The following is a 43884-nucleotide window of genomic DNA, read 5'->3' on the forward strand; positions in this document are numbered from 1 at the left end:
TACCCCGGTAGTCTAGGGTGTAAACGCTGCAGACTTGGTGTTGGGGGTCCTGCGTGGGCTCCCAGTGCCGGAGCGAAGGTGTTGAGTCTGCCGCTTGGGGAGTACGGTCGCAAGACTGAAACTTAAAGGAATTGGCGGGAGGGCACCGCAACGGGAGGAGCGTGCGGTTCAATTGGATTCAACGCCGGAAAACTCACCGGAGGCGACGGAGGGATGAAAGCCAGGCTGAAGACCTTGCCCGATTCTCCGAGAGGTGGTGCATGGCCGTCGTCAGTTCGTACCGTAAGGCGTTCTGTTAAGTCAGATAACGAACGAGACCCTCGCCGTTAGTCGCGATCTTACAAGCGATTGTAGGAGCACACTAGCGGGATCGCTGCCGTTAAGGCAGAGGAAGGAGAGGTCTACGGTAGGTCCGTATGCCCCGAATCTTCCGGGCAACACGCGCGCTACAAAGGTGGGGACAATGGGACCCGACCTCGAAAGGGGGAGGCAATCCTGAAACCCCATCGTAGTCTGGATCGAGGGCTGTAACTCGCCCTCGTGAAAATGGATTCCGTAGTAATCGCGGGTCAACATCCCGCGGTGAATGTGCCCCTGCTCTTTGCACACACCGCCCGTCAACTCATCCGAGTTGGGTCGGAGTGAGGGTGCCTCATCCGGGGCGCTCGAACTTCGGTTCAGCAAGGGGGAGTAAGTCGTAACAAGGTATCTGTAGGGGAACCTGCAGATGGATCACCTCCTAGAACGCCTTCTTCGGAAGGTCGTTCGAGAATGATCGCAACCTGCGTGACCGATACACTGCTGGTCTCCCTTCCCAAAGGGTCCATCAACCCATTTTCAGTTAGCTAAGCATTCTTTATTACCTACCACTTCTCGTTCGCCCTCGTGATGGGTCCTCCGCAGTCCCGCACTCTTTCGAAGGAGATCGTGGACGCCGGCGAGGCGCTCGCTCGAGGCGAGCCGATTCTGGTCTACGACGCTCCCGAGCGAGAAGGCGAGACCGACCTCATCTTCCTGTCCGAGCGAGCGACTCCCGAGCTGATCCACCTGGCCCGGCGGGACGCGGGTGGACTGATCTGCACGGCGATCTCCGAGGAGCTACGGCTACGGCTCGATCTCCCCTTCTTCTCCGACCTCCTCGCGAACGCGCAGAGCCGCTACCCGCTCTTGGCCTCGCTCGCCGAGGCCCCGCGGTACGACCGGCGCAGCGCCTTTGGCATCACGGTCAACCACCGGGCGAACTACACTGGGGTCAGCGACAACGAGCGAGCGCTCACGATCCGCACCATCGGAGAAATTGCGGCGAACGCGCGGGACCGTTCGGCCGAGGAGCTCCGTGACGAGTTCCGCGAGGCGTTCGTGTCGCCCGGTCACGTACCGTTGCTCTATGCGTCGCCGGGGCTCTTGCGGGAGCGAAAGGGCCATACGGAATTGGCCGTCTCGCTGCTGCGCATGACCGCACTTTCGGAATCGGCGACGGTCTGCGAGATGCTGGGGGACTCCGGCGGTGCCCGCTCCCCGATCGCGGCGCGAAGGTACGCGGACGACCACGGCTGGATCTTCCTCGAGGGAAACACCATCACTGAGGCCTGGCAGCAATGGTCCGCGTGATGGCCACGGGGGTCTTCGACCTCCTCCACCCCGGACACGTCTACTTCCTCTCCGAAGCGCGTAAGCTCGGAGACGAGCTCGTCGTCGTCGTCGCGCGGGACCAGACGGCGCGCCGGCTCAAGCACGAACCGTACGTCCCCGAGATGATCCGCCGGGAGATGGTCGAGGCCCTGAAGCCGGTCGACCGTGCCATCCTCGGCTCGACGACCGACATCTATCAGACGGTCGTCGAGGTCCACCCGGACCTGATCGCGCTCGGCCACGACCAGATGTTCAACGAGGCCGAGGTCGAACGCGAATGTGCCCGACGGGGGGTCCCCGCCAAGGTCGTTCGGGTCGGTCTCCTCCCCCACGACGACCTCGCGACCCGCAAGATCGTCGAGCGGATCCTCGAGCGGGCCCGCAGTTCCAAGGAGGCGAACGCGTGAAGCGGGTGGGGATCGCGGACACGACCTTCGCGCGCGTCGACATGGCCACCGCGGCGGTGCGCGCACTCCAGGGAGCCGGCACCGGATTCCGCATCGTGCGCCGCACCGTCCCTGGGATCAAGGATCTTCCCGTCGCCTGCCGTCGGCTCTTCCTCGAGGATCACGTCGATCTGTGCATCGCGCTCGGGATGCCCGGGAAGGCCGAGTACGACCGAACCTGCGCTCACGAAGCGTCGCTCGGACTGTTGTTCGCCGGGGTCCTCGAGGCGAAGCCGATCGTGGAGTGCTTCGTGTTCGAGGACGAGGCCGCGGACGGCCGGGAACTGGAGACGCTCGCTCGCCGACGCGCCGAGGAGCACGCGCTCAACGCCTACGCGCTGCTGTTCCGCTCGCAGGACCTGCGCCGACGTGCGGGCATGGGTCTGCGCCAGGGGTTCCCGGACGCGGGGCCGGCACGTCCCACACATTGAGCAGGAGTCACTGACGATCATCCAAATTAAGAACGGAGGAAACAACAATGGCAAAGAACACAGGAGCCGGAGCGGGAGTATGCATAGCGGTGGTCGCCAGCGAGTACAACTTCGACGTGACGTCGTCGATGGTCGAGCGGGCCAAGGAGGAGATCCGCTTCCTGGGCGCGACCCTCGGGCCGGTCGTCCGGACCCCCGGGGTCTACGACATCCCGCTCGCGGTCAAGGCGCTCTTCGCCCGGAAGGACGTCGACGCGGTGGTCGCGCTCGGAGCGGTCATCGAAGGGGAGACTCAGCACGACGAAGTGGTCATGAACCAAGCCGCGCGCAAGCTCGCCGATCTGTCGGTCGATTACGGCAAGCCGCTCGGCCTCGGGATCACGGGCCCCGGCGAAACGCGGCTGCAAGCTCAAGAGCGGATCGAGAACGCGGCGAACGCCGTCCGGGCCGTGGTCAAGATGGTCCAGCGACTGCGGGATCTCGACTGAGGTCCGGGGTCCCGTCGGGCGGCTCCGACGAATCGGGCTACAGGCCGAACCGGCTCCGCAGGAAGTCGTACGCCGTCTTCCCCTTCGACGTGTGGGGCGTGACGCGCAGCGGGGGATCGCCGGCCGCCGGGGCCCGCTTCTGGCGCAGCAGGGTCGCGATGAGGGCGTCGTGCCCCCACTCGACGGTGACATCCGGGTTCGCCGGAGTTCCGGCTTCGACCACGACGGTTCCCTTCTTGTCCACGGTGAGCGTGGCGGAGCCGGCGTCCGTGGCGAACGACCAGGTTTGAGGCAGATAGCCAACGATGAACATCCCCGCGAAGCTGGCGAGCCGCCCCTTCAGCTCCTTCTCGATACCCGGTGCGATCTCCTGTAGCGCGGGCAGTAGTTGGCTCATGGATCGGCCGGACCCGAAGCTCGACGAGGGATGACCGTAACGGGCGGTCTGGACCGGGAGCGGTCGATATCGGAGAGAGGGGGCGTCCGACGAGCGGCCGGGCCGCCGTACCCCACGGCCCACTCCTCGGGTACCCCAACCATTATGGGCCATGCATTTTCTCACGCGACCGGGAGGCCGTCGTTGGGTCCTCGCGAGCAGTACGCCACGATCCCGTCGACCCAGGATCGAGCGATCGAGCTCGCGCGAGCCGGGGCTTACGAGGGCACGCGCGTCGTGGCCCGGGCGCAGAGCGCCGGACGCGGACGGCTGGACCATACGTGGGAGTCGCCCCCCGGCGGGCTCTACCTCTCGCTCATCGCCCGCGCCCCGGAGGTTCACCGCTCGTTGGTCTCGCTCGCGATCGGAGCCGGTCTGCGGGAGGCGATCTCCGGCCGATTCGGTGTGCTCGCGTCCCTGAAATGGCCGAACGACCTTCTCGTCCCGACGCCGGGAGGCGCTCCGCGCAAGCTCTCCGGGATCCTCATCGATGAGGTCCCCTCCCCGACCCTCGGGCGGGCCGAGGTGGCAGGGATCGGCGTGAACGTGTCGCTCGATCGCGAGCAGCTGTCGGCGCCCCTGCGGGAGGCGACCGTCTCCCTCGGGGACTTCATGGACCCGCCTCCACCCCTGGAGGAGGTCGAGGAGGTGGTGGTGGATGCGGCTCTGCGTTCCATCCGGGAGCTCGATACGGAAGCCGGCGCGCAAGCGGCCCTCGCCCGGTGCCGTGCCGTCCTCTACGGGATTGGACACCGGGCGTGGGTCGATGGGGTGCCCACGGGCATCATCCAGGGGATCGGAGAGGACGGAGAGCTCTTTGTCTCCCAGGGCTCGGCCCAGTTCGCGATAAGGGCCGGAGACCTTCGGGTGGAAGAACCATGACGGAACCGTACGACCGGTGGAACGCGCTCAAACGGGAAGCCCGGGAAGGGGGCGGGCCGGAGCGGCTGGCAAAACATCGAGCGTCGGGCAAGCTCACCGCGCGCGAGCGACTGGAGTCGCTCTTCGACCCCGGGACGTTCACCGAGATCGACCCGTTCGTCACGCACCGGGTGCAGGGCTTTGGAATGGACGAGCGGATGGTCCCCGGCGATGGGGTGGTGACGGGCTGGGGAGAGATCGACGGTCGGCCGACCTGTGCGTTCTCCCAGGACGCGACGGTGTTCGGCGGCGCGCTGGGCGAGGCGCACGCGATGAAAATCGTCAAGATCATGGAGACTGCCCGAAGGGCCGGGGTGCCGATCATCGGGCTCGACGACTCCGGTGGCGCGCGCATCCAAGAGGGCGTGATGAGCCTCGCCGGGTACGGCGAGGTGTTCTTCCGAAATGTTCTATTGTCCGGCGTCGTCCCCCAGATCTCGGTGATCCTGGGTCCGTGCGCGGGCGGAGCGGTCTACTCCCCCGCGATCACCGACTTCGTCGTCATGGCCCGGGGCATGGGGCAGATGTTCATCACCGGCCCGGACGTCATCCGCACCGTCACGGGTGAGGAAGTCTCCGCGGAGGAGCTCGGCGGTGCGGAAACCCACGCCCGCGTCAGCGGGGTTTCCCACCTGACCGCGGCGAACGACCGGGAAGCGATCGCGCTGACCCGGCGGCTATTGTCCTACCTGCCCCTGAACAATCTGGAGGAGCCTCCGGCCGTTTCCACGGTCGATCCGCCGGCCACGGCCGCCCCCGAACTCGTGGGGATCGTGCCCGCGGATTCCAATGCTCCCTACGATGTCCATGCGGTCGTCGACCGGGTCATCGATCCGGGATCCTTCCTCGAGATCCAGCCCGAATGGGCGACGAACATCGTCGTCGGCTTCGGCCGGCTCGCGGGGCGATCGATCGGTCTCGTGGCCAACAACCCCGCCCAGCTCGCCGGGACGCTCGATATCCAAGCGTCGATCAAGGCCGCCCGATTCGTGCGGTTCTGCGATGCGTTCAATCTTCCGCTGGTGACACTCGTGGACGTACCCGGCTTCCTGCCGGGAACGGCCCAGGAGTTCGGCGGGATCATCCGCCACGGTGCGAAGCTGCTCTACGCCTACGCCGAGGCGACCGTCCCGATGATGACCGTCATCCTCCGCAAGGCCTACGGAGGGGCGTACGACGTCATGTGTTCCAAGCATCTCGGTGGTGACCTGAACCTCGCGTGGCCCACCGCCGAGATCGCGGTCATGGGCGCCGACGGGGCCGTCAACATCCTGTTCCGACGCCAGATCGACGCCGCTCCCGCCGACGCGCGCGAGAAGCTGCGGGCGGAGAAGGTCGGGGAATATCGGGAGGAGTTCCTTAACCCGTATCTCGCCGCGGATCGGGGATACATCGACGACGTGATCGACCCGGCGGAGACGCGGACCCGGCTCATCGCCGGGCTCAAGTTCCTCGCCTCGAAGCGCGAAGACCGACCACCGAAGAAGCACGGGAACGGGCCGCTATAGCCGTCCGCGGGAGGATTCGTCCGATGGTCGGCATCACCGAGACCGTGCTCCGCGATGGGCACCAGTCGCTGATCGCGACCCGGATGCGCACCCGCGACATGCTCCCGGCCGCCGAGCGGCTCGATGCGATCGGATACCACTCGCTCGAGATCTGGGGAGGCGCGACGTTCGACGTGTGCCTGCGCTTCCTGCACGAGGATCCCTGGGAGCGACTGCAGACCCTGAAGCGGGCGATGCCGAACACGCCATTGCAGATGCTCCTGCGCGGGCAGAACCTCGTCGGCTACCGCCACTACCCCGATGACCTCGTTCGCAAGTTCGTCGCCGAGTCCGCCCGACGAGGGATCGACATCTTCCGCGTCTTCGACGCGCTGAACGACCCGCGCAACATGGGAGTGGCGATCGACGCGGTCCGCAAGGCTGGGGGCCGGGCGCAGGGGACGATCTGCTACACGCAGTCGCCCGTCCACACGCTCCCGTCCTTCGTCCAGCTCGGCCGGGAGCTCGCCGCCCTCGGGGCGGAGGAGCTCTGCATCAAGGACATGGCCGGATTCATGCCGCCGGGCGACGCAGCGGCGCTCGTCCGGGCGCTCATCCGCGAGGTGGGTCTTCCGGTCGTGGTCCACACGCACTCCTCAAGCGGAATGTCGACCCTGACGTGCCTCGCGGCGGCCGAGGCCGGCGCGACGGTGGTCGACAGCGCGCTCGGCCCGTTCTCCGGCGGGGCCTCCCAGCCCCCGACCGAGGCGCTCGTCGGAGCCATGCGGGGCACGCCGCTCGATCCCAAGCTCGACCTCTCCGCCCTCGCCGATCTCTCCGAATACTTCCGCAAGGTCCTCGATCACTACCGGCCGCTGCTGAACCTGAGGAGCCTGCAGACCGACGGGGAGATCCTGCTCCACCAGGTCCCGGGTGGGATGCTCTCGAACCTCCTCTCGCAACTCCAGGAGCAGGACGCGCTCGCGCGACTGCCCGAGGTGTTCGCCGAGATCCCTCTGGTCCGACGTGATCTGGGCTACCCTCCCCTCGTGACCCCGACCAGCCAGATCGTTGGGATCCAAGCGGTGTTCAACGTCCTCGCCGGAACGCGCTACCAGACGATCACCCGCGAGGTCCGCGATTACGTCCGCGGGCTCTACGGCGCTCCCCCGGGGCCGATCGACGCCGACCTACGCCGCAAGGTCCTCGCCGACGCGGCTCCGATCCAGGGCCGGCCCGCGGACCTGCTCGCTCCCGAGTTCGATCGGGCCCTGCAGGAGGTGCGTGCGCTCGTCCCGGCCGCGGACGATGCGGAAGCGATATCGTACGCCGTCTTCCCGGCCGTGTACAAGGCCTACCGTGCCAGCCGCGATCGCGCCCTGACCGACGAGGCGCTCACGACCGCCGCGCTCGGGATCGTCGGTGCGCTCCGCGCCCGCCCTGCGAGCCTCGCCGTGCCCTCCTCTTTGCTTGCTCGAGAGGAGGCCGGCGGGATGAGCGCCTGGGCGCACGAGGGGCGCAGCCGGCTCCATTCCCAGCGGAGGTGGATCGATGCGAGTACGCGTCGCACGCGACGGTAAGGTAGAGGAGATCGACGTCGATCTCGCCGGCGCAACGGTCGAGCTCGGAGGTGCACGCCACCCATTCGTCGTCGTAGCCTCGTCGCCGATGAAGGTCGAGCTCGAGATCGCCGGTGAGCGAATCGTCGTCGAGCAGTGGCCGGAAGGCATGCCAATCCCACCGGGGCCGGTCGATGTGAACGGGGAACGATGGACGCTCTCGCGCGTCGAGACATCCGATCCTCGTCCGGCCGCCCGGGCGGCCGCTCCTCCTCCGCCAGCGCCCGCTCCCCCCGCGGCCGCGGAAGGGCCCGGGGTTCCCATCCTGCCTCCGATGCCCGGGAAGACGATCGAGGTGCGGGTCCAGAACGGAGACCATGTCACCAAGGGCCAGATCCTCCTGATCCTCGAGGCGATGAAGATGCGCAACGAGATCTCGAGCCCGACCGCGGGTCGAGTAGAACGCCTCCAGGTGCGTCCCGGCTCCAGCGTCCGCGCGCGCGAGCCGATGCTCTTCGTGGTCCCCGACTAGGGGGCCGGCGGGTCCTGCGTTCCCGCCTCCGGTCGCGGCGCGGTCTCGACGAGGGAGTCGAACAGGTCCGCCTCGATCACCGGGTCGTCGAACGCCTCCGGGGGAGGCATGGAAGCGGCCGGGTCGATCGCCGCCGGCGGCGCGACGGCCGCCGTGGCCGAGTACTCGGCCATGTACCACACCGCGAGGCCGATCGGGAGGAGGAGGAGCGCGAAGGAGTACAGTCCAAGCCCGATGCGGAAGCCCAGATAGATGACGCCGAACGTGAGCGCGGCGAGAAGGACGGCCATCGCCCAGTACGGGAGACGGCCGATCGTCAACCGCGTCATCGGGCGACCTCCCCTCTACGCAAGCCGCACCACCCGGCCGCACGCGGGGCAGACGGTGGTCCCCGTCGCGAGATGGGTCCCGCAGTAGATGCAGAACCCGATCCCCGAGGACGGGAGCGCAGTACCCGAGGAGGAGGGGGCATACTGGGCCGATCCCGACGCGGGCCCGAGCGGGGGACCGGCCGGGCGGATCTGACGGTGGCCGAAGGGCGTGTAAAAGATCACGAGGCTCGAGAACATCCAGATCAGGACCGCGTAGACCGCGATCGTCGCGAGGGAGGGCACGAGGAAGAAGATCGCGAGCGCGACCGCGACGACCGCGAAGTTGACGATGGTTAGAACGGCGCGCAGGTGCATCGGAGCGCTCCAGAACACCAGGGGCACCGGTGTACTTCTGTCTTTGTCCCTTCGGCGGCGCCTCGATGGCCTAAATAGCCGCCATCGCTCGCGCCGCGCCGTGGCGAAGGTTCCCCGATTGATCGCCCGCGACGAGTTCACCTACGAGATCCCGATGGACGAGGTCCCGGGGATGCGCGTCCCCGGGGTGCTCTTCTCGAACGAGGCGCTGCTCTCGGGGGTCGAAGGGGACCCATCCCTGATGCAACTAGCGAACGTCGCAACGCTTCCCGGCATCCAGCGCAACGCGCTCGCGATGCCGGACATCCACTTCGGCTACGGTTTCCCGGTGGGTGGGGTCGCGGCCTTCGACCTCGAAGAGGGAATCGTCTCTCCCGGAGGGATCGGCTACGACATCAATTGCGGCGTTCGGCTGCTCCGCACCTCGCTCACCACCGAGGAGGTCCGTCCCCGCCTCGGCGATCTCATGGATCGCCTGTACCGGGCGGTCCCGTCCGGGGTCGGTTCGAAGGGCGGGCGGCCGCTCAACCCGAGCGAGGTCGACGAGGTGCTGGCGGGCGGGGCCCGCTGGGCGGTCGAGCACGGACTTGGCCGGACCGAGGACCTCGAGGTCCAAGAGGAGGAGGGCCGCATGACGGACGCCGATCCTGCCGAGGTCAGCGACAACGCCCGCAAGCGCGGCTCGAAGCAGCTCGGGACTCTCGGATCCGGGAACCACTTCCTCGAGGTCCAGAGCGTCGATGAGCTGTTTTACCCGGAGTGCGCGCTAGCGCTCGGCTTGGAGCCGGGGCAGGTCACGGTCATGCTGCATACAGGCTCTCGCGGGCTCGGGCACCAGATCGCGACGGAGTACATCCAACGCATGGACGACCGCCTCGTCCGCGAGGGCACTCAGCTCGTCGACCGGCAGCTCTCGTGCGCCCCGGTCGCCTCGGACGACGGCCAGAGCTACCTCCGTGCCATGGCCGCGGGGGCGAACTTCGCGTGGGCGAACCGCCAGGCGATCACCCACGGCGTGCGCCGCGCCTTCTCCGAAACGTTCGGCCGTCCCGCCGAGGATATGGACCTCGCGGTCGTCTACGATATCGCGCACAACATCGCCAAGACCGAAACCCACCGCCTGGACGACGGCCCGAAGCGCGTGCTCGTCCACCGGAAGGGAGCGACCCGTGCCTTCCCCGCCGGACGCGAGGAAGTGCCGAGCGCCTACCGCCCGTTCGGTCAGCCGGTGCTCATCCCGGGAGATATGGGCACCGCGAGCTACGTCCTTGCCGGCCTTTCGACGTCGATGGACCGTTCGTTCGGCTCGTCCTGCCACGGTGCGGGCCGGCGTCTCAGCCGGCACGCCGCCAACCGGACCTTCCGCTACGAAGAGGTGACGCGCGCGCTGCGCGCGAAGGGCATCCAGGTCCGAGCCGCGACCCACGAGGGCGTGACCGAGGAGGCCCCCGGGGCGTACAAGGACGTGGAGAACGTCGTCCGGGTCGCGGAGGGCGCCGGTCTCACACGGCGCGTCGCCCGACTGGTCCCGCTCGGGGTCGTGAAGGGATGAACGGGGGGCGCTCTCACCGCGTCCTCGCGAGAGCTCATAAACGCAGGCCGGCTCCGAGGGCCCCGGAGCGTTCGTGACGTCGTTTTCCTTCAACGGCTACGAGATCGCGCTCCTGGTCGTTCTCGTCTACGGGCTCGCCGTCTACGGCCTGTACCGGGTCGGTTGGATCGGCAAGGACCGGACGATCGCGCTCTTCGGCCCCGCGCTGATGATCAAGACCCGACGCGGCCGGGCCTTCATCGATTGGGTCGGTCGGTCCCGCCGGTTCTGGACCGTAGCGAGCACGATCGGCGTCATCCTCGCAGCGATCGCGATGGTCGGCATGGTGATCCTGCTCCTCATCGATGCGATCTTGGCGTTCCATGAGACCGCCGCGCAGGCGCCCAGCGTCCAAGAGGCGCTCGGGATCCCCGGGATCAACCCGATCATCCCGCTCGGCTATGGGATCGTGGCGTTGATCATCGCCGTCGTGCTCCACGAGCTGTTCCACGGGTTCGTGGCCCGTTCTCAGAAGATCACCGTCAAGAGCCTGGGCATTCTCTGGTGCGTCATCCCCATCGGGGCGTTCGTCGAGCCGGAGGAGGCGGAGATGGTCGCCGCTCCCCGCATCCGCCGGGACCGGGTCGCCGCGGCCGGGGTCCTCGCGAACTTCATTCTCGCCGGGGTGCTCTTCGTGGTGGTATCGGCGATCGTCGCGGGGTCGGTCGTGCCGAACGCGAACGGGGTGGGCGTCGTTCAGATCTTCCCGAACTCGCCGGCCCAGAATGCGAGCCTCTCCGCCGGCGACATCATCACCGAGTTGAACGGCACGACGATCACGACGAACGCGCAGCTGTCGTCCGCGCTCAGCACCGCGCACCCCGGTCAGACCGTTCCATTACAGTACTACTCGAGCGGTCTTGGAACGACGGTGACGACCAACGTCACGCTCGCGCCGTTGTCGGCCTTCACCAATCAATCGTCCGACGCGCAGACGGCATTCCTCGGCGTCTACATCTCCTTCCTCACACCGGCGCAGCTCCAGGGCACGCTCGTCTGGCCGCCGGGCACGCCGTACGGAGGGTACCAGGGCACGGTCAACTGGCTCGTGCTCCCGATCGCCGGGCTCGAACCGATCAGCGGCTCGACCCAGAGTTTCTTCCACGTGACGGGGCCCCTCGCGGCCTTCGGACCCAGCTCGTTCTGGATCGGGCTGAACATCCTGTACTGGGTCGCCTGGATGAGCCTCCTCCTCGGCGCCTCGAACGCGCTTCCGCTGATCCCGCTCGACGGTGGGCTGCTCGTCCGAGATTTCATGGCGGCGTTCGCCTCGAGGGTGAAGAAAGCCTGGACCCCCGAGCGGGCCGAACGGTTCGGCGGGACGGCGGCCATTATCTCGACATTCGTCGTACTCATCCTGCTCGCATGGCAGTTCGTGATCCCCCGCCTCTAGCGGAATCGACGCTCTACGGGGAGTACCCCTTCCTCCCGGGGGCCGAAGCGCTCGCGGAGGAGATGGCCGTCTCGGTCCGGGGGCTCCTGGAGGACGGAGCGTTCGAGGTCTCCCGCGAGATCGGGCGGGCCCGGGTCCTCGCCGCCGCCGACGACCCCCGCGGGACCTCGACGATCGAGGAGCTCTCCCGCGCGGCTCCCGAGGTCCGGTTCTTGTCGTTCCTGTTCGCGCGCCTCGTGCTGTCGGCGGGGGCCTCGCCCGCCCCCCTTCGGCGGTGGGCCGTCGCCGAGTCGAAGCGCGCGCACGCCCGCCTGCGCTCGAGCTCCATCGAGGAGCTCGGCGAGGTCGCGCGCCGCCTCGGATACCCGATCACCGAGCTCGCATCCTCCGAGGTCGCCCTCTCCCTGACCGACTACGTTCGGCTCGCCGTGCCGATCCGAGACGCCGAGTTCCGCCTCGGGAGCCAGGACGTTCGGCACGGCCAGGTCGAGGTCTCCCGGGAGCGCGCCGCGCGCCTGCTCCAGGAGGCCGTACGAAGCGAGCTCGCCCGGCCGATGCCGATCGAGGAGGGGGCGCGGGCGGCCATCCGCGCCCGCGAAGCGGCCCTGCTCGAGGAGATCTCCCGGCGCGTTCCGCTGCCCGTCGCCCGCCCCGGAGCGAACACCGCGGAGCTGCGGCCGGATCGCTTCCCTCCCTGTATCCGCAAGATGCGCCGGTCGCTCGAGCACGGCGAGAACCTCTCCCACGCCGGGCGCTTCGCGCTCGCGGCCTTCTTGCACCGGGCCGGCGCGGATCTCGAGACGATCGTCGACGCCTACCGCGGCGCTCCGGACTTCGACGAGTCGATCACCCGCTACCAGATCGACCACATCACGCATCGAGATGGCGGAAAGGGATACGAGCCGCCGGAGTGCGCGACCCTGCGCACCCACGGGCTCTGCATCCGGGACGGCGATCCCACGGGCCCGACGCCCGTGGACCGCGCGCGCGATCCGCTCTGCTTCGAGCCGTTCCTGCGCCACCCGCTGCAATACTATCGGCTGCGCGGTGGGCGCGTCCTGGAGGGCGGAGAGGGCCAGGACGGGGGCGGGAGCCCTACGAGCCGCTCGGGGGAAGGCTCCGGTACAGGCTCCGCGCCCGGGCGTACGCCGTCCACTGACCGGCGACAATGAACCACACCAGCGCGACGTCGATCACGGTGAAGCCGACTCCGCCGAGGACGAAGTGCGACCAGGGAGCGCTCGGGGCCCATGGCCATGGGAGCGACCAGTCGAACTCCAAGAACGTCGCCACCGCGAGGATCACGAGCCGGTCCGAACGGGACAGGATGCCCGCATAGAGCCGGCCCTGGCCGACGGCTTGGGCTTGCGTGCCCATGTAGCTGACGAGCAGTAGGCTCACGAGCGCGAGGAGCGCGAGGAAGGGGTTCGCATATCCGGAGATCGCGATCCCGATGAGCAGGGCCACGTCGGAATACCGGTCGAGGACGTGATCGAGCACGTCCCCGCGCACGCTCATCGTGCCGTTGCGGCGGGCGACGTAGCCATCGAGCGCGTCGAAGAGCCCTCCGAGCAGGATCAGCGCCGAGACCGCGAGGAACAGATCGGGCGTGGTCCAGCGGACGGCCGCCGCCAGAACGGCCGCCGCGACGCAGAGGCCGAAGGCGAGCCAGCTCAGCGCGGCCGGGGTCCAACGGAGCCAGGGTCGGGCGAGCCACTCGAGGTAGCGGTCCGCCCTTCCTCGGTACGACTCGATGACCATGACGGGCCGGTTACGGACCGAGGCGCAAAAGCTCCTCGGTGACGGCCGGATCGGCGAGCCAGTCCACCCGGCCGTACCGGGAGGGTCCCCGGCGCGCGATGCGCCCGGCGACGCGCCGGGCGACCGCGTCGGGGTCGAGGCCGGTCGTGTCGATCTCCCACACGCAGCTCCCGGTCTCGATCGCCTCGAACAGGATCGCGTCCGTGGCTTCGGCGATGACGTTGTCCGCACGCTCCCGGGCCGAGCCCCGGCGGGCGCGAGCGAGTCGGCGCTCGAGCTCGAGGGGATGGCACCGCAGCACGATCGTGTCGCGGATCGGAAGGAGGTGCGCGAGGTGTCCGACGACGAGGTCGACGTCGGGCGGTTCTCGGCGCAGTCGCCGGGCGAGCCGAGGCAGGTCGACCGTGAACGAGCGCGGGCCCGTCCGGCGACCGAGGTCGAGGCGCACCGCGAGCTCACCGACCTCGATCGACCGCAGGCGGGAAGGGAGGCGCCGGGCGACCACGCTCTTGCCGGTCCCCGGCGTCCCGGTCAACGCGACGGGACCCCGACGCGCGCGCGTGCGGTGGGAGCGCGGCATGGCTCGCTACGCGAACCGAAGTTCGCGGTAGGTGCGTCGCCAGGCGAGGACCTCCGGGGCGATCCTCTCCTTGCGGATTCCGCCCCGGACGAAGAGCTCCGCGAGCCGCGGCATCTCCTCCGGAGTCAGCCCGAGGCGAGTCGCTTCCGCGGTGCCGATGCGACCGACGAGATCGATGAGGAGCCGCTGGCGCTCGAGGCGTCGCGCGAGGGCCGCGGGGCCGAGGCCGTGCGCCGCGCGCAGGCGGTCCGGATCGATGTGCAGTTGGTGGGAGCGCGAGAACCCTTGCGCCTCGGCGATGATCGGGATGCCTCGTTCCGAGAGCGCCCCGCCGAGCGCTTGGCTGTTGCGGACGATCGTCCGTGCGTACTCCGGTCCGACCCGCTCCATCTCGAGGAGCGTCTGCGTCACCCCGGCGATGCGGTTCCAGTGGGCGTTGTCGAAGATCCGCCAGACGAGGGCCGGATCCATCTGGCGGAACAGATCCTCCCGATCGGTGACGAGGATCCCGCCCTGCGGTCCGGGGAAGGACTTGTGCGTGCTTCCGAACAGTACGTCCGCTCCTTCTCGTAGCGGGTCCTGGAACTCTCCTCCGGCGACGAGGCCGAGCACGTGGGAAGCGTCGTAGAAGACGAGGGCGTTGCGCGCATGCGCCGCTTCGGCGATCTCGCGCAACGGGTACGGGAAGAGGAAGAAGCTCTGGCCGAGGATCACCGCATCGGGTCGCTCGCGTTCGATCGTTTCGACGGCGAGCGCGGCGTCGACCGTGAACCCGGGCCCCGACGCGGGCAGCGGCCGGACCGTGTAGCCGAAGAGCGCGGGGATGTACCCGGGAGCGTAGCCGTCGTAGCCGCCTTCCTTCGGTTCGATCGCGAGGATGCGGGATTTCGCAGGGAGCAGCGGGACGAGCGCGGAAAGGGCCGCGATGTGGCCGGACAGCGGACGGACGGTCGCGTAGCGGCCGTGAAACAGGCGGGCGGCCGAGGCGTTCCCGAGCTGCTCGATCTCGTCCGTGTACCGGGTCCCCGTGTACGAGTTGTCGATCCGCTCCCCGTGCCACTCGGTCTCCAGCGGGAGGGTGTACCGGCCGGCGAGATCGCTCGAGAGGTACTTGCGTGCGGTGGGCGAGACGGCGTTCTCGCTCGGCAACAGGTTCAGGACGTCGCGGCCCCGCCAGCGATCATGGGTGCGGACGAGCCGAGCGAGCGTGCGCTCGTTCTCGCTGGGCCCGGGGAGCGCGTTCACGAAGGGAGGACCGAGGGACGAGGCCCTTGGGCGAGCTTGCGCTGCTCGCGGTTGCCGCAGCGCGGACAGTTCAGATCCTTGTCGCCGATGATCATGAGCCCATGGCAGACCTGGCAGCGCGCCGAGATGACCCCGAGGGTCGACGGGGCGGTCGTGAGCTTGATCGAGGGGTGCGCCTGGAGGACCTTCGCGACGAGGATGTCCCCGACCGCGAGCTCGGTCGTCAGCGACTCCGTGTAGCCGTCCTTGACCTTGGAGATGTGCACGGTGCCCTCCGGCTCTCCGGGGATCCCGCGCCGGCTCTCGGTCGTCGAGAGGATCGTGCAGATCGCCATGGCGCTCTTCAACTCATCCACACGCGCGTAGACGACATCCCCTTCGGAGAGCGTCGGCACCGAGTTGGTTCCGGCCACGCGGACGGTCCGGTCCGTCGGATCGATCGTGGGAATCCCCACGAGGCTGGAGAAGATGCGTCCCCCGTGCTCGTAGGTTCCCGGACCGGGAACGAACTCCTCCGCGGCGCCGATGTACTCTCCGGGGACGACGAACTTGGGCACTTCGCTGGGCGTCATGGTTGGTTTTCCGTTCGGATCACCCAGAGGTCGACCGGGATTGGGACCCGGGCGCGGCGATGGTGCGGGAACATCCGAACGAGTTCCCACGGGACCGGTCGCACCGACTCGACGTAGGCGTTCGCTACGAGCGCTCGGCGTGCTATAAAGGTTCGGGAGTCGGCGAGCGCGAAGGAGTAGATCGCGCGACCGGCCAGCGCGAACGCGCGGTCCCAGAAGGGCCGGTCGGCTCCGCGTCGTTGGGCACCGAACGGCGGGTTCATCAGGATCGTGTCGGCGTTCGAGTCCCACGCGCCGACCGCGGATTCCACGAAGCGGACCCGGACTCCGAGCCGCGTCGCTTCCTCGCGGGCTCGCGCGAGCGCCGAGGCGTCGATGTCGATTCCGACGACGCTCTTCGCTCCGAGCAGCGCGGCTCCGATCGCCAGGACCCCCGTGCCCGTCCCCAGGTCGAGGACGGTGCGATCCTCCAGATCTCCCGCCGAGAGCGCACTCTCGAGCAGCGTGGCCGCGGCCTCGGGAGGGGTGATGACCTGTTCGAGGTCCGCGCGGGGGCTCTCGAAGGGCCGGATCGACGAGAGGCGCGCGACGAGCGTGGCATGCCGCATGGTACCGTCAGAGCTCCCGACCGCTTGAACCACGATGCGGGGAGCCGGATTTGAACCGGCGAACGCCTTCGCGGCAGGATCTCTTCGGACGGTTCGCGAGGAGAATCCGCGCGTACCTTCCGTTTAAGTCCTGCGCCGTTGCCCGGGCTTGGCTATCCCCGCTCCGTTAGCGGGTGTCGGCCGAGGCGTCGGCATCGTCCTCATTGGCGGGGGCGCCCTTCTTCAGCGAGACCCGCTTCGGGAAGAACTTGAGGAGGATGACGTCGTTGACGGCCGAGACCCAACGGTACGGCACGTTGATGGGACGAGAGTCCTCCACTAACATCGGGCTCGACTCTACGACGTAGAGCCCATCGAGCTTGGACTCCTCCACGGAAACGACGAGGTTGTCCACCTCGCCGACGAGGCGTCCGTCCGGCGAGTAGATCTGGCGACCCAACAGTTCGGTCATCTCGACGAGCATGTCCCTGTCCTACAGGGGTCGGACGGCGGGAGCCCTTCTTATGCCTTTGGGCGGAGGCGAACGCCGTGCCCGCCGTGGGGAGTGCCGTGGCTCTGGGACTCGTACAGTTCGAGGAGCTCGTCGGTCGTCGTGGCATCGGTCGGACCTTTGTCGTCCCGGTAGCGCCCCGTGAAACGCGGGAAGCGCAGCGCGAGGCCCGCCTCCGGCTTGACCCGGCCGATCCCCGCGCGGTGGATCGGGCTGAGCGTCAGTTCCGCACCCCGGACCTCGAGCACGAGCGCCGGCCGGAACCAGGCGTCCGCGTTCAGCCCCGTGTCGACGTTCGCCGGCCGCTCGCTGACCGCGTGAGGATGCAACCGACGCGGCATCTCCTCCAACGCCTGGTCGTCGAAGCCGCTCCCCACCTTGCAGAACGATTCGTACCGATCCTTGCGGGAGTTGTAGACGGCGAGGAGGAACGCCCCGAAGCGGCCTCCGCGGCGGCCGCGACCGGAGAACGCGCCGACGATGACCCCATCGATAGAATCGGCGAGTCCGGTGACGTACTCGCGCTTGTACTTGATCCACCAGTACCCTCGGGCCCCGGCCTGGTAGGAGCTCCCTTCCTGGAGGGACTTCGCCATCACTCCCTCGGCGCCCCCGGCGACGGCCTCGTCGAAGAATCGGGTCGCCGCGTCCACCGAGGCAACGACCCGGCTCTCCGCGAGGCGGATGCGCTCGTTGGGGACGAGGAGCGCTTCGAGGCGTTTTCGACGTTCGGGGTACGGCCGTTCGTACACCGCCTCCCCCGCGTCGAGGAGGACGTCGAAGACGAACAGCGCCACCGGGGTCTCCTCTTGGGCCCGTTCGAGGTCCCGCTTACGCCCACGACGGTGGGAAACTTCCTGGAAGGGCCGTAGCTCGTCAGTGATCGGGTCCACCGGGACGCACTCCCCTTCGACGATGGCGGGGCGGTGGGGGATCGCGCTCCCCAGAGCCCCGATGAGATCGGGGAACTGAGGCCCGATCTCTTCTAGACGGCGCGAAAAGAGCCGCACCGAGCCGTCGCGCGCGATGTGGGCCTGGACGCGGAGCCCATCGTACTTGTACTCGAGAGCCGCGCGTCCGCCCATCCTCAGGAGAATGTCGGAGAGACTGTTCGAGCGCTCGGCGAGCATCGAGCGGACGGGGCGACCCACGGTGAGACCGAGTCGCGCGAGCGCCGGGACCCCTCCGGCGGCGAGCCGCTCCGCGATCAGGCCAAGATCGCTCGTCATGTTGAACGCCGCCTCGATCTCGTGCCGAGCGTGCTTGTCCCCGGGCGCGAAGTGCTCGGCGAGCGCGTCGAGGATCGTCATCTCGCGCACCCCGACGCGCAGCGTTCCGAGAACGAAACGCAGGAGGTACTTTCCCTCGAGCGGGGTCGCTCGGCGCAGCAGTGTCTCGAGGATCGCGATCTTCGCTTCTTGAGAACCGGCGCCGCTCGCGTGGGCGACCTCGAGCAGGCGCGCGTAGACCTCGGGGACCTCGAGAGCTTTCGATTCCTCTCGGCGGGGTGGGGGCGCGAGCACCTCGGCGGCCGTGGTACCGAGATCCCCCGAGGCACGGGCCTGCCGCGCGAGCCGCTCCTCCTCCTCCCCCGTCGCCCGGGCGAGCGCCTTGAGAGCGAGCGAACCGGCGACCCCGAGCTCGACGCCCTCGTACTCGGGCCGCAGAAGCCCTTGGGAGAGATAGAGCACGATTCCGAGCTCCTCGCCCTTCACGGCACCGATCAGCTCGACGAGGATCGAGCGCATCTCGAGCCGCTTCGTCGTCGCTTCGAGCGCCTCGTAGGCCCGCGCGAGCTCAGCGTACTTCACGCCGGGCTCCTTCCTCGACCGAGGCGCGCAGGCTTCGGATATTGTCGTCCACGCTCCCCCCGGCGAACACGGAGTTGCCGCACACGAAGAAGGTCGCTCCGGCTTGCGCCGCCGGGATCGCTGTCGAGGGGGTAATGCCGCCGTCCACGGAGAGATCGGCCGAGGATCCGATGCGGTCGAGCCGCTCCCGTGCGGACCGGATCTTGGGGACGGTCTCGGGAATGAACTTCTGACCGGAGAACCCGGGATGAACGCCCATCACGAGCACCTGATCGAGCTTTTCGATCCAGCGATCCACGGCCCCGATCGGAGTGTCGGGACGCAGGGCCGCCCCGACCGTCGCACCGAGCCGGTGCCCTTCGCGGATCACCTCGGCCGGATCGGAGCGGGACTCGAGGTGGAAGACCAGCGAGTCGCCCCCGGCCTTCCGAAACGCATCGAGATAGCGGAGCGGGTCGTCGATCATGAGATGGATATCGAGCGGCAGACGAGTGCGCTCTCGCACCGCGCGCACGAGCGCGGGGCCGAAGGAGATGTTCGGGACGAAATGGCCGTCCATCACGTCCAGGTGAAAGGCGTCGGCGCCTCCCTTCTCGGCCGCCCGGACTGCTTCGCCGAGCGCGCCGAAGTCCGCGCTCAGCAGGGATGGGGCGAGGCGAAGTTTCCGAGGGTGAGCCTCCACATGCGCGCCATGGCCCGGGGCGTATATGTCTCCGCCCGCTCCGAGCGGCCGGCACGAGCGTGGGACACGCCGGAGGGAGTTCACAAGAGCGGTAGCGAGCCCGTGATGGGGTCGAGCTCGGAGGCGAGCGCCGGACCCAGCCCGAGGCACGTACGGGTCCCCGGCGCGACCTCGGTAAACCCAGCGTCTTCGACCCAGACTGCCCCGATCCCCCGCGCGCGCGCCCGACGCTCGATGTCGACCATCTCGTCGAGCGTGCTCACGACGAGCGCGATCTTCTTCTGGCCCTGGGCGAGCCACTCCGCCATGCCTTCCTCATCCCGCCGGCGCGCCTGTTCCACCAGCATCACGGCGGCGTGGGCCGCCTGAACCGCGGCCTTGCCCGCCGAGAGCCGAAGCTCCCCGCGAAGGACGAGGGCCATCTTCCGCTCGCCGCGCTCGGCGCCGCGCGGATTACGCGGCATATTCGGCCTCGCGTCGGCGTTGCAGCTCGGTTCGACGCGCCCGGACCGCACCGAGTTGGCTCTCCAGGTCCGCCTGTTGCTCGGTCGTGCCGACGCGATCGAGCTCGCGGTGCAGCCGCTTCTCCTCGCGATCGAGCCGGGTCAGTTCGCGGGCGAGCTCGAAAGGCCCATCCTCGCCGGGGGCGAGTGCGGGGGTCCGTACGGGAGGGGTCGCTCGGTAAGCTCCTCGAACCGCTCCTACCCCGAGGGCGATGATCGCGATCACGAAGAGGACCGCTTCGAGAACCGGGTCCGACCACGCCGCTTGGAACCCCTGGGGTCCCCCCACGAGGAGCGCGTAGCCCACGAGCACGGTGAGCGCCACGCTCAGGACGAAGGATAGGGTGCCGATCTCGATCGCACGCACCAGCGCGTCCTCGCCCCGCACGCGCCACTCCGGGAACGTCGCCTTGGTCACAAAGTACCCCGGAACGAAGAACAAGAGGAGGATCCCGACGACGATCTCGAGGCCCGTCCAGTCCGACATCGCGTGCGCGGCTCCGCGACCTCACGTCCGTTCGGCGCTTGAGGGTTTCACCGCATGACCCGGCCGGCGGGGGCTGACGGGCCGCGCGCGATCACGAGGGCGGAGGCGCCCCGCCTTGGGACATCTGCCGTTCGATCTGGCGGCGCAAGCGTCGGTTCGAAGTGATGCCGTGGGCGGCCTTCTTCGTCGTTTCGTAGTACTTGAGGAGCGCTCGGACCTCCGGCGGCTTGTTCCCGCTGCCGCGGGCGATGCGGTGGGCCCGTTCGGACTTGATGATGTTCGCGTCGTCGAGCTCGGCGGAGGTCATCGAATCGAGCATCGTGCGGAACTTCCGCAACTGGACCTGGGTCTCGTTGAGCTTCGAATCATCGATCTTGGCCGGGCCGAGGCCCGGAAAGAAGGACATGAGCTTGGAGAGCGAGCCCATCTGCCCCAGGGAGTCGAGTTGCGTGCGGAGGTCGCGCAGGGTGAAGCGGCCGGAGATGAGATGCTCGCTCGCCTTCTGCGCCTCCTCTTTTCCGCGGAGGTCCTCGAATCGTTCGAGGAGCGTCTGCAGGTCACCCATGCCCAGCAATCGGGAGACGAACCGGGTCGGGTCGAACCGCTCGAGCTCGTCCAGGTGCTCACCGGTTCCGATGAACAGGATCGGGGCTCCGCTCGCCGCGACGGCGGAGAGCGCCCCTCCGCCCTTGGCGGAGCCATCGAGCTTGGTGAGGATCACTCCCGTGAGTCCCACCGCTTCCTGGAACGCCTTCGCGCTCCGGCCGGCGCTCTGCCCCATCGCGGCGTCCAGTACTAAGATCGTCTCATCCGGTTTCACGACATCGTGGATCTGCCGCAGTTCGGCGATCAACTCCGCGTCGATCCCACTGCGCCCGGCCGTGTCCACGATGATCGCGAAGTGCGGTGGGAACGCGGCGAGTCCCTCCCGGACGATCACCTCGGCGCGGCGCTCGGCGCGGTTCGCATAGAACTCGCACCCGACCTTCTGGGCGAGCTGTTGGAGTTGGTCGATTGCGGCGGGGCGATGGACATCCGCGGCGATCAGCCCGACCCGGACTCCCTTCTTCTGGTACTGCCGGGCGAGCTTGGCGGCCGTGGTCGTCTTGCCCTGTCCGAAAAGCCCCGCGAGGAGGATCCGCCGGGGCCGGAACTCGAAGGGCCGATCCTTGCCTAGGATGCCGCGGATCTCCTCGTAGATGATGCGGATGAGGAAGTCGCGTAGGCTCGAACCGGCGGGGGGCTTGTCCTCCTTCGCGCGGCGCTTGACCCGGTCGGTGAGCTGGAGGGTCAACTCCACGTTGACGTCCGCTTGCAGGAGTGCGCGCTGGATGTCCCGGACGACCTCGGCGAGGAGCGCGTCGTCGACGGCCGAACCGCGGGCGATCTTCTGGAGCACCGCGCGAAGCGATTTGCCCAGCGAGTCCAGCACCATACCTCCCCCGGAGGCGACCTCGACGGGCCGCTCGAGTTCGGCTACGCAGCCGCCCTCCTTACCCTTTCGTGGCACGAGAAACCGCCCGTCCCGGGAGAGGTACGCGCCTTCCGACGTCCGAGACGACCGCTCGCGTGCGCCGACGAATCGGCCCGAGCCGCGAACTGGCGCTCCTCGCCCTGCCAGCAAGATTCTTAACGTCACGACGGAAGGTAGGGACGTAGACCATGAACGCCGATCCCGTAACTCCGGCGGCGGCCGCGCCGGCGAAGGTCACGCCACCGAAGCTCAACCCGGTCCGCGTCACGATCGCGGAGGAATCGATGCCGACGCGAGCGGAGGATTTCCGCGAGGTTCTCCACGCCTACTCGAAGGAGGACGCTATCCTGGAGGCCAAGCGATGCATCCAGTGCCGGCGCCCCTGGTGCGTCGAGGCGTGCCCCATCACGCAAGATTGCCGGCAGTACATCACGCTCATCGCGGACAGAGATTTTGATGGCGCCAAGCGAGTGACGATTCAGGACAATCCACTCGCCACCTCTCTGTGCAAGGTCTGCTACCACTACTGTGAGGACTCCTGCGTGGTCAAGAAGAAAGGCGTGCCGATCGCCATCCGTCACCTGAAGCGCGCCGCGCTCGACTACGGAGCGGGCGACCTCGCCTACGTTGCATCGAAGCCACGGAACCAGCGGGTCGCGGTGATCGGCGCGGGCCCGGCCGGCATGATGATGGCTTGGGAGCTCGGCATCCGCGGCTACTCCATCACCGTCTTCGAGCAGGAGCAGCGGCTCGGGGGCCTGATGCAAACCATCCCCGCCTACCGGATGACGGACGCCGACGTCCAGGTCGACAAGGCGCGCTACCGCCACCTCGACGTGACCTGGGTGGACGGCACGAAGGTGGGGCGGGCGTTCCCGGTCGCGCAGCTCCTCACGGACGGATACCAAGCCGTGTTCGTCTCGATCGGCACCTCCCGGCACCGCGTGCTCGGGATCCCCGGCGAGGACCTCCCCGGGGTCCAGCCGGCGCTTGAGCTCCTCAAGCGGATGAACCGCGGGGAGAGCGTCTCCGTCGGCAAGAGGATCGTCGTGGTCGGAGGCGGAGACGTGGCGATGGACTCGGTCCGCAGCGCGCTGCGCCTCTCGGAGGGCGGTGACGTCACGCTCGTCTATCGACGGGGCCGCTCGGAGATGCCCGCGGACCCGGAAGAGGTTCACGGCGCCGAGCAGGAGGGGATCCACTTCCAATTCCTGAAGGCCCCCCTCAAGATGGTCGGAGACGGACACGTCGAAGGTCTGGTCGTCCAAACGATGGAGCTCGGTCCCCCGGACGCCGGGGGTCGGCGAAGCCCGATCCCGGTTGCCGGCTCGGAAGAGACGATCCCCTGCGACACCGTCATCGTCGCGGTCGGCCAGAAGGCGGACCTCGAAGGGTTCGACGGCGGCCTCGATCTCCAGCTGACCAGTCAGGGATGGCCCGAGGGCAAGGGTCCCGGTTTCCAGACGGGGGTGCCGGGGATATTCGCGGCCGGCGGACGCTCGGTCGTCTATGCGATGGGCGCCGCGACTGAGGCCGCGATCGCGATCGACGCGTATCTCTGCGCGAAACGCGGGGAAGCCCCCACGGCCCGGCCCGACCCGCTGGGCGGAGAGACGCCGTTCGTGCTGCCGGCCGGATACACGAAGCCGATCCGAGTGTAGGTCGCCCTCCCGGCGCCGGCTCACGCGCCAGGTTTCGCGGAAAGACTTAACGCGCCGGCCGAATGGGCCAACCGTGACGACCGCGATGAGCGAGGACCCGGACGGATCGACTCCGACGGATCTCTCGGATCCCGAGCGCGCGGTCCTTCTGCGCCTGCGCGAGTGCGAGAATCCCTCGACCGAGGAGGAGATCGCGGAGAAGCTCGCGACACCGATCGAGTCGGTCCGGGGGAGCCTGCAGCGGCTGCGCTCGAAGCACCTCGCGCTCGTCGAGGAGGAGCACCGGGCCCATCGCCGGCTCACTCCTCGCGGTCGCGCGACGCTCGACGTGGGCCTTCCGGAGCGTCGACTGCTCGACCTGCTCGCCGCCGGTACGCCCTTGACGGAAGGAGATCTTCAGCCGGAAGAGCGATCGGCCGCGATCGGCGTGCTCCGACGCCGCGGGTATCTCGCGGATGGGGCGCCGTTCCGGCTTCGGCCCGGGGCCCCTCCGCGCGAGACCGCGTTGCCGGAAGAGGCGACGCTCCGAGCCGTGGCCGACGAATCCGAATCCGTCGATCCCGAGGTCTTCTCCCGACTCGAACGCCGCGGTCTCGTCCGGGTCGAGCACGCCTCGTTCAAGCGCTGGTCCCCTTCCAAAGAGGGCCGGCGGATCTCGCTCGAAGGCGCGGAGACCGACCGGATCGGCGCCCTAACCTCGGAGATGATGCGCGCCCGCAACTGGGAGGGACGAGTGTTCCGCCCCTACGACGTTCGCGCGCCGGTGTCGTATCTCACGGGTCCCCGGCCCCACCCGTACGTCGCGTGGCTAGAGGAGTTCGAAGATGTTCTGATCGGTCTCGGCTTTCAACAGGCCGAAGGGCCGCTCATCGAGACCGAGTTCTGGAATTCCGATCTGTTGTTCATGCCCCAAGACCATCCGGCACGGTCCATCCACGACGTGCTGTACCTCGAACAGCTCGAGGGCAAGCCGCCTCCCGCGCGCCTGGCGGCACGCGTGGCCGCGGTCCACGAGGGCCGTGCGCTACCCGGAGAGCGACGCGCCATCGGCCCGGGGTGGGGAGGAGCGTACGATCCCCGCATCGCGTCGCACCCCGTACTCCGATCCCAGACGACGGCCGTCAGCGGCCGCTTCCTGGCCGCGAACCCGAAGCCTCCCTTCCGGATGTTCTCGATCGACCGGAACTTCCGGTTCGAAGCCCTCGACGCCCGACATCACATCGAGTTCACGCAGTGCGAAGGCATCCTCGGCGAGGAGGGCATCAGCATCCGCCATCTCGTCGGGATCTTCCAAGCGTGTGCGGAGGCGATCGGCATCCGCGAGATGAAAATCCGCCCGAGCTACTTCCCCTTCACCGAACCGTCGATCGAGGGGTACGTTCGGCACCCCCGGCTCGGGTGGCTCGAGATCTTCCCGGGCGGGATGTTCCGCCCCGAGGTGCTCGGGCCGCTCGGGATCGATGTCCCCGTCGCGGCCTGGGGGATCGGGATCGCCCGCCTCGCCATGGTCGCCCTCGGCCTCAACGACGTGCGCGAGCTGTTCGACGACGACCTTCGGCGCCTCGAAGGGGGAGCGACGTAGCATGCCGCGAAGCACGCTCTCCCGCTCGCGCATCGTCGAGCTGTTGCCCCGAAAGCCCACGGAGGCGGAGCTCGAGGAGATCCTGTTCCGCTCCAAGGCCGAGATCGAGTCCCGGGACGGCGACGCCCTCACGGTCTCGGTCACGCCCGACCGTCTCGACCTCCTCTCGGAAGGTGGCCTGGCCCTCCACGTCGCCGGAGCCACGGGCGCGGCAGCCGGCCTCCCGCCTCTATCCATCGCTCGTCGCTCCCCCGCGTTGCGGATCGAGGTGGATGGATCGGTGCGCAGGTTGCGTCCGTGGATCGCGGGCGTGCTCGTCACCGCTCCGGCCACGTCCGGGCTGGACGCCGGTACCCTGGCCGAGGCGATCCGCTTCCAGGAGGTCCTCCACGCGAGCGTCGGACGAGATCGAGCGGCCGCCAGCCTCGGGATCTACCCCGCCGACGGAATCTCCGGCCCGATCCGCTACGCCATGGAACCGATTTCCCAGGTGTCGTTTGTACCGCTCGACGGAGAATCCCCGGTGGACGCGGCGACGTTCTTCCGGAGCCATCCTCTGGCGGCCCGCTACGGCGCCTTCGGGCGCGACGGCGATCGCTGCCTGACGATGCGCGATGCGAACGGAACGATCCTGAGCCTCCCGCCCGTCCTCAATGCGCGGGGTGCCGGGGAGGCCCGCGCCGGGGATCGGACGCTGCTGTTGGAAGCCACGGGAACGCGCGCGCGGAGCGTCCAGGAGAGCCTGAGCCTCTTGCTGCTCGTGTTCGCGGCGCGCGGGTTCGCGGTTTCCGCCGTTGCCACACGCGGGCCAGGAACGTATCGGCTCGACGGCCGCACGATCTACCACCCGCGCGCCCTCTCTCTGCCTCGAGACCTCCTCGATGCGGTCCTCGGGACCCCGTTGCCCGCCCGAGACGTCGTTCGTTTCGCGGGGCAGGCCCGCATGAGCGCCCGGGCAGCGCCGGGAGGCTGGCGGGTCCAGGCGGCGCCGTGGAGGTCCGATCTCCTCGGGCCGATCGACGCGGTCGAAGAGGTCGTGCTCGCGCGGGGGGTCGGCCCCGCGGACGCCTTGGTGCCCCCGAGCCGAACGCTCGGCGGCCGTCGCCCGGAGGTCCACTTCCGCAGAAAGTTCCTGCCTCTGTTGCTCGGCCTTGGGTACCAGCCCCTATACCATCCTGTACTCACCTCCCGCTCCTCCATCGACCGGCTCCCAGGGCTCCACGCGATCCGACTCTCGAACGCGCCCTCCGCGGAATTCGGATCGCTTCGGCCGAGCCTCTTGGTCTCGCTCCTCCAGGCATTGGGAGCGAACGTACGGTACGGCTACCCGCAGCGGATCTGCGAGCTGGGCCCCGTTCTCGAGCCGGACGCCAGAGCCGAAGCCGGCGCCCGCACGGCCTACCACGTAGCGGCCGTCCTCGCCGCCGACGGCGCCGGGTTCGCCACGGCTGCCGCCCTCGGGGAGTATCTGCTGCGATCGATCGACGTGGTGGGTGTCCGGGAGAGCGCCGAGCTCCCGGGAACCATCCCGGGCCGGGCCGCGGAGATCCACGTCGCCGGAGGCGTGGTCGCCCAGATGGGGGAACTCCACCCTCGCATACTGGAGGAGCTCCGGGTCGTCGTGCCGGCGGCGTGGATCGAACTCGATCTCACGGCCCTCTGGCCGCTGGTCGAGGCCCCGCGCACGGCCGGAAGCCGCTCGGTAGCGGCGGGCCCCGCCCCACGGAAGCCCGGGACCGGACGAACGAGTCCAAAGCGCGCTCCTCGTCGTCGGTCTCGCCCGCGAACCCGATAGTCGGGTGCGCGAGCCTCAAGGCGAGAGACGCCGGAGAGGCGGACGGTCGATAGGCGCGTGGGAAACCCAACTCTCAGTCGTTACTTGGAATCCGGAGTGCGCCGACGCGCTGAATTCTTCGAATACATAAATACCGGGACCGCTGTCGATGAGTTATCCCGTGGCACGGGATGGAGCGGACACCGATGCGGATGTGGGTGTACGTCGTGCGTCGCGTGGCCCTTCTCGTGCCGGTCATCATCGGGGTGATGACGATCACCTTCCTCCTCGTCACGGCCCTCGGTCCGCAGCAACAGTTGTATTCGGCGTTCGGGCCGCCCCCGATCCACGGGACGATCCATTCGTACAACCCGACGATCCCCTGCAGCGAGATCACGCCCGGCGCGAACGGGACCTGCGCCAACCCGCTCTGGAACGAGCTCGCGCCGAAGTTAGGACTCAACCAACCTATCTTCGTGCAATGGGGATTCTACATCTATCGTAGTTTCACCTTCCAATGGGGCCTCGTATCGAACTTTAGCGAAACGCAAGGGCCGCTCTCGGCGTTCATCCACGGTCAGTCGGTGTCCACGGTGCTCGCCCAGCTCCTCCCGTACACCCTCGAGCTCGCGATCTTCTCGCTCATCATCATCCTGGCCGTCGCCGTACCGTTAGGGAACCTTTCCGCCGTCTACCGGAATCGTCCGGTCGATCAGGCGTCTCGCGTCCTGTCGTTCTCGGGGTTCGCCTTACCAGCGTTCCTGTTAGCGACGCTCCTCGTCCTTGCCGTGGTCCTCGTCTTAGGGACCAGCACGCTCGTGCACACCCCCTGGTGCCCGGGAGGGGAGACGTCGTACTCCGAGATCACCGGCTCCTGGCCTACCCCATTGGGATGCGGGGCTCCCGGGGGTGGAGGACCCATCTCGAACTTCTACTACCCCACCTGGCTCACCTACGGGATCGTCAGTCATCCGACGGGCTTCCCGACGGTCGACGCGATGATCCACGGCAACTGGTGGCTGGCGTTCGACACGATCCTGCGGATGGTACTGCCCGCGATCGTGATCGCCTTCGGTTCGATCGCGATCCTCCTGCGGTTCGTGCGCAACAGCATGCTCGAAGTGATGAACCTCGACTTCGTGCGCACGGCCCGCGCGAAGGGGGTCCCCGAGTCGACGGTCGTCAAGCGTCACGCGGGACGCAACTCGCTCAACGTCACGATCACCGTCTTGGGCCTGACCTTCGCCTTCTTCATCGGGGGCTTTCCCATCATCGAGGACGTCTTCCAGCTCAACGGAGTCGGCTACATCCTCGCCTTGTCGGTGCTCCCGGGCCAGGAGGACTTCGCTCTCATCTTCGGCTCGACACTGCTGTTCACGTTCCTCGTCGTCGCGGCCAACATCATCGTCGACGTGCTGTACGCCTACCTGGACCCCCGGGTACGGCTGGGGTGAGGATCGATGGCGAGCGCTCCCCCTCCATCTCCCGTCTCCTCGGGCCGCCGGCCGAGCCCCCGCATCGCCCAGTACAAGCGGACGTGGTTTTTCCTGCGCCGCAACACGCTCGCGCTCGTCGGTCTCGGGATCCTGATCTTCCTGATCGCCATGGCCCTCTACGCGCTGACGCTGCCGATCCCCTGGAACCAGATGGACGGTTACTGCGGGGTCCACCTGCCCGGGTGCACCTACGTTTGCACCACCCCGCCCTCGCCTCCCGGGCCGAATTGCTATGCCGTGAACCAGAACTTCCCGTCGTTCATCCCCCCCACGCTTTCGACCGCCGGTGGGACCCTTACCGCGGGACAGTTACCGCTCGGTTCGTTATCGCAGACCCCGTACTCCCAAATCTACTACAATACGCTCAGCGGGATTCTTAGAGGGGCGGATTGGTCGCTCGTCATCGCCTTCTCGATCGTCGTGTCGGGGGCCCTGATCGGCCTGATGGTCGGAGCCATCGCCGGGTTCTGGGGAGGCGCGGTGGACGAGGCCCTGATGCGGCTCGTCGACATCTTCTTATCGATTCCCGTAATCTTATTCGTCATCATCACGGTCTCGGTCTTTTCTCAATTCACCATTCCCGGGTTGAGCCCCTTCAGCTCTCGGATGCTGTTACTGATTCTCGCGTTCATCGTGGTCTGGTGGCCGTTCTACGCGCGTATCGTCCGCGGCCAGGTTCTCGTGGTGCGGGAACAGAAGTATGTCGAAGCGGCCCGGGCGAGCGGAGCAAAGAAGGGCCGTATCGTCGCGCGCCACGTGATCCCGAACAGCGTGTACCCCGTCTTCATCCAGATGTCGCTGGACGTGGGGACGGTGCCGTTGCTCGTCGGTGCGCTCGCGTTCCTCGGCTTCAACCTCTTTGGTCTCTCCTCGAGCGAGGTCCTACCGGAGTGGGGCTCCCTGTCCGCGTTCTCGGTCAACCAGTTCGACGCGGTCTTCGGGGCCTGCTCGGTCGGGGTGTGCGTGCTCCCCTGGTGGCAGATCCTCTTCCCCGGCCTCATGCTCTTCCTATTCGCCATCAGCGTGAACTTCTTCGCCGACGGACTGCGCGACGCGCTCGACCCCAGGTTGCGGAGGTAGGAAGCGGACGATGACGGCCATCAGCCGCCCGCCGACCTCGGCGGTGGAACGATCGGTTCCTTCGGCCTCCTCGGCGTCCCCCGAGGCCCTGGCGAGCGCCCCGACCCCGATCCGCGACGTGAATGAGGTCCTGGTCCTGAAGGACCTGCGCACCTTCTTCTTCACCTACGATGGCGTCGTCCGGGCGATCGACGGGGTTTCCTTCAAGATCCGTCGAGGGGAGACCCTCGGGCTCGTCGGTGAGACCGGTTGCGGCAAGAGCGTGACGGCGTTCTCGATCACGCGGCTCATCCCGGACCCGCCGGGGCGGATCCTCGAAGGGGAGATCTGGTACCGCGGAGCGAACATGCTCTGGGGACTCGAGCGGGAGGCGAGCTACCGGGTCAACCCGAGGACCCAGCAGATCAAGATCAAACGGCGGTTCCGCCGGATCAAAGAAGCGAACGACCGGATGGCCGCGGTGCGCGGCAGCGGCATCGGGATGATCTTCCAGGAGCCGAGCCAGGCGATGAACCCGATCTTCTCGGTCGGTGACCAGGTCGGAGAGGCCCTGCTCCTCCATCGCGGCGTCGAAATCATCGACAGCCTCCTCGCCGCGAAGCCGGACGCCGAGGGGATCCGGCCGGCGATCGACGCGATCGTGGCGGCCCATGCGGCGAAGACGCCGGGAGAATTGCGCGCGACGACCCGACGGCTCGGAGAGATCGTGGGATCCCCCTCAATCGCGACGCAGGCCTACTACCTCGCCCGCGGGGCCGAAGGCGGATCGGCCGGCGATCTTGCCACGGACATCGAGCGCTCGATCCGGCGGCTGAAGCTCTCCGGCCTCGAGCGGAACTATCTCGCGCATCGCCGCCGGCTGATGGTGCTCGACCGGCAGCGGAACCGGGAGTACATGGAGGAGATGCGGGCGCAGGCGACGCGCGGTTCGACGCGCGCCGCGATCCAGCGCCGGCGCCGCACCGAGCGCTACTCGCACTTCTACTACGGGCTCTGGGGGTTCCGCTCCCGGGTCGGACGCGCGCTCAAGAACGAGATGTTCTGGCGAGTGGTCGCGCATCTTGAAGGCGTCACGATCGCGAACCCGGTCCAGGTCGCGCGAGGCTATCCGCACGAGCTCTCCGGAGGGATGCTGCAGCGGGTGATGATCGCGATGGCCCTGTGCGCGGAACCGGATCTGCTCATCGCCGACGAACCGACGACCGCGCTCGACGTGACGATCCAGGCCCAGATCCTCGAGCTCATGCGCGACCTGAAGGATCGGGTCGGCACGGCGATCATGCTGATCACCCACGACCTCGCGATCATCGCGGAGGTCGCCGACCGCGTCTGCGTCATGTACGCGGGCCAGATCGTCGAGACCGGCCTCGTCCGCGACATCTTCAGCCGCCCGCTGCATCCGTACGCCCAGGGGCTCCTCGCGTCGATCCCCCGCCTCGATCAGCCGGACAAGGAGCTCGCTTCGATCCCCGGCTCGGTCCCGAACCTGATCCATCCGCCCGAGGGCTGCCGCTTCCACCCGCGCTGCCCGTACGCGATGCCGATCTGCAAGGAGAAGAGGCCCCCGACCACGGTCGAAGGACCAGGTCACACCGTCGCGTGCTTTTTATACGAGGGACCAGTCGCGGCGGACTAGGGAAGTCCTTTGCTGCCGAGCGGCGACGATCGAAACGAATCGCCGGTCGTTATCTCGGCCCGCCGGGTCCGAAAATACTTCCCGATCCGCGGCGGACTTTTCTCGACGCACATCGGGGATGTGCGTGCGGTCGATGGGGTCACGTTCAACGTCCGGGAGGGCGAGACCGTCGGCCTCGTCGGCGAGTCCGGGTGCGGCAAGACGACGGTCGGACGCCTGTTGCTCCGCCTGATCGAAGCGACCTCCGGTCACGTGTACTACCGTCCTCCACCCCAGATCGACAGCCAGCTCGACGGGCTCTACGCCCGGCTCTCGCGCTCCGAACTGGGTCGCCGCGCCGGGGCGAAGCGGGGAACGCTCGCACCGGATGCGTCGGCCGCGCTCGAAGAGCTCGACGAGCTCGCCGACCAGTACTCGATCAACCGGATGGGAGCGGCGCGGCTCCGAGACCTGCGCGGCAAGCTCCAGATCGTCTTCCAGGACCCGTTCAGTTCGCTGAGCCCGCGCATGCTCGTGCGCGACATCATCGCCGAGCCGCTCGAGATCCATCACTCGGGCAACCGGCGGGAACGGCAGCGGCGCGTCACCGAGCTTCTCGGGGAGGTCGGACTGAACCCGGAGCACGAGTGGCGTTTCCCCCACGAGTTCTCCGGGGGGCAGCGTCAACGGATCGGGATCGCTCGGGCCCTCGCGCTGCGGCCGGAGTTCATCGTTCTCGACGAGCCGACGAGCGCGCTCGATGTCTCGGTGCAGGCGCAGATCCTCGGCATCCTGAAGAAGCTCCAGTCGGAGCACCGGCTCGCCTACCTGTTCATCTCCCACCACCTTTCCGTCGTGCGAGCGATCAGCCACCGCGTCGTCGTCATGTACCTCGGCAAGGCCGTCGAGCAGGCGTCGACCGAGCGGCTGTTCTCCGAGCCGCTCCACCCGTACACGCAGGCCCTTCTGTCGGCCATCCCGATCCCGGACCCCACCCTCAAGCGCGAGCGGATCGTGCTGGCCGGTGACGTCCCGAACCCGGCCGCGCCCCCGCCCGGCTGCACCTTCCACACCCGTTGCCCGGCCGTGATGCCCGTCTGCTCGAAGATCGAGCCCCCCCTGCTCGAGGTCCGGCCCCAGCACTGGGTCGCCTGCCATCTCTACCCCACTTCGATACGGGGCGAGAGCGTGACGCCGCCCGAGGAAGCGGCGAGCTCCGGCGGCGAGGCCCCAGCCCCTCCGGCCTAGAGAGGGAAGCGCGGCGATGTCGCCGATCCTCGATCCGCCGGGTCCTGCCGAGTCTCCTCCCCTCCCCCAAAGCGGGATGGACGCCCCGTACCGGGCCCAGCTCGACCGGGTCGCCCAGGAGAAGCAGGCGGCGTTGGCGGAACCCGGCCTCTCTTGGCGTGACTGGCTGTACTTCTCGGCATTCAAGTGGTGGCTCGCGATCGCCTTGCTTGCGGTGGACGGGTGGATCGTCGGGTACTGGATCGAGGTTCCGAACGTCTACGGGCTCGCGGCCTCGCTTGCCCTGGCCCTCTATCTCGAGTTCGTTCTGTATCAGTATCTCTGGTACCGCCCTGAACCGAGGGAACGAGCGCCGAAGGGAGGGTTCCGCCCCAGTTGGCACCGCCCGGTCGAGTTCGGTCGCTGGACCCCGGAGCGCCGCCTAGCAGCGGAAGGGCATCCGGCGTACGATCCTTCGGGCGGCCCGGACCCCCGAGAGTTCCTGTAAGCGGGGACTTGCGGCATCGCATCCAGCGTGGAAGGGCCCGACTTCTCCCGAGGCATCTCGACCTTTCGAGGACCGTACTCTCATCGGGCACGCGCAAGGGCCGAACGCATTCCCGCTGGCCCCACCTCTCGAGCATCCAGGCCGGTCGACAGCTGCCTCGCTCCCGCCCAACTCATCTGTAGACGGGGGCAGGGGAGATCGAGAACTGAGGCGCTCCTCGATAATCGTCGGTTGGCCCTCGCGCGGGTTCGATTCCCTCCCCGCTTCGGGCGCCTCCCGAACCTGCGGGGTGGACACGGGATGGGGGCTTCCAATCCATGGCCAAACTAAAGTATATGTAGGATGGACGAATGGGTTCTTCTGCCCCCGAAGGTGACGCGGGGCGATTTAGGAAGGTGTCAAAAGTGAACGCATCGATGGTCTACCGAAGCGCCGGACTGACCGCCATCATCGTGGCCGCCCTCATGCTGGGGAGCGTCTTCGTGCCGGTGGCGGGTTTGTCTCATGGGACTGCCGCCTCGACCGCTCCACTCACGCCAGTGGGCGCGGCGACTCCCGCGACCGCCTCTACGGCCCCGATCTCGGCCCCCTCCAGTAATGGACCGCACCCGGGAACCTTGGACATCTACGAGGTCGCTCCCGGTGGTGCTAAGACGGAAGATCCTTCGGTCGCATACGACACCCTCAGTTACGAGCCTATTCTCAACGTCTATCAGACCCTGATTGCGTACAACGGTTCCAGCACAACCCAGTTCGTTCCGCAGCTCGCGACGTGCGTTCCGGGCTCGGCTCAGTGCACGTCGCTCTACGGGTCCACGCTGATCCAGAACAATGCCACGACGGGCTACCCCCAGTACTTCACCTTCGTACTGGACTCCGCAGCCCAGTTCTATGACCCGAGCACGGGCGGCCACTGGGGAGTCTACCCCTCGGACGTCATGTTCACCCTGTCCCGGACGATGAGCTTCGCGGAGCTCCCCGGCGTGGGAACCCAGAACGGTTGGATCCAGACCCAGGCCCTCCTCCCGTACGGCAGTCACGCGTACGACGGCGGGATCCACTACCCGTGGAACAACACCCCGGGCAACGTTCTCAGTTCGATGCTGGTCAACGACTCCGCCTTCTGTCCGGCAGCGGCGATGAGCCAGAACGGATGCATCACCTTCAACGCGGCGGGAAGTGGCACCGACTGGCCGTTCTTCCTCCAGTTGGTGGCGGACCCGCTCGGATCGGGTATCGAGCCGTGCGGCTGGTTCACCTACGTGGGCGCGGGAGTCCCCGGCTACACGGGAACCGGCGCGGCCAGCGGAGACGGGCCTTGCCTGCTCCCCGGCGGCGCGACCAGCACCTCCCAATCGGCCTTCCAGAACTACGTTGCAACGGTCAACCCGAAGAGCTGGGATGCGCTCCAGCTCCTCGCGGCGTCCAGCCCCCTGAACCCGCAGCCCGCGGTGAAGGAGAGCATGGTCGGATCCGGTCCATACTTCACGGAGGCGATCGACAACGCGATCGGGTACGTGCTCCAGGCCAGCCCGGCCTACCACGCCCCGACCGGCTGCGCCGGGCAACAGGGATGCCAGCCGCTCCCGGGTGGCTATCAGGGTACGGTCAATGTCTTCTGGGAGCAGACGGACCAGCAGGGGATCGCGAACTACCAGGCCGGGCAAGCCGACCTGGCAGGGATCCAGCTACCGGCCCACGTTTCCACACTGAAGACGCTGCTCAGCGCTGGGAAGATCGACCTAACGTACATCCCGACGATCTCTATCTTCTTCATGCCGTACAACCTGAACTTCAACGTGACGGTTACGAACACGCTGGTCGGGAACCCGTCGACGACGAATGTCCCCGGTGATTTCTTCAGCCAGATCGGTCTGCGGCAGTTCATCACCAATGCCTACCCGTATGCTACGGTCAACTCGAGCTTGCTCCAGGCCGGCGGTATCTCCACGGGATTCGGCTACGGTGGTGCGCTCCCGAAGTACCTGGGTAACTACTACGCGTACAACATCAGCTGGCCTCAGGGCGACCCCAGCACGAACCCCAGCGTTGTCGGTGGCGCGGCGTGGTGGTGGGCTCAGGCCAACAACCCGAGTTCGCCGTACTACGATGCCGAGCTCGCGGCGTGCACGACCGCGAACCCGTGCATCTTCCCGATCACGAGCGAGACGGGATCGACGTTCTACGATGCAGCGATCGTCGACCTAATCGGCGAGATCGAGTCGTTGACGGGCAACCGCCTGATGCCGTACACGTTCGACATCACCTTCGCGGCGTACCTCGGCTACGCGTTCGCTCCCCCGGGATCGAACGGGCTACCGCTGTGGAACCTCGGTTGGGCCCCTGACTACCCCGACCCCACGGACTACGCGGTCCCGATGTATCTGCCCGACTCGACGTACACCTACGGAGATTCGGTCGCTGAGGAGCTCAGCCTCCCGGCGTTCAACTCCCCCTCGTGTCCGTTCGCGGCGAACTACACCGATGCGAGTTCGGCCTGGGCGGCCTTGGTATACTACCACAGCCTCCAACAGCTCCCGAACGCGTGCCAGGGTATCGCCTACGGTGTCTCGACCTATTGGTACAACGTAGCCGGCCCCCTCGCCGTGGGCGCTCAGCGAACCCTCGACTACCAGATGGCGAACCAGCTGGACTTCCTGCTGTCGCTGTACATCTGGAACTTCCAGTTGACGGAGCCCACGACCTATGCCCCGTGGATTGACGGCACCTCTCTGAACTCGAACGTCATGCAGGGCGGCGGTGGAGACAACACCTGGTACACGGTGGGATACGCCTCGGCGGTGTCCACGGCCTCGGTCACTACGTCCGGTCTCCCAGCGGGAACGGCGTGGACGGCGACGGTCGGGTACGACACGCAGACCGGAACGGGATCCTCTCTGGCGTTCACCCTCGCGCCCGGGACGTACAACTACTACATCTGGCCGGCGAACGGCTACGCCGTCAGCCCCGCGAACGGCACGATCCAGATCACGGCGGGCAACACGACCACGGTGAGCGCGGCCTTCACCTCGTACGGGAGCACGCCTCTCGTCCCGGTGACGTTCTCGCAGTCGGGCATCATCACTGGTTCTGCCAGCTGGGCGGCGATTGTTCCGGGCGTCGGTGCGTGGTATACCACCAGCACGTCGGTCACGGTCAACATCCCGGTAGGATCGTACCCGTACACGGTGATGCCGACGGCGGGCTACACGGTAGCCTCTCCCTCGGGATCCGTTACGGCCGGCACGGGCGGGGCCTCGGTAGCGATTGCCTTCGTGCCGATCTTCCCCACGCCGACCTACGCGGTCGTTGTGACGGAGTCGGGCCTCGCGGTGGGAACGAGCTGGAGCGCGACGCTCAACGGGTTTACCCAGACGTCCACCCAGTCGTCGATCACCTTCTACCAGGCGAGTGGGACGTACGCGTACACTGTCGGCTCGGTCGCGGGGTACAACCCCCCCAGCCCACCGAGCGGTGCAGTGTCCACGGCGGCCTCACTGGTGGTCGTGCCGATCGCGTTCACCGCGAGCATCACGGCGGGGACCCTGGCGGTCACCCTGCAATCCGGTGGTCCGACCTCCGCGACGCTCTACATCAACGGGGTATCGGCCGGGACGATTAACGCGGGCACGCCGTACACGACCCCGTCGAACCCGGGAAGCTACTCGATCTCCGTGGTCGCGAGTGGGTACTACACCTACTACAACAACGCGACCGTGGTGGGCGGGTCGACGACCTCGGTGCCGGTGACCATGAACTCGAACAGCGCCGGTTCGACCAGCAGCAGCAGCGGGATCAGCAACACCGCATGGGCTCTGATCGGACTGTTCATCGTGCTGACGGTGGTCTTCCTGGTCACGACGGTCTACTACATGCGCCGGGCGAAGCCGCCCGCGTCACCACCTCCAAGCTGGTCGTCCGGTAGCAGCGGGACCCAGGGTGGCAACATGCCGCCCCCGAGCAAGTAGATCGGGCGCTCGGAATCCCGGGACCAACCTTTTCCCCCTTCCCTTTTTCTACACCGGCAGCCATCGAGCGGGCAGCGTCCGGGAAGGACGCCGGGTCCCGAAGACAAGCTATAATATCGCCAATCGGTCGAGGGCCGATGAACCGACGCAAGCCCACCCGGCGCTCGGTAGGTGGAGCGGCGGGTGCTCGATGGCACGCCCGCGCTCGGCAGGCGCTCGGGTCCCTTCCGGAGACGGAGGCAGTACCCTTGCTTGCGGAACCTTTCGAGGACGGGGAAGCGGGGTATCTCGAGCGGATCGGCTTTCCGGGCCAGAGGCCGTTCACCCGCGGCATCCAGCCTACGATGTACCGCGGCCGACCGTGGACCATCCGCCAGTATTCGGGGTTTGCGAGCGCGCGGGAGACCAATCGCCGCTTCCAGTATCTGCTCAGGGGCGGCCAGACGGGTCTCTCGGTCGCCTTCGATCTGCCGACCCAGACGGGGTATGATTCCGACCACCCGCGCGCGCGCGGAGAGGTCGGCCGCTGCGGAGTCGCGATCGCGTCCCTCGGTGACATGCGGACGCTCCTCGGTGGGCTGCCGCTCGACCGGGCCACCGTTTCCATGACGATCAACGCCACCGCGCCGATCCTGCTCGCGCTCCTGGTCGCCGTAGGCGAGGAGGGCGGAGTCCCCCGCGCCCAGCTCGGGGGGACGGTCCAGAACGACATCCTGAAGGAGTACGTCGCGCGCGGGACCTACATCTACCCGCCCGAAGCGTCGATGCGCCTCTCGACCGACCTCATCGAGTTCGCGACCCGGGAGATGCCCCAGTGGAACTACGTCTCCGTCTCGGGGTACCACATGCGCGAGGCCGGCGCCACGGCCTCCCAGGAGGTCGCCTTTACGCTCGCCAACGCGCTCGCCTACGTCCGAGCGGTCCAGGAGCGCGGCCTCGATCTTGACGAGTTCCTCCCGAGACTCTCGTTCTTCTTCTCCTCGGACCGGGGGTTCCTGGAGGAGATCGCCAAGTTCCGCGCGGCGCGTCGGCTCTGGGGCTCGCTCGTCGCGGAGAGGCTCGGCGCCCGCCGCGCGCGATCGATGCAACTGCGCTTCCACACGCAGACCGCGGGCTCCAGCCTCACCGCCCAGCAACCCGAGCTCAACGTCGTCCGCACGACCGTCGAGGCCCTCGCGGCCGTACTGGGAGGAACCCAGTCGCTGCACACGAACGCGCTCGACGAGGCGATCGGCCTCCCGACGGAGTCGGCCGCGCGGCTCGCGATGCGCACCCAGCAGATCATCGCGGAGGAGTCCGGGATCCCGAACACGGTCGATCCTCTCGGCGGCGCCTACGAGATCGAGTGGTTGACCGATCGGATCGAACGCGAGGCCCGCGAGTACATCGAACGGATCGACGCGATGGGAGGCTCGCTCGTCGCGATCGAGAAGGGGTTCCTGCAGGCCGAGATCGCGCGCGAAGCGTATCGCATCGCGCTCGCCCGCGAATCCCGGCAGGAGATCGTGGTCGGCGTCAACGGACACACCGAGGGCAATCCCCGATTCACGCTGTTCCCCCGCGAGGAGCGCGGGGGGGTCCGAGGGCAACGGATCTCTCCGGCCGAGGAACGTCGGCAGGCCGAACGGATCGCCCGCTGGCGCCGCGCGCGGGATGCGCGGGCCGCCTCCGCCGCGCTCGATGCGCTCGAGCGGACGGCCCGCTCTTCGGAGAACGTCATGGCCGGAGTGCTCGTGGCCGTGCGCGCGGGGGTCACCCTCGGAGAGATCGCCGATACGTGGCGCGGCGTGTTCGGGGAGCACCGACCGTCGACGGCGTTCTAGGCGGAGCCTCCATGCAGGTCGATCATCTGGGCATCGCGGTTCGTAGCCTCCCCGAGGCCATCGAGCGTTGGCGCCCGCTCATCGAAGGGCCCATCTCGGAGCCGGAGGAGGTCGCCTCCCAGCGCGTGCGGGTCGTGTTCGCCCAGCTCGGTGGAACGCACATCGAACTCCTCGAACCGACGGCGCCGGACTCTCCGATCGCCCGGTTCGTCGAGAGCCGAGGGGAGGGGTTCCACCACGTCGCCTTCCACGTTGACAGCGTCAACGCCGAGCTCGACCGGCTCGCGGCCTCGGGCCGCCGGCTCGTCGACGCTCGGGCCCGTCCTGGAGCCCGAGGTCGCCGCGTCGGCTTCGCGCACCCTTCCGCGTTCGGGGGGGTCCTCGTCGAGTTCGTGGAGGGCCCATGAGCCGCATCCGCTCGAGCGAGCTCGCGATGATCTACGATAGCCGCGGCCGACCGACCGTCGAGGCCACGATCGTTCTCGACTCCGGCGCGTGCGCCCGGGCGGGAGCGCCGAGCGGGGCGAGCACCGGTGTCCACGAGGTCCTCGCATTCCCAGCGGGAGGCGTGGGCGAGGCGATCTCGACCTTTTCCGGCCTCGTCGCCCCGCGCCTTCTCGGGCTGGACCCCTCCGATACGGCCGGGGTCGACCGGGTCCTGGTCGAAGCCGACGGCACGCCGAACTTCGGTCGGATCGGGGGCAACGCGGCGACGGCGGCCTCCGTTGCCGCCGCGCTCGCTCACGCGCACGACTCTCACCAGCCGCTCTGGCGCGTGCTCGCGCGTCCCGGGATCGACGAGCCTCGCTTCCCCGCGATCGTGGGCAACTGCCTGAACGGCGGGCGCCACGCGGTCGGGGGGCCGGACATCCAAGAGTTCATCGCCTTCGCGGAAGGCCGACGGATCGAGGAGTCGATCGAGGCCGCGATCCACGTGCACCGATGGATCGGGGCGAAACTGCACGAGCGCTTCCCCCAGGCCGCCCTCGGGCGCGGCGACGAGGGCGGATGGGTCGCGCCGCTCGGCAACGTGGAAGCGGTCGAGCTTCTCACCGAAGCCTGCGCCGCCGTCCGGGACGAGCTCCACGTCGAGGTGCACCCCGGTCTCGATCTCGCGGCGAGCGAGTTCTACACGAACGGCCGGTACCACTACCGCGAGCAGGTCCTCGACAGCATGGGACAGATCGCCTTCGTCGAGAAGCTCGTCGAGCGCTACGGCCTCCGATTCGTGGAGGATCCGTTCGACCAGGAGGCGTTCGGGGAGTTTGCCGACCTCACCCGGCGCGTCGGCGGCTCGACGCTCGTGGTGGGGGACGACGTCTACGTCTCCCAGGAGGCGCGGGTGCGCCGGGGCCTCGAGGAAAACGCCACGAACGCCGTCCTGATCAAGGTCAACCAGGTCGGCACCCTCTCGGGCACCTTCGCCACCGTCGATTACGCCCGCTCGCGTGGAGCGGCCCTCATCGCCTCGCACCGCTCGGGGGAGACCCCGGATTCCTGGCTCGCCCACGTGGCGCTCGGGATCGGGGCTCGGGGCATCAAAACGGGGGTTCTCGGCGGGGAGCGGGTGGCAAAGCTAAATGAACTCCTACGTCTCGCCCGCCCCACCGGAGCTTGAGAATCGATGGTACCTGAGGAGGATGTGGCGTCGGCCGATCGCCAGATCGTGAGCGACAGCCAGGACACCTCCCCGAGCGAGCTCCTGATCCCCGAGGAGACGTATCTGACCTCGGGCGTGCACATCGGGACCCAGCAGAAGTCGGCGAGCATGCGCCGATTCATCTACAAGGTCCGCTTCGACGGGCTGCACGTCCTCGATATCCGCGAGACCGACCGCCGGATCCGCGCCGCGGCCCGATTCCTCGCGCGATACCCGGCCGCGCGCGTGCTCGCGGTCTCCCAACGCCAGTACGGCCAGAAGCCGGTGCGCATCTTCTCGCAGACGACCGGGGCGGTGTCGTTCGCCGAGCGGTTCGTCCCCGGATGCCTCACCAACCCGAACCTCGCCGAATACTTCGAGCCGCAGGTGCTCCTCGTCACGGACCCGGCCACCGACCAGCAGGCGCTGAGCGAGGCGGTCTCGATCGGGATCCCCGTGGTCGGTCTGTGCGATGTCAACAACGAGACCCGGAACGTCGATCTCGTGATCCCGGCCAACAACAAGGGCCGCGTCGCGCTCGCGACGGTCTACTGGTTGCTCACACGCGAGATCCTGAAGTGCCGGGCGGGCGGGGCCGAGGTCCCGTACACGCTATCGGTCGAGGACTTCCAGGCCGCACTGTAGAGAGCCTCGGGCGCCCCCCGGACCTGATTTCGACGTGCTTTTATCGCTCCGCCCGCTCGTCCGTCGGTGACGCGGCAGGGAGCGGAGCTGGTCGGGCTCCTGACGGACCACGGGATCCCCGAGAAGGGGGCCCGGATCTACCTCGCGGCGACCCGCACGGGTCCCCAGACGGCGGCCGAGCTCGCCCGCGTGACGACGCTCCATCGGGTCGATGCCTATCGCTTCATCCAGCAGCTGACCCGGGAGGGACTCCTACGGGCCACCGGGGGCCGTCCCATGCGCTTCGCGGCCCTGCCGCCGGAGGCGCTCCTGGACCGGTGGATCCGGGCCGCGTCCGAGCGGCTCGACCGCCTCGAGCAGGATCGCGAGCGGATCCTGGCCCGGTGGCAGGAGAGCCTGGAGGAGATCGGCGAGAGCGACCCCCGGAAGTTCACGGTCATCGAGGGGCGGGAGGCGATCCGCCGGTTCCTCATCAAGCGGATCGGATCGGCCGAGCGCCAGATCCTCGTCAGCGTAAGCGGCGGAGCCCTCGCCCGTCTCATGGACACAGGGGTCGACCGGGCCCTGAAGGAGGCGCATGCGCGCGGGGTCAAGGTCCGCGTCGTCACCGAGGTCGATCGAGCGCACCTGGGCGAGGCGAAGCACTTCGCGGGGTTCACCGAGCTCAGGCACGTCGAGACGTCCGTCGCGAACCAGGCGGCGGTCATCGATCGCTCGGGCACGCTCCTGTTCCTCTCCGGGGAGGACGACGGAGGGCGCACAGAGGAGGAGCAGGTCGCCCTGTGGTCGAGTGCCCGGGCGTTCATCGATCTCGCCCGGGAGTACCACCGGCGGCTCTGGATCCCAGCGGTCCGGGCCGAGGAACGGCTCGTGGAGATCGAGGTGCCGGACACCGCGACGCTCCTTGTCGTGGAGGGTCACGAGCGCGAACCGTTCCGTCGCCTGAAGGAGATGACCGGGCTCGGGATGCGCGCGACGGGGATCCGCGAGCTCCAGCTCAAGGTTCCCGAACTCATCCAGACGATCGCACGCCAGATCGGCCGGCAGATCGCCAACGAGGTCGAAGGAGGTACGCCAACGGAAGTGGCGCGCTCGCTCCAATCGTACTATCAGGCGCACACGTCGAGCCGGCTCGAGATCCTCAAAGAGCGGCCCCTCACCGTGCGCGTGACCAACTGCTTCGCGTGCACCAACGGCTCGACCGAGATCGGGCGCGTGATGTGCCCGCGCCTATTGCGCTCGGTGATGGAGACCCGCCTCGGCAGCCGCTGGGAGGTCTCGAAGCCCGACCCTACGCGGCACGCCACTCGCGGCTGCGTGTTTTCGATCACCGCGGGATGATCGCTTCGCGACGCGCGCGTGCGAGTCCAGGGGGCCGAGGGAGGCGTCCGATCTACGCTCCGCCACTCTCGGCAGAGTCCAGGGTCTTCTGGTAGGCTCCCGAGCCCCAATCCACTCGCGGGAGCCCCGTCTCGGCTCTGAAGAGGATCACCGACTCGGGGGCGAACCCCGCGTAGTGGTTGTTGAAGAAGGCGAAGGTGGAGCGAACGCGTGGGGCGACGTTCTTGACCCGTTCCGCAGCTGCATGGCGCGAGTGCTCTATCGCCCGGGGGTCGCTCCGGGATTTCTCGCGCCCCATAGGAACTAGGTGCCTTTACCTCCGACCCCCGAGGTACGCCCTCCGCCGGACCGCGTGTGAAACGAACGACACACGAGACCGCGGGTTGGGGAGCCGTAATACCCCGGATCCTCCATTCCCACCGAAGAGGTACTACATGCCGAACGCCCCGATTTCGGTACCGGGAGAGGGCCGGACCCTCGAAGCATATCTCGCGCTGCCCGAGGAGCGGACGGGACCGCGCCCAGCCGTCATCGTGATCCACGAGATCTTCGGACCCGATCGCCACATCCAGGATGTGGCACGACGATTCGCCCGGGAGGGCTACATCGCCATCGCGCCCAACCTTTTCACTGGAGAGATCCAGCAGCTCCTGACGCCCGAGGCGATCGCGACCGGCTTCGGATTCTTGCGGGGCCTTCCGCCCGAGGTGCAGCGGGATCCCGCGCAGATCCAGGCGCGGATCGCGGCGCTTCCACCGGAGAAGAGGGCCGTGCTGGCCGCACTCATGAAGATCCAAGACCCTGCCCAGCACGCGAAATTCGCACAGGACCTTCGCGCGGTGGCTCGGTACCTCCGAGGGCGGAGCGACGTTGAGCCTCGGAAGGTCGCGAGCGTCGGATTCTGTTTCGGCGGCGCGATGTCCGGGCGGCTCGCATGTGTGGACCCGGATCTCGCCGCAGCCGTGATCTTCTACGGCAACGCTCCGCCGGCCGATCAGATCCCCCACATCCGGTGCCCCATCCTCGGGCTCTACGGCGCCGAAGATCATCGGATCGCCGACACGATACCGAAGTTCGCGGAGGAGGCGAAGGAAGCCGGCGTGCGTCTGACCTACCACATCTATCCCGGAGCTCCGCACGCGTTCTTCAACGATACCCGCGTCGAGCTGTATCGTGCCGAGGCGGCCGCGGATGCGTGGAAACGCGTGCAGGCGTTCCTCCGAACGGAGTTCGGACGCTAAGGGGGTCCCCATGCTCGCCGAGACAAGGAGCGTGCACGGTCGCTCGCTCTCCGCCGAAACCGACGCATGGAGGATTCGCGCCTTGGTGAGGACTTGACGGGGCGTGCCCCGGTTCGCCGGTGCTCCTGGGCCGAGAGCGACCCGCTGATGCGCGCCTACCATGACGATGTCGGCGAGCGCAAGCCCCCCTACTTGTAGGGGGTTATAGCGAGCCCCCTATCTACGCTGGGGGCATGGATGGAGTGCTACCGCCGAAGATGTATCACCCGAACAAGTACCGCCTCTACCCGTTTCCGAATCAGGAGCGGGAACTCCTCCGACAGTTCGACGAGTTGCGCTTTCTCTGGAACTACGCGCTCGAACAACGGCAAGATGCGTGGCGGAAAGAGAAGCGATCCATCTCGTACGTGGACCAGTGCCGGGGCCTTGCCAAGTGGAGAGCCTACGACCAGGAGGGGGTCGGGAGGGT

Annotated in this window: 42 protein-coding genes, 1 tRNA gene, 1 rRNA gene and 1 pseudogene; 29 read left to right on the plus strand and 16 right to left on the minus strand. The window is 67.9% G+C overall.

Translation table 11 applies throughout. The features are described from left to right. The 5 genes from VMV28_04060 to ribH form a co-directional block, all read left to right on the plus strand. Positions 1–741: ribosomal RNA gene (locus tag VMV28_04060) — 16S ribosomal RNA — on the plus strand; the annotation flags it as partial. A 147-nt stretch (positions 742–888) separates the two neighbouring features. Next, the gene (gene ribB, locus VMV28_04065) at positions 889–1611 is read left to right on the plus strand and encodes a 3,4-dihydroxy-2-butanone-4-phosphate synthase (GenBank protein HUZ79775.1); all 723 of its coding nucleotides are present in this window, start codon (positions 889–891) and stop codon (positions 1609–1611) included. Then, complete coding sequence (locus tag VMV28_04070; protein ID HUZ79776.1) at positions 1599–2039, plus strand: adenylyltransferase/cytidyltransferase family protein; 441 nt, start codon at positions 1599–1601, stop codon at positions 2037–2039. The genes ribB and VMV28_04070 overlap by 13 nt, the downstream gene beginning before the upstream one ends. Next, positions 2036–2509 carry a riboflavin synthase gene (gene ribC, locus VMV28_04075; protein ID HUZ79777.1) on the plus strand — a complete coding sequence of 158 codons (474 nt, stop codon included), beginning with the start codon at positions 2036–2038 and terminating at the stop codon, positions 2507–2509. Before VMV28_04070 ends, ribC begins: the two co-directional genes overlap by 4 nt. 47 nt (positions 2510–2556) lie before the next feature. After that, positions 2557–2997 (plus strand): 6,7-dimethyl-8-ribityllumazine synthase, encoded by a 441-nt coding sequence (gene ribH, locus VMV28_04080; protein HUZ79778.1) that lies wholly within the window; start codon positions 2557–2559, stop codon positions 2995–2997. Between the two features lie 37 nt (positions 2998–3034). Here the strand turns inward: ribH and VMV28_04085 are convergent, their stop codons facing one another. After that, positions 3035–3394 (minus strand): hypothetical protein, encoded by a 360-nt coding sequence (locus VMV28_04085; GenBank protein HUZ79779.1) that lies wholly within the window; start codon positions 3392–3394, stop codon positions 3035–3037. A 183-nt stretch (positions 3395–3577) separates the two neighbouring features. Here VMV28_04085 and VMV28_04090 point away from each other — a divergent pair, with 183 nt between their 5' ends. The 4 genes from VMV28_04090 to VMV28_04105 are packed head-to-tail and all read left to right on the plus strand — an operon-like array spanning position 3578 to position 7932. Continuing rightward, positions 3578–4315: a biotin--[acetyl-CoA-carboxylase] ligase gene (locus VMV28_04090; protein HUZ79780.1), complete on the plus strand. Its 738-nt coding sequence runs from the start codon at positions 3578–3580 to the stop codon at positions 4313–4315. Continuing rightward, a complete protein-coding gene (locus tag VMV28_04095) occupies positions 4312–5862 on the plus strand; it encodes an acyl-CoA carboxylase subunit beta (protein ID HUZ79781.1) in 1551 nt (516 codons plus the stop codon). The genes VMV28_04090 and VMV28_04095 overlap by 4 nt, the downstream gene beginning before the upstream one ends. A gap of 23 nt (positions 5863–5885) precedes the next feature. Beyond that, positions 5886–7421: a pyruvate carboxylase subunit B gene (locus tag VMV28_04100; protein HUZ79782.1), complete on the plus strand. Its 1536-nt coding sequence runs from the start codon at positions 5886–5888 to the stop codon at positions 7419–7421. Further along, complete coding sequence (locus VMV28_04105) at positions 7393–7932, plus strand: biotin/lipoyl-containing protein (GenBank protein HUZ79783.1); 540 nt, start codon at positions 7393–7395, stop codon at positions 7930–7932. Before VMV28_04100 ends, VMV28_04105 begins: the two co-directional genes overlap by 29 nt. Here VMV28_04105 and VMV28_04110 read toward each other — a convergent pair. Beyond that, on the minus strand, positions 7929–8261 hold the full coding sequence (locus VMV28_04110; GenBank protein HUZ79784.1) for a hypothetical protein: 333 nt from the start codon (positions 8259–8261) through the stop codon (positions 7929–7931). The genes VMV28_04105 and VMV28_04110 overlap by 4 nt on opposite strands. A 15-nt stretch (positions 8262–8276) precedes the next feature. Then, a complete protein-coding gene (locus VMV28_04115) occupies positions 8277–8645 on the minus strand; it encodes a zinc ribbon domain-containing protein (protein HUZ79785.1) in 369 nt (122 codons plus the stop codon). Positions 8646–8772: 127 nt separating this feature from the next. Here VMV28_04115 and VMV28_04120 point away from each other — a divergent pair, with 127 nt between their 5' ends. The 3 genes from VMV28_04120 (at position 8773) to VMV28_04130 (ending at position 12774) form a co-directional block, all read left to right on the plus strand. Next, entirely contained in the window at positions 8773–10170 is a 1398-nt protein-coding gene (locus tag VMV28_04120) for an RtcB family protein (protein ID HUZ79786.1), read from the plus strand. Between the two features lie 73 nt (positions 10171–10243). Further along, positions 10244–11602, plus strand: coding sequence for a site-2 protease family protein (locus tag VMV28_04125; GenBank protein ID HUZ79787.1), 1359 nt, complete (start codon positions 10244–10246; stop codon positions 11600–11602). Next, positions 11575–12774, plus strand: a complete 1200-nt coding sequence (locus VMV28_04130) for a hypothetical protein (GenBank protein ID HUZ79788.1) — start codon at positions 11575–11577, stop codon at positions 12772–12774. The genes VMV28_04125 and VMV28_04130 overlap by 28 nt, the downstream gene beginning before the upstream one ends. Here VMV28_04130 and VMV28_04135 read toward each other — a convergent pair. The 12 genes from VMV28_04135 to VMV28_04190 all read right to left on the minus strand — a co-directional run bounded on the left by VMV28_04135 (position 12698) and on the right by VMV28_04190 (position 21851). Continuing rightward, on the minus strand, positions 12698–13363 hold the full coding sequence (locus VMV28_04135; protein ID HUZ79789.1) for a CDP-alcohol phosphatidyltransferase family protein: 666 nt from the start codon (positions 13361–13363) through the stop codon (positions 12698–12700). The genes VMV28_04130 and VMV28_04135 overlap by 77 nt on opposite strands. Before the next feature lie 10 nt (positions 13364–13373). Then, positions 13374–13943, minus strand: a complete 570-nt coding sequence (locus VMV28_04140; GenBank protein HUZ79790.1) for an AAA family ATPase — start codon at positions 13941–13943, stop codon at positions 13374–13376. Between the two features lie 6 nt (positions 13944–13949). Beyond that, on the minus strand, positions 13950–15188 hold the full coding sequence (locus VMV28_04145) for a serine hydroxymethyltransferase (protein HUZ79791.1): 1239 nt from the start codon (positions 15186–15188) through the stop codon (positions 13950–13952). Continuing rightward, a complete protein-coding gene (locus tag VMV28_04150; protein ID HUZ79792.1) occupies positions 15185–15760 on the minus strand; it encodes an exosome complex RNA-binding protein Csl4 in 576 nt (191 codons plus the stop codon). The genes VMV28_04145 and VMV28_04150 overlap by 4 nt, the downstream gene beginning before the upstream one ends. Next, entirely contained in the window at positions 15757–16368 is a 612-nt protein-coding gene (locus tag VMV28_04155) for an METTL5 family protein (GenBank protein HUZ79793.1), read from the minus strand. The genes VMV28_04150 and VMV28_04155 overlap by 4 nt, the downstream gene beginning before the upstream one ends. A gap of 35 nt (positions 16369–16403) precedes the next feature. After that, positions 16404–16530 (minus strand) — tRNA-Leu (locus VMV28_04160). Positions 16531–16534: 4 nt separating this feature from the next. Next, positions 16535–16831: a PRC-barrel domain-containing protein gene (locus VMV28_04165; GenBank protein HUZ79794.1), complete on the minus strand. Its 297-nt coding sequence runs from the start codon at positions 16829–16831 to the stop codon at positions 16535–16537. 38 nt (positions 16832–16869) lie between these two features. After that, positions 16870–18669: an ATP-dependent DNA ligase gene (locus VMV28_04170; protein ID HUZ79795.1), complete on the minus strand. Its 1800-nt coding sequence runs from the start codon at positions 18667–18669 to the stop codon at positions 16870–16872. Next, a complete protein-coding gene (gene rpe / locus VMV28_04175; GenBank protein HUZ79796.1) occupies positions 18656–19351 on the minus strand; it encodes a ribulose-phosphate 3-epimerase in 696 nt (231 codons plus the stop codon). The genes VMV28_04170 and rpe overlap by 14 nt, the downstream gene beginning before the upstream one ends. An 80-nt stretch (positions 19352–19431) precedes the next feature. Continuing rightward, on the minus strand, positions 19432–19815 hold the full coding sequence (gene pth2, locus VMV28_04180) for an aminoacyl-tRNA hydrolase (protein HUZ79797.1): 384 nt from the start codon (positions 19813–19815) through the stop codon (positions 19432–19434). Further along, on the minus strand, positions 19805–20341 hold the full coding sequence (locus VMV28_04185) for a DUF1616 domain-containing protein (GenBank protein HUZ79798.1): 537 nt from the start codon (positions 20339–20341) through the stop codon (positions 19805–19807). The genes pth2 and VMV28_04185 overlap by 11 nt, the downstream gene beginning before the upstream one ends. A 91-nt stretch (positions 20342–20432) precedes the next feature. After that, positions 20433–21851 carry a signal recognition particle receptor subunit alpha gene (locus VMV28_04190; GenBank protein HUZ79799.1) on the minus strand — a complete coding sequence of 473 codons (1419 nt, stop codon included), beginning with the start codon at positions 21849–21851 and terminating at the stop codon, positions 20433–20435. Positions 21852–22003: 152 nt separating this feature from the next. Here VMV28_04190 and VMV28_04195 point away from each other — a divergent pair, with 152 nt between their 5' ends. The 15 genes and pseudogenes from VMV28_04195 (at position 22004) to VMV28_04265 (ending at position 42174) form a co-directional block, all read left to right on the plus strand. Next, positions 22004–23476, plus strand: coding sequence for an FAD-dependent oxidoreductase (locus VMV28_04195; protein ID HUZ79800.1), 1473 nt, complete (start codon positions 22004–22006; stop codon positions 23474–23476). Between the two features lie 85 nt (positions 23477–23561). Then, on the plus strand, positions 23562–25058 hold the full coding sequence (locus VMV28_04200; GenBank protein HUZ79801.1) for a phenylalanine--tRNA ligase subunit alpha: 1497 nt from the start codon (positions 23562–23564) through the stop codon (positions 25056–25058). A 1-nt stretch (position 25059) separates the two neighbouring features. Further along, entirely contained in the window at positions 25060–26853 is a 1794-nt protein-coding gene (locus VMV28_04205) for a hypothetical protein (protein HUZ79802.1), read from the plus strand. 185 nt (positions 26854–27038) lie between these two features. Beyond that, positions 27039–28286, plus strand: a complete 1248-nt coding sequence (locus VMV28_04210) for an ABC transporter permease (GenBank protein ID HUZ79803.1) — start codon at positions 27039–27041, stop codon at positions 28284–28286. Between the two features lie 6 nt (positions 28287–28292). Then, positions 28293–29408: an ABC transporter permease gene (locus tag VMV28_04215; GenBank protein ID HUZ79804.1), complete on the plus strand. Its 1116-nt coding sequence runs from the start codon at positions 28293–28295 to the stop codon at positions 29406–29408. Between the two features lie 10 nt (positions 29409–29418). Continuing rightward, positions 29419–29892: pseudogene (locus tag VMV28_04220) on the plus strand (ATP-binding cassette domain-containing protein). Between the two features lie 420 nt (positions 29893–30312). Beyond that, the gene (locus tag VMV28_04225; protein HUZ79805.1) at positions 30313–31044 is read left to right on the plus strand and encodes an ABC transporter ATP-binding protein; all 732 of its coding nucleotides are present in this window, start codon (positions 30313–30315) and stop codon (positions 31042–31044) included. Between the two features lie 120 nt (positions 31045–31164). After that, a complete protein-coding gene (locus tag VMV28_04230; protein HUZ79806.1) occupies positions 31165–32271 on the plus strand; it encodes an oligopeptide/dipeptide ABC transporter ATP-binding protein in 1107 nt (368 codons plus the stop codon). 16 nt (positions 32272–32287) lie between these two features. Then, entirely contained in the window at positions 32288–32758 is a 471-nt protein-coding gene (locus VMV28_04235; GenBank protein ID HUZ79807.1) for a hypothetical protein, read from the plus strand. Between the two features lie 404 nt (positions 32759–33162). Then, positions 33163–36726 (plus strand): PEGA domain-containing protein, encoded by a 3564-nt coding sequence (locus VMV28_04240; GenBank protein HUZ79808.1) that lies wholly within the window; start codon positions 33163–33165, stop codon positions 36724–36726. A 137-nt stretch (positions 36727–36863) separates the two neighbouring features. Beyond that, complete coding sequence (locus tag VMV28_04245; GenBank protein HUZ79809.1) at positions 36864–38549, plus strand: methylmalonyl-CoA mutase family protein; 1686 nt, start codon at positions 36864–36866, stop codon at positions 38547–38549. Between the two features lie 11 nt (positions 38550–38560). Continuing rightward, positions 38561–38956, plus strand: a complete 396-nt coding sequence (mce, locus tag VMV28_04250) for a methylmalonyl-CoA epimerase (protein ID HUZ79810.1) — start codon at positions 38561–38563, stop codon at positions 38954–38956. After that, on the plus strand, positions 38953–40167 hold the full coding sequence (locus VMV28_04255) for an enolase C-terminal domain-like protein (GenBank protein ID HUZ79811.1): 1215 nt from the start codon (positions 38953–38955) through the stop codon (positions 40165–40167). The genes mce and VMV28_04255 overlap by 4 nt, the downstream gene beginning before the upstream one ends. 6 nt (positions 40168–40173) lie before the next feature. Then, the gene (gene rpsB, locus VMV28_04260) at positions 40174–40833 is read left to right on the plus strand and encodes a 30S ribosomal protein S2 (protein HUZ79812.1); all 660 of its coding nucleotides are present in this window, start codon (positions 40174–40176) and stop codon (positions 40831–40833) included. A gap of 66 nt (positions 40834–40899) precedes the next feature. Further along, positions 40900–42174 (plus strand): helix-turn-helix domain-containing protein, encoded by a 1275-nt coding sequence (locus VMV28_04265; GenBank protein ID HUZ79813.1) that lies wholly within the window; start codon positions 40900–40902, stop codon positions 42172–42174. Positions 42175–42226: 52 nt separating this feature from the next. Here VMV28_04265 and VMV28_04270 read toward each other — a convergent pair whose 3' ends face one another. After that, complete coding sequence (locus VMV28_04270; GenBank protein HUZ79814.1) at positions 42227–42472, minus strand: hypothetical protein; 246 nt, start codon at positions 42470–42472, stop codon at positions 42227–42229. A gap of 136 nt (positions 42473–42608) precedes the next feature. Between VMV28_04270 and VMV28_04275 the strand changes: the two genes are divergently transcribed. Then, positions 42609–43415: a dienelactone hydrolase family protein gene (locus VMV28_04275; GenBank protein ID HUZ79815.1), complete on the plus strand. Its 807-nt coding sequence runs from the start codon at positions 42609–42611 to the stop codon at positions 43413–43415. Between the two features lie 233 nt (positions 43416–43648). Continuing rightward, on the plus strand, positions 43649–43884 hold a 236-nt coding region (locus VMV28_04280; GenBank protein HUZ79816.1), incomplete at its 3' end, for a helix-turn-helix domain-containing protein.

Source organism: Thermoplasmata archaeon, from assembly GCA_035532555.1.
Lineage (GTDB): Archaea > Thermoplasmatota > Thermoplasmata > Lutacidiplasmatales > UBA184 > Lutacidiplasma.

Excerpts from the sequence above, each read along its gene's own strand:
- VMV28_04105 (HUZ79783.1), top strand. The coding sequence starts at position 7,393 with ATGCGAGTACGCGTCGCACGCGACGGTAAGGTAGAGGAGATCGACGTC.
- VMV28_04270 (HUZ79814.1), bottom strand. The coding sequence starts at position 42,472 with ATGGGGCGCGAGAAATCCCGGAGCGACCCCCGGGCGATAGAGCACTCG.
- VMV28_04135 (HUZ79789.1), bottom strand. The coding sequence starts at position 13,363 with ATGGTCATCGAGTCGTACCGAGGAAGGGCGGACCGCTACCTCGAGTGG.
- VMV28_04210 (HUZ79803.1), top strand. The coding sequence starts at position 27,039 with ATGCGGATGTGGGTGTACGTCGTGCGTCGCGTGGCCCTTCTCGTGCCG.
- VMV28_04150 (HUZ79792.1), bottom strand. The coding sequence starts at position 15,760 with ATGACGCCCAGCGAAGTGCCCAAGTTCGTCGTCCCCGGAGAGTACATC.
- VMV28_04110 (HUZ79784.1), bottom strand. The coding sequence starts at position 8,261 with ATGACGCGGTTGACGATCGGCCGTCTCCCGTACTGGGCGATGGCCGTC.
- VMV28_04120 (HUZ79786.1), top strand. The coding sequence starts at position 8,773 with ATGGACGAGGTCCCGGGGATGCGCGTCCCCGGGGTGCTCTTCTCGAAC.
- VMV28_04245 (HUZ79809.1), top strand. The coding sequence starts at position 36,864 with ATGAACCGACGCAAGCCCACCCGGCGCTCGGTAGGTGGAGCGGCGGGT.
- VMV28_04200 (HUZ79801.1), top strand. The coding sequence starts at position 23,562 with ATGAGCGAGGACCCGGACGGATCGACTCCGACGGATCTCTCGGATCCC.
- VMV28_04275 (HUZ79815.1), top strand. The coding sequence starts at position 42,609 with ATGCCGAACGCCCCGATTTCGGTACCGGGAGAGGGCCGGACCCTCGAA.
- VMV28_04185 (HUZ79798.1), bottom strand. The coding sequence starts at position 20,341 with ATGTCGGACTGGACGGGCCTCGAGATCGTCGTCGGGATCCTCCTCTTG.
- VMV28_04225 (HUZ79805.1), top strand. The coding sequence starts at position 30,313 with ATGCGGGCGCAGGCGACGCGCGGTTCGACGCGCGCCGCGATCCAGCGC.
- VMV28_04100 (HUZ79782.1), top strand. The coding sequence starts at position 5,886 with ATGGTCGGCATCACCGAGACCGTGCTCCGCGATGGGCACCAGTCGCTG.
- VMV28_04235 (HUZ79807.1), top strand. The coding sequence starts at position 32,288 with ATGTCGCCGATCCTCGATCCGCCGGGTCCTGCCGAGTCTCCTCCCCTC.
- VMV28_04215 (HUZ79804.1), top strand. The coding sequence starts at position 28,293 with ATGGCGAGCGCTCCCCCTCCATCTCCCGTCTCCTCGGGCCGCCGGCCG.
- VMV28_04095 (HUZ79781.1), top strand. The coding sequence starts at position 4,312 with ATGACGGAACCGTACGACCGGTGGAACGCGCTCAAACGGGAAGCCCGG.
- VMV28_04140 (HUZ79790.1), bottom strand. The coding sequence starts at position 13,943 with ATGCCGCGCTCCCACCGCACGCGCGCGCGTCGGGGTCCCGTCGCGTTG.
- VMV28_04085 (HUZ79779.1), bottom strand. The coding sequence starts at position 3,394 with ATGAGCCAACTACTGCCCGCGCTACAGGAGATCGCACCGGGTATCGAG.
- VMV28_04195 (HUZ79800.1), top strand. The coding sequence starts at position 22,004 with ATGAACGCCGATCCCGTAACTCCGGCGGCGGCCGCGCCGGCGAAGGTC.
- VMV28_04130 (HUZ79788.1), top strand. The coding sequence starts at position 11,575 with ATGGCAGTTCGTGATCCCCCGCCTCTAGCGGAATCGACGCTCTACGGG.
- VMV28_04155 (HUZ79793.1), bottom strand. The coding sequence starts at position 16,368 with ATGCGGCATGCCACGCTCGTCGCGCGCCTCTCGTCGATCCGGCCCTTC.
- VMV28_04165 (HUZ79794.1), bottom strand. The coding sequence starts at position 16,831 with ATGCTCGTCGAGATGACCGAACTGTTGGGTCGCCAGATCTACTCGCCG.
- VMV28_04255 (HUZ79811.1), top strand. The coding sequence starts at position 38,953 with ATGAGCCGCATCCGCTCGAGCGAGCTCGCGATGATCTACGATAGCCGC.
- pth2 (HUZ79797.1), bottom strand. The coding sequence starts at position 19,815 with ATGCCGCGTAATCCGCGCGGCGCCGAGCGCGGCGAGCGGAAGATGGCC.
- VMV28_04070 (HUZ79776.1), top strand. The coding sequence starts at position 1,599 with ATGGTCCGCGTGATGGCCACGGGGGTCTTCGACCTCCTCCACCCCGGA.
- ribB (HUZ79775.1), top strand. The coding sequence starts at position 889 with ATGGGTCCTCCGCAGTCCCGCACTCTTTCGAAGGAGATCGTGGACGCC.
- mce (HUZ79810.1), top strand. The coding sequence starts at position 38,561 with ATGCAGGTCGATCATCTGGGCATCGCGGTTCGTAGCCTCCCCGAGGCC.
- rpsB (HUZ79812.1), top strand. The coding sequence starts at position 40,174 with ATGGTACCTGAGGAGGATGTGGCGTCGGCCGATCGCCAGATCGTGAGC.
- ribH (HUZ79778.1), top strand. The coding sequence starts at position 2,557 with ATGGCAAAGAACACAGGAGCCGGAGCGGGAGTATGCATAGCGGTGGTC.
- VMV28_04205 (HUZ79802.1), top strand. The coding sequence starts at position 25,060 with ATGCCGCGAAGCACGCTCTCCCGCTCGCGCATCGTCGAGCTGTTGCCC.